At 65.1% G+C, this 55,619-nt stretch carries 57 protein-coding genes, 2 pseudogenes and 1 riboswitch (1 of these 60 running past the window's edge); of the genes and pseudogenes, 42 read left to right on the top strand and 17 right to left on the bottom strand.

Features of this window, described 5'->3' with window-relative positions; all coding sequences use genetic code 11:
* A protein-coding gene (locus tag ACIGGF_RS15560) for a phospholipase D family protein (protein WP_397522158.1) crosses the window boundary here: on the bottom strand, positions 1–1,536 show its 5' portion. Its footprint begins 138 nt before the window's first position; 1,536 of the gene's 1,674 nt are visible here — the first part of the coding sequence; the start codon lies at positions 1,534–1,536; its stop codon lies off the left edge, out of view.
* Positions 1,537–1,590: 54 nt separating this feature from the next.
* Here ACIGGF_RS15560 and ACIGGF_RS15555 point away from each other — a divergent pair, with 54 nt between their 5' ends.
* Positions 1,591–2,439 carry an aldo/keto reductase gene (locus ACIGGF_RS15555; RefSeq protein WP_397522157.1) on the top strand — a complete coding sequence of 283 codons (849 nt, stop codon included), beginning with the start codon at positions 1,591–1,593 and terminating at the stop codon, positions 2,437–2,439.
* Positions 2,440–2,491: 52 nt separating this feature from the next.
* Here the strand turns inward: ACIGGF_RS15555 and ACIGGF_RS15550 are convergent, their stop codons facing one another.
* Positions 2,492–3,133 (bottom strand): 3-oxoacid CoA-transferase subunit B, encoded by a 642-nt coding sequence (locus tag ACIGGF_RS15550; protein ID WP_397522156.1) that lies wholly within the window; start codon positions 3,131–3,133, stop codon positions 2,492–2,494.
* The gene (locus ACIGGF_RS15545) at positions 3,130–3,891 is read right to left on the bottom strand and encodes a CoA transferase subunit A (protein ID WP_397522155.1); all 762 of its coding nucleotides are present in this window, start codon (positions 3,889–3,891) and stop codon (positions 3,130–3,132) included. Before ACIGGF_RS15545 ends, ACIGGF_RS15550 begins: the two co-directional genes overlap by 4 nt.
* Before the next feature lie 143 nt (positions 3,892–4,034).
* On the opposite strand from ACIGGF_RS15545, the gene ACIGGF_RS15540 reads away from it, so the two are divergent.
* Positions 4,035–4,811, top strand: a complete 777-nt coding sequence (locus ACIGGF_RS15540; protein ID WP_397522154.1) for an IclR family transcriptional regulator — start codon at positions 4,035–4,037, stop codon at positions 4,809–4,811.
* On the opposite strand, the gene ACIGGF_RS15535 is transcribed toward ACIGGF_RS15540, so the two are convergent.
* Positions 4,808–5,077, bottom strand: a complete 270-nt coding sequence (locus ACIGGF_RS15535; RefSeq protein ID WP_397522153.1) for a hypothetical protein — start codon at positions 5,075–5,077, stop codon at positions 4,808–4,810. The two genes, ACIGGF_RS15540 and ACIGGF_RS15535, sit on opposite strands and share 4 nt — an antisense overlap.
* 133 nt (positions 5,078–5,210) lie before the next feature.
* On the opposite strand from ACIGGF_RS15535, the gene ACIGGF_RS15530 reads away from it, so the two are divergent.
* Together ACIGGF_RS15530 and ACIGGF_RS15525 are read left to right on the top strand one after the other, a co-directional pair.
* Positions 5,211–6,344, top strand: coding sequence for a DUF222 domain-containing protein (locus ACIGGF_RS15530; protein WP_397522152.1), 1,134 nt, complete (start codon positions 5,211–5,213; stop codon positions 6,342–6,344).
* 508 nt (positions 6,345–6,852) lie between these two features.
* The gene (locus ACIGGF_RS15525) at positions 6,853–7,650 is read left to right on the top strand and encodes an HNH endonuclease signature motif containing protein (RefSeq protein WP_397522151.1); all 798 of its coding nucleotides are present in this window, start codon (positions 6,853–6,855) and stop codon (positions 7,648–7,650) included.
* A gap of 33 nt (positions 7,651–7,683) precedes the next feature.
* Here the strand turns inward: ACIGGF_RS15525 and ACIGGF_RS15520 are convergent, their stop codons facing one another.
* On the bottom strand, positions 7,684–8,829 hold the full coding sequence (locus ACIGGF_RS15520) for an NADH:flavin oxidoreductase (protein WP_397522150.1): 1,146 nt from the start codon (positions 8,827–8,829) through the stop codon (positions 7,684–7,686).
* A 65-nt stretch (positions 8,830–8,894) separates the two neighbouring features.
* On the opposite strand from ACIGGF_RS15520, the gene ACIGGF_RS15515 reads away from it, so the two are divergent.
* From ACIGGF_RS15515 to ACIGGF_RS15500, 4 genes are all read left to right on the top strand, one after another.
* Positions 8,895–9,749 (top strand): sulfurtransferase, encoded by an 855-nt coding sequence (locus ACIGGF_RS15515; RefSeq protein WP_397522149.1) that lies wholly within the window; start codon positions 8,895–8,897, stop codon positions 9,747–9,749.
* A 70-nt stretch (positions 9,750–9,819) separates the two neighbouring features.
* Positions 9,820–10,641 carry an SDR family oxidoreductase gene (locus ACIGGF_RS15510; RefSeq protein ID WP_397522148.1) on the top strand — a complete coding sequence of 274 codons (822 nt, stop codon included), beginning with the start codon at positions 9,820–9,822 and terminating at the stop codon, positions 10,639–10,641.
* 69 nt (positions 10,642–10,710) lie between these two features.
* Entirely contained in the window at positions 10,711–11,856 is a 1,146-nt protein-coding gene (locus ACIGGF_RS15505) for an acyl-CoA dehydrogenase family protein (RefSeq protein WP_397522199.1), read from the top strand.
* Positions 11,857–11,900: 44 nt separating this feature from the next.
* Positions 11,901–12,884, top strand: a complete 984-nt coding sequence (locus ACIGGF_RS15500; RefSeq protein WP_397522147.1) for an ABC transporter substrate-binding protein — start codon at positions 11,901–11,903, stop codon at positions 12,882–12,884.
* Here ACIGGF_RS15500 and ACIGGF_RS15495 read toward each other — a convergent pair.
* Positions 12,881–13,918: a TIGR03086 family metal-binding protein gene (locus ACIGGF_RS15495; RefSeq protein WP_397522146.1), complete on the bottom strand. Its 1,038-nt coding sequence runs from the start codon at positions 13,916–13,918 to the stop codon at positions 12,881–12,883. The two genes, ACIGGF_RS15500 and ACIGGF_RS15495, sit on opposite strands and share 4 nt — an antisense overlap.
* A complete protein-coding gene (locus ACIGGF_RS15490; RefSeq protein WP_397522145.1) occupies positions 13,915–14,274 on the bottom strand; it encodes an ArsR/SmtB family transcription factor in 360 nt (119 codons plus the stop codon). Before ACIGGF_RS15490 ends, ACIGGF_RS15495 begins: the two co-directional genes overlap by 4 nt.
* Positions 14,275–14,367: 93 nt before the next feature.
* Between ACIGGF_RS15490 and ACIGGF_RS15485 the strand changes: the two genes are divergently transcribed.
* From ACIGGF_RS15485 to ACIGGF_RS15455, 7 genes are all read left to right on the top strand, one after another.
* Positions 14,368–15,015: a hypothetical protein gene (locus tag ACIGGF_RS15485; RefSeq protein WP_397522144.1), complete on the top strand. Its 648-nt coding sequence runs from the start codon at positions 14,368–14,370 to the stop codon at positions 15,013–15,015.
* Between the two features lie 37 nt (positions 15,016–15,052).
* Positions 15,053–15,652 (top strand): DJ-1/PfpI family protein, encoded by a 600-nt coding sequence (locus ACIGGF_RS15480; RefSeq protein ID WP_397522143.1) that lies wholly within the window; start codon positions 15,053–15,055, stop codon positions 15,650–15,652.
* Entirely contained in the window at positions 15,649–16,113 is a 465-nt protein-coding gene (locus ACIGGF_RS15475) for a MarR family winged helix-turn-helix transcriptional regulator (protein ID WP_397522142.1), read from the top strand. Before ACIGGF_RS15480 ends, ACIGGF_RS15475 begins: the two co-directional genes overlap by 4 nt.
* 7 nt (positions 16,114–16,120) lie before the next feature.
* A complete protein-coding gene (locus tag ACIGGF_RS15470; protein ID WP_397522141.1) occupies positions 16,121–17,359 on the top strand; it encodes a hypothetical protein in 1,239 nt (412 codons plus the stop codon).
* Positions 17,360–17,382: 23 nt separating this feature from the next.
* Positions 17,383–18,387 (top strand): aldo/keto reductase family protein, encoded by a 1,005-nt coding sequence (locus tag ACIGGF_RS15465; protein ID WP_397522140.1) that lies wholly within the window; start codon positions 17,383–17,385, stop codon positions 18,385–18,387.
* Positions 18,388–18,438: 51 nt separating this feature from the next.
* Entirely contained in the window at positions 18,439–19,908 is a 1,470-nt protein-coding gene (locus tag ACIGGF_RS15460) for a carboxylesterase/lipase family protein (protein ID WP_397522139.1), read from the top strand.
* Between the two features lie 125 nt (positions 19,909–20,033).
* Positions 20,034–21,335, top strand: a complete 1,302-nt coding sequence (locus ACIGGF_RS15455; RefSeq protein WP_397522138.1) for an NAD(P)/FAD-dependent oxidoreductase — start codon at positions 20,034–20,036, stop codon at positions 21,333–21,335.
* A 58-nt stretch (positions 21,336–21,393) separates the two neighbouring features.
* On the opposite strand, the gene ACIGGF_RS15450 is transcribed toward ACIGGF_RS15455, so the two are convergent.
* The gene (locus ACIGGF_RS15450; protein ID WP_397522137.1) at positions 21,394–23,235 is read right to left on the bottom strand and encodes an NAD(P)-binding domain-containing protein; all 1,842 of its coding nucleotides are present in this window, start codon (positions 23,233–23,235) and stop codon (positions 21,394–21,396) included.
* Positions 23,236–23,366: 131 nt separating this feature from the next.
* On the opposite strand from ACIGGF_RS15450, the gene ACIGGF_RS15445 reads away from it, so the two are divergent.
* Positions 23,367–24,155, top strand: coding sequence for a hypothetical protein (locus ACIGGF_RS15445; protein ID WP_397522136.1), 789 nt, complete (start codon positions 23,367–23,369; stop codon positions 24,153–24,155).
* Here the strand turns inward: ACIGGF_RS15445 and ACIGGF_RS15440 are convergent.
* A complete protein-coding gene (locus ACIGGF_RS15440; RefSeq protein WP_397522135.1) occupies positions 24,131–25,270 on the bottom strand; it encodes a hypothetical protein in 1,140 nt (379 codons plus the stop codon). The two genes, ACIGGF_RS15445 and ACIGGF_RS15440, sit on opposite strands and share 25 nt — an antisense overlap.
* Before the next feature lie 179 nt (positions 25,271–25,449).
* Between ACIGGF_RS15440 and ACIGGF_RS15435 the strand changes: the two genes are divergently transcribed.
* The 14 genes and pseudogenes from ACIGGF_RS15435 to ACIGGF_RS15370 all read left to right on the top strand — a co-directional run bounded on the left by ACIGGF_RS15435 (position 25,450) and on the right by ACIGGF_RS15370 (position 35,649).
* A complete protein-coding gene (locus ACIGGF_RS15435) occupies positions 25,450–26,508 on the top strand; it encodes a 2,3-butanediol dehydrogenase (protein ID WP_397522134.1) in 1,059 nt (352 codons plus the stop codon).
* Positions 26,505–27,270: pseudogene (locus ACIGGF_RS15430) on the top strand (acetoin reductase). The gene ACIGGF_RS15435 and the pseudogene ACIGGF_RS15430 overlap by 4 nt, the downstream one beginning before the upstream one ends.
* A gap of 44 nt (positions 27,271–27,314) precedes the next feature.
* Positions 27,315–28,628 (top strand): GAF domain-containing protein, encoded by a 1,314-nt coding sequence (locus tag ACIGGF_RS15425; RefSeq protein WP_397522133.1) that lies wholly within the window; start codon positions 27,315–27,317, stop codon positions 28,626–28,628.
* A 34-nt stretch (positions 28,629–28,662) separates the two neighbouring features.
* A pseudogene (locus tag ACIGGF_RS15420) lies at positions 28,663–29,288 on the top strand (HEAT repeat domain-containing protein).
* 9 nt (positions 29,289–29,297) lie between these two features.
* A complete protein-coding gene (locus ACIGGF_RS15415; RefSeq protein WP_397522132.1) occupies positions 29,298–30,272 on the top strand; it encodes a HEAT repeat domain-containing protein in 975 nt (324 codons plus the stop codon).
* Between the two features lie 23 nt (positions 30,273–30,295).
* Positions 30,296–30,643: a plastocyanin/azurin family copper-binding protein gene (locus ACIGGF_RS15410; protein ID WP_397522131.1), complete on the top strand. Its 348-nt coding sequence runs from the start codon at positions 30,296–30,298 to the stop codon at positions 30,641–30,643.
* Between the two features lie 13 nt (positions 30,644–30,656).
* On the top strand, positions 30,657–31,061 hold the full coding sequence (locus tag ACIGGF_RS15405; protein ID WP_397522130.1) for a DUF2752 domain-containing protein: 405 nt from the start codon (positions 30,657–30,659) through the stop codon (positions 31,059–31,061).
* A 113-nt stretch (positions 31,062–31,174) separates the two neighbouring features.
* Positions 31,175–31,372 (top strand): hypothetical protein, encoded by a 198-nt coding sequence (locus ACIGGF_RS15400; protein WP_397522129.1) that lies wholly within the window; start codon positions 31,175–31,177, stop codon positions 31,370–31,372.
* 136 nt (positions 31,373–31,508) lie between these two features.
* Positions 31,509–32,165: a GntR family transcriptional regulator gene (locus ACIGGF_RS15395; protein ID WP_397522128.1), complete on the top strand. Its 657-nt coding sequence runs from the start codon at positions 31,509–31,511 to the stop codon at positions 32,163–32,165.
* On the top strand, positions 32,162–33,412 hold the full coding sequence (locus ACIGGF_RS15390; RefSeq protein WP_397522127.1) for an MFS transporter: 1,251 nt from the start codon (positions 32,162–32,164) through the stop codon (positions 33,410–33,412). The genes ACIGGF_RS15395 and ACIGGF_RS15390 overlap by 4 nt, the downstream gene beginning before the upstream one ends.
* Before the next feature lie 98 nt (positions 33,413–33,510).
* Positions 33,511–34,116 (top strand): hypothetical protein, encoded by a 606-nt coding sequence (locus tag ACIGGF_RS15385; RefSeq protein WP_397522126.1) that lies wholly within the window; start codon positions 33,511–33,513, stop codon positions 34,114–34,116.
* Between the two features lie 67 nt (positions 34,117–34,183).
* Positions 34,184–34,798: a hypothetical protein gene (locus tag ACIGGF_RS15380; RefSeq protein ID WP_397522125.1), complete on the top strand. Its 615-nt coding sequence runs from the start codon at positions 34,184–34,186 to the stop codon at positions 34,796–34,798.
* A gap of 100 nt (positions 34,799–34,898) precedes the next feature.
* The gene (locus ACIGGF_RS15375; RefSeq protein WP_397522124.1) at positions 34,899–35,444 is read left to right on the top strand and encodes a hypothetical protein; all 546 of its coding nucleotides are present in this window, start codon (positions 34,899–34,901) and stop codon (positions 35,442–35,444) included.
* Positions 35,445–35,454: 10 nt separating this feature from the next.
* A complete protein-coding gene (locus ACIGGF_RS15370; RefSeq protein ID WP_397522123.1) occupies positions 35,455–35,649 on the top strand; it encodes a hypothetical protein in 195 nt (64 codons plus the stop codon).
* A gap of 86 nt (positions 35,650–35,735) precedes the next feature.
* On the opposite strand, the gene ACIGGF_RS15365 is transcribed toward ACIGGF_RS15370, so the two are convergent.
* Both ACIGGF_RS15365 and ACIGGF_RS15360 read right to left on the bottom strand, forming a co-directional pair.
* Positions 35,736–37,073 carry a M1 family metallopeptidase gene (locus tag ACIGGF_RS15365; protein WP_397522122.1) on the bottom strand — a complete coding sequence of 446 codons (1,338 nt, stop codon included), beginning with the start codon at positions 37,071–37,073 and terminating at the stop codon, positions 35,736–35,738.
* Positions 37,074–37,079: 6 nt separating this feature from the next.
* Positions 37,080–41,009 (bottom strand): Pls/PosA family non-ribosomal peptide synthetase, encoded by a 3,930-nt coding sequence (locus tag ACIGGF_RS15360; protein ID WP_397522198.1) that lies wholly within the window; start codon positions 41,007–41,009, stop codon positions 37,080–37,082.
* Positions 41,010–41,205: 196 nt separating this feature from the next.
* Positions 41,206–41,321: riboswitch (SAM riboswitch) on the top strand.
* A gap of 55 nt (positions 41,322–41,376) precedes the next feature.
* Here ACIGGF_RS15360 and ACIGGF_RS15355 point away from each other — a divergent pair.
* Positions 41,377–42,708 (top strand): aminotransferase class V-fold PLP-dependent enzyme, encoded by a 1,332-nt coding sequence (locus ACIGGF_RS15355; RefSeq protein WP_397522121.1) that lies wholly within the window; start codon positions 41,377–41,379, stop codon positions 42,706–42,708.
* 152 nt (positions 42,709–42,860) lie between these two features.
* Entirely contained in the window at positions 42,861–43,364 is a 504-nt protein-coding gene (locus tag ACIGGF_RS15350; RefSeq protein WP_397522120.1) for a hypothetical protein, read from the top strand.
* Positions 43,365–43,381: 17 nt separating this feature from the next.
* Here ACIGGF_RS15350 and ACIGGF_RS15345 read toward each other — a convergent pair whose 3' ends face one another.
* The 3 genes from ACIGGF_RS15345 to ACIGGF_RS15335 all read right to left on the bottom strand — a co-directional run bounded on the left by ACIGGF_RS15345 (position 43,382) and on the right by ACIGGF_RS15335 (position 45,923).
* Positions 43,382–43,855 (bottom strand): YbaK/EbsC family protein, encoded by a 474-nt coding sequence (locus ACIGGF_RS15345; RefSeq protein WP_397522119.1) that lies wholly within the window; start codon positions 43,853–43,855, stop codon positions 43,382–43,384.
* 84 nt (positions 43,856–43,939) lie between these two features.
* A complete protein-coding gene (alc, locus tag ACIGGF_RS15340; RefSeq protein WP_397522118.1) occupies positions 43,940–44,914 on the bottom strand; it encodes an allantoicase in 975 nt (324 codons plus the stop codon).
* 4 nt (positions 44,915–44,918) lie between these two features.
* Positions 44,919–45,923, bottom strand: coding sequence for a hypothetical protein (locus tag ACIGGF_RS15335; protein WP_397522117.1), 1,005 nt, complete (start codon positions 45,921–45,923; stop codon positions 44,919–44,921).
* A gap of 72 nt (positions 45,924–45,995) precedes the next feature.
* Between ACIGGF_RS15335 and ACIGGF_RS15330 the strand changes: the two genes are divergently transcribed.
* Positions 45,996–46,640, top strand: a complete 645-nt coding sequence (locus ACIGGF_RS15330; RefSeq protein ID WP_397522116.1) for a TetR/AcrR family transcriptional regulator — start codon at positions 45,996–45,998, stop codon at positions 46,638–46,640.
* A 28-nt stretch (positions 46,641–46,668) separates the two neighbouring features.
* Positions 46,669–46,893, top strand: a complete 225-nt coding sequence (locus ACIGGF_RS15325; RefSeq protein WP_397522115.1) for a DUF6480 family protein — start codon at positions 46,669–46,671, stop codon at positions 46,891–46,893.
* Between the two features lie 156 nt (positions 46,894–47,049).
* Here ACIGGF_RS15325 and ACIGGF_RS15320 read toward each other — a convergent pair whose 3' ends face one another.
* Positions 47,050–47,415, bottom strand: coding sequence for a 2-oxo-4-hydroxy-4-carboxy-5-ureidoimidazoline decarboxylase (locus ACIGGF_RS15320; RefSeq protein WP_397522114.1), 366 nt, complete (start codon positions 47,413–47,415; stop codon positions 47,050–47,052).
* Positions 47,416–47,534: 119 nt separating this feature from the next.
* On the opposite strand from ACIGGF_RS15320, the gene ACIGGF_RS15315 reads away from it, so the two are divergent.
* From ACIGGF_RS15315 to ACIGGF_RS15305, 3 genes are all read left to right on the top strand, one after another.
* Positions 47,535–48,362 (top strand): crotonase/enoyl-CoA hydratase family protein, encoded by an 828-nt coding sequence (locus ACIGGF_RS15315; protein ID WP_397522113.1) that lies wholly within the window; start codon positions 47,535–47,537, stop codon positions 48,360–48,362.
* 1 nt (position 48,363) lies between these two features.
* On the top strand, positions 48,364–48,828 hold the full coding sequence (locus tag ACIGGF_RS15310; protein WP_397522197.1) for a MarR family winged helix-turn-helix transcriptional regulator: 465 nt from the start codon (positions 48,364–48,366) through the stop codon (positions 48,826–48,828).
* A gap of 82 nt (positions 48,829–48,910) precedes the next feature.
* Positions 48,911–49,987, top strand: a complete 1,077-nt coding sequence (locus tag ACIGGF_RS15305; RefSeq protein ID WP_397522112.1) for a GGDEF domain-containing protein — start codon at positions 48,911–48,913, stop codon at positions 49,985–49,987.
* A gap of 38 nt (positions 49,988–50,025) precedes the next feature.
* On the opposite strand, the gene ACIGGF_RS15300 is transcribed toward ACIGGF_RS15305, so the two are convergent.
* The gene (locus ACIGGF_RS15300; protein WP_397522111.1) at positions 50,026–50,484 is read right to left on the bottom strand and encodes a PAS domain-containing protein; all 459 of its coding nucleotides are present in this window, start codon (positions 50,482–50,484) and stop codon (positions 50,026–50,028) included.
* Between the two features lie 63 nt (positions 50,485–50,547).
* Positions 50,548–51,039 (bottom strand): inorganic diphosphatase, encoded by a 492-nt coding sequence (locus tag ACIGGF_RS15295; RefSeq protein WP_032380124.1) that lies wholly within the window; start codon positions 51,037–51,039, stop codon positions 50,548–50,550.
* A 143-nt stretch (positions 51,040–51,182) separates the two neighbouring features.
* Here ACIGGF_RS15295 and dacB point away from each other — a divergent pair, with 143 nt between their 5' ends.
* From dacB to ACIGGF_RS15270, 5 genes are all read left to right on the top strand, one after another.
* Complete coding sequence (gene dacB, locus ACIGGF_RS15290; protein WP_397522110.1) at positions 51,183–52,586, top strand: D-alanyl-D-alanine carboxypeptidase/D-alanyl-D-alanine-endopeptidase; 1,404 nt, start codon at positions 51,183–51,185, stop codon at positions 52,584–52,586.
* Complete coding sequence (locus ACIGGF_RS15285) at positions 52,583–53,668, top strand: zinc-dependent metalloprotease (protein WP_397522109.1); 1,086 nt, start codon at positions 52,583–52,585, stop codon at positions 53,666–53,668. Before dacB ends, ACIGGF_RS15285 begins: the two co-directional genes overlap by 4 nt.
* 41 nt (positions 53,669–53,709) lie before the next feature.
* Positions 53,710–54,660: a tRNA lysidine(34) synthetase TilS gene (gene tilS / locus ACIGGF_RS15280; RefSeq protein ID WP_397522108.1), complete on the top strand. Its 951-nt coding sequence runs from the start codon at positions 53,710–53,712 to the stop codon at positions 54,658–54,660.
* 11 nt (positions 54,661–54,671) lie between these two features.
* The gene (gene hpt, locus ACIGGF_RS15275; RefSeq protein WP_397522196.1) at positions 54,672–55,223 is read left to right on the top strand and encodes a hypoxanthine phosphoribosyltransferase; all 552 of its coding nucleotides are present in this window, start codon (positions 54,672–54,674) and stop codon (positions 55,221–55,223) included.
* Positions 55,224–55,386: 163 nt separating this feature from the next.
* A partial coding sequence (locus ACIGGF_RS15270; protein ID WP_397522107.1) for a helix-turn-helix domain-containing protein occupies positions 55,387–55,619 on the top strand: 233 nt, incomplete at its 3' end.

Here is a 55,619-nt window from a genome sequence, read left to right as displayed (position 1 = left end):
AGTCTTCGCGGACGGGTTGCGGTGCCAGTTGTCGAGTGCCGTTGCGCTCGCCGAGACCACGTCGAAGAACTGTTGCGGATCGACCAGGTCGGCGTCGTCGCCGTCGGCCCGTCCCAGATGCTCGCGGATCAGTTCGAGCCGGAGATTGCGGGCGTGGGTTCTGGCCCCGTCGCCGAGGCCCGCCGGGTCGAGCGGAGCGCGGTCGTCCCGTTGCTCGTCGATGATCGCCGCGGTCAGCTCCGAGTCATGGGTCCACGAGCGACGATTGAAGTTGTCCGATCCCACTGCTGCCCAGACGTCGTCGATGATGCAGACTTTCGCGTGCACGTATACCGGTATGCCGCGGTCGTTTTCGATGTCGAGTACCAGTACGCGGTCACCGCCGGCCGCCCGGATGACCTGAAGCGCCGCCGAGTGTCCCAGTAGCGCAGAGGGAATGGTCAAGTTGCTGTCGTCGTCGAGGTGCTTGGGGACCACCACCACCATCCGCAGATCAGGTTTGCGCTCCAGCGCCGCCGCGAACACCCGAGCGATGTCGACCGACCACAGGTACTGGTCCTCGATGTAGATCAACTCGGTGGCCCGGTCGAGAGCCTTGGCGTACGCGCGCGCCGCGCTGCGCTCACCCCGCGTGGCGAACGGGTAGGCGGGCCGCCGACGAGGGTAGGTGCGCAGCAGCTGCACCGAGCACGTGCCCTGCGGCTCCGGGGCCGCAGCCGCAGTCGGTAGTTCCGACGGCTCACGCGTGACGCCGCGCAGAAAGTCGGGGATGGCGTGCCACGGCAGGCGTGAGAGCGCCGCCGGATCTTCCCACCGTTCACGGAATACGTCCTCGACGTCTCGCACCGCCGGGCCCTCGATTTGTACCTGCACGTCGTGCCACGCCGGAATCTCGCCGTACTCGGGAGGGAAGGGACGCGAGACAGGATCGCCGAAATGATCGGCGTCGTCGCGTCGAGCACGGGCCAGGTCGATACCACCGACGAACGCGACATCGGGCAGATCATCCCTGCCGTAGCGAATGACGACGAACTTCTGGTGGTGGCTTCCGGTGACCAGCACCCGCTGATCGAGAATGACCTCGCCGCCCGCCTCCTCGAGTTTCTGTGCGAGCTTGCGGTTCTTCGGGCCGGTGAACCCGAGAGTTTCGATGTGGGAGCGCCACACCATGCCCTTGACGACGCCACCGCGATGTGCGACGGCGGACAGGGCATCTTCGACGGTCACTCCGTCGTCGGTGAGCAGCTGCTCCGGGTCTCCGCGCCAATCGGTGAAGAGCACCAGATCGCCGCGCTCGGTCTGCTCGAGAGCCTGCGCCAGCGCCGCGAAGTAGGTCTTGCCGTGAACCAGATTCTCGACGCGGTTGCCCTCGGTCCACGCCGAAATGCGGGTGTCGTCGTTGCCCCGCTCAGGAGAGGTGAGGAACCACGGGTGCGCGGGGTCGAAGTCGCGTTCGGGAGCGATCAGAGCGGAGGTGGAGCGGCCGAACTTCTCGGCAACTCCGTCGACGACGCGCCGAATGCGCTGCACTATCACGTACGCATCATTTCACCCGGTTTGAAGGTGCAAGTGGGCGGGCACCCCGGCGATATGACTCAGGTACCCAACGTCACGCTCAGAAATGGCAAGCAGATTCCTCAGCTCGGCTACGGCGTCTTCCAGATCGAACCGGACGAGACCGCGAAGGCCGTCGAGACGGCGCTCGAGATCGGCTACCGGCACATCGACACCGCCGAGATGTACGGCAACGAGAAGCAGGTCGGCGAAGGCATCCGCAACTCGGGGATCGATCGCGAATCGGTGTTCGTCACCAGCAAGCTCAACAACGGCTTCCACAAGCCCGACGATGCGCGCACGGCGTTCGACAAGACGCTCAGCGACCTCGGGACCGATTACGTCGACCTCTTTCTGATCCACTGGCCGCTGCCGACCCGCTACGACGGCGACTTCGTCTCCACGTGGAAGACGTTGGAGGAGTTCGTCGCCGATGGTCGCGCCCACAACATCGGCGTGTCCAACTTCCAGCCGGCCCACCTCGACCGGTTGGCGGAGGAGAGCGAGACGGTCCCCGCAGTGAACCAGATCGAGGTGCACCCGTACTTCGTCAACAACGAGGTGTGGGCCTACGGCCGTGAGCACGCCATCCCCACCGAGGCGTGGTCACCGATCGCCCAGGGCAACGTTCTCGACGACGCCGAACTGAAGCGAATCGCCGACGCGACAGGCAAATCCGTCGCCCAGGTGGTGCTGCGGTGGCACATCCAGCGCGGTAACATCATCTTCCCGAAGTCGGTGACGCCGGAGCGGGTGAAGGCCAACTTCGAGATCTTCGACTTCGAGCTCAGCGCGGCTGACGTCGATGCCATCACTGCACTGGACAAGGGCGAAGACGGTCGGAACGGTCCGCATCCGGACACGTTCGACATGATTCCCGACTGACACGTAACACTGTGGGCTCGAACATCATTCGATGTTCGAGCCTACAGTCATGTTAACGGACGGTCAACGCCGATCCGGTTGCTGCGGTGACCTCTTCTTCGGTCACTCCAGGTGCCAACTCCACGAGGGCGAGCGTTCCGTCTCCGACGACGTCGATGACGGCCAAGTTCGTGATGATTCGGTCCACCACGCCCTGGCCGGTGAGTGGCAGGGTGCAGGCTTTGAGAATCTTCGGATTGCCCTCGCGGTCGGCATGTTCCATGACCACGATGACGCGCCGGGCACCGTGCACGAGGTCCATCGCCCCGCCCATGCCCTTGACCATCTTGCCGGGCACCATCCAGTTGGCGAGGTCGCCGGTGCGTGAGACCTGCATGCCGCCCAACACGGCGGTGTCGATGTGGCCGCCGCGAATCATTCCGAAGCTCAACGACGAATCGAAGTACGCTGCACCGGGATTGACGGTGACGGTCTCTTTGCCCGCGTTGATGAGGTTGGCGTCGACCTCGTCCTCGGTGGGGTACGGCCCGGTGCCGAGGATGCCGTTCTCCGAGTGCAGAGTGACGTTGACCTTGTCGGTCAGGTACCCCGGAATCAGTGTCGGCAGTCCGATGCCGAGGTTGACGTACTCGCCGTCGACCATCTCGGCCGCCGCGCGCTCTGCCATCCGGTCGCGGGTCCATCCTGCGGTCATGCTCGAACTCCTGAACTGACGGTGCGCTTTTCGATGCGCTTGTCCTGGGGGCCAGTGTGGACGACGCGTTGAACGAACACGCCGGGCAGGTGCACGTGGGCCGGGTCGATCTCGCCGGGTTCGACGAGATTCTCGACCTGCGCGATGGTGATTCTGCCCGCCATCGCCGCGAGGGGGTTGAAGTTCATCGCGGTCTTGTCGAACACCAGATTGCCTGCAGTGTCGCCGGTTTCGGCGTGCACCAACGCGAAATCGGCGTTGATCGACTCTTCGAGAACATATCGCTTGTCGCCGAACACCCGAGTTTCCTTGGGCGGCGACGCGATCGAGACGGAACCGTCGGCGTCATAGCGCCACGGCATCCCGCCGTCGGCGATGGGGCTGCCGACCCCTGCGGGGGTGAAGAATGCAGGTACGCCGTTGCCGCCGGCGCGGAGTCGCTCGGCCAGCGTGCCCTGTGGGGTGAGCTCGACCTCGAGCTCGCCGGCCAGGTACTGGCGTGCGAACTCCTTGTTCTCGCCGACGTAGGAAGCAGTGACTCGTCGGATGCGACCGGCTGCCAACAGGATTCCCAGTCCGTAGCCATCGACTCCACAGTTGTTGGAGAACACTTCGAGTTCGGCGGCATCGGTGTTCGCGATGGCCTCGATGAGGGCATCCGGGATGCCGCACAATCCGAAGCCGCCGACCGCGAGGGTCGCGCCTCGTCCGATGTCTGCGACCGCGTCGGCAGCGGACGCGTAGGTCTTTCCAGTCACTTGTAGCTCCTGATGTGTTCGTCGAGCAAACGTAGTGGTCAGTGAACCTGAGCTGTGCCTTTATAGGAAGCACGCGCGGTCATCTGCTCGTCCGGTGAACAGATTCGGATGAGGCGTCCACTGAATGGACGTACGATGCCTGGGTGACGTCATCGGAAGCCAACGCCAGTGTGATCGGAAAGATCTGTTCGTTGTTGCGCGCAGCAGGTGCCGAGGAGCCGTCGGGTGCATCGACCACTGTGCTCGCGCGGGCGACCGGTATCGCACGCCCGACCACGCACCGGCTGCTGTCCACTCTCGCCGACCAAGGATTCGTGGATCGGGACGCCGGCACCGGTCGCTGGTCGCTGGGGCCGGAAATCTACCTGCTGGGGTCCATGGCAGCGCTGCGGTACGACATCACCGACCAGGCACGAAAAGTAGTGCAGGGGTTGGCCACCGAGAGTGGTGAGAGTGCGTTCCTGTCGGCCCGACGGGGATCGGAGACGGTGTGCCTGCTCCGGGTCGAGGGGAGCTTCCCGCTGCGGTCTCATGTGTTGTACGAGGGAATCCGACTGCCACTCGGAGTGGCGTCGGCGGGTCTGGCCATTCTGGCGCATCTACCCGATCGGGAGGTCGACGAGTACCTCGACGGCGTGGACCTGGTGCCGGAATGGGGGGAGAGTCACTCTCACAACGCTGTTCGCGAACGAATTGCCCAGACTCGCACCACGGGATTCGCCGTGAACCCGGCCCTGCTGGTGGAGGGTAGTTGGGGTCTCGGTGCCGCCGTCTTCGATCGAGCCGCCAAGCCGGCGTGGGCGCTCAGTGTGACCGGTGTCGAGACCAGGTTCCGCGAGGATCGGCGTCGCGAGCTGGGCACCCTGCTCCTCGATGCGGCGCACCGACTCACAGTGCAACTGGGGGCGCGGCCTGCTTAGTCTCCCAATTCGTTCAGGACGTCTGCGGCGTCCTGGTTGCCTGCGGCCGCCAACCTCTGCAACTCGGCGCGGTCACCGCGTTCACCGGCAATTTCGACGAGTATGTCGACGGCATCGCTGCTGCCTGCATCGGCAAGGGAGCGGAGTTCGTCGAGGTCGTTGCGGGAACCTGCGAGTTCCACCAACTCGTCGACGGCATCCTGGTCGCCGCGGGATGCGCGTGCGCGCAACTCGGCGAGTTCTGACGTGGATTCGGACTCGCTCATGGTGTGGAGTGTAGAGGGGTCTTCGCAGCTCAGCCGCGGCAATCTCGGCTGTCACGTTCTTGTCGGTGGCTCGGGTTAGTCTTCTTTCAGTTCGAACATCAGTTCTGGTTCGGTTCACTGGGGGGTGAAACCGATGGCAATACCGACCGTGTCACTGGACGCTTTGACCGCTGCCGCGCAAGCAGAAAACCGTCAAGCGGCCCGCAAGATCGCCGCGTGCTATCGCGTGCATTGCAACTGGATCACCCTCGACACCAAGCACAAGCACTACAGCCGATACGGACGCACCGAAATGGCGGTGGCGTTGGGGTGTTCGGCGACTGTTGCCGAGGCGTACATCTCGGTCGGAGTCGCCCTCCACACCCGACTGCCCCTGGTGAAGAAGGTCTTCGAGTCCGGGGAGATCGACCTTCCACGAGTACGGACTGTGTGCCGGATCCTCGACAACCTGTCCGACGACATCGTCAGGTCCGTCGAGGGTGAGATCGTCGAAGCCGCCCGCCGCAATTCCCCCGGTCCGCTCGAGAAGGAGATCTGGGACGTTCTGCTGCGCGTCGCCCCGGAGGAAGCGGCAGCGTTGCGGGAGTTCGCCAAGAGATTTCGCACCGTCACCTACAGTCCCGCCGGGGAATTGGCTCGCATCCGAGCTGAATTGACCGCGCCCGAAGCCGCCGCCGCATGGCAACTCCTCGAGGAGATGGCCGACACCCTCTGCCCGAAGGACCCCCGCGGTAAGAAGGAACGCCTGTGCGATGCGTTCATGGCCCGGATGCACGGCGAACCCCGCCTGGCGTGTCTGTGCCAGCGCGAGGATTGCCCGAAGACAGATGCTGAGCTGCCGGATCGGCGGGTGCCGTTGACGATGGTCACCGTCGATATCGCGACCCTCATCGGACTCCTCTCTGATCCGGCGTACCTGGCCGGCCATGGTTCGATCGACCCCGAACTTGCGCGGGAGTTGGCGCGCAACAGTCAGTGGCAGATCCTGCTCACCGAGGCAGTCACGCTCGCAGAGAAACTCGGCTTGGCGGTGCAGAACGCGGAAACTGGGGAATGGGAACGACGCACCGACGGCGAGACGGACAGGGCTGCAACAGAACCCGAAGCGGGAACGGTGGCGGACGTAGACGCAGACGTAGACGCGGATGCAAAAGGCAGAGGCAGAGGCAGAGGCAGAGGCAGACGCAGTCGAGGACGAGGACGAGGACGAGGACGCAGACGCAGACGAGGAGGCGTATCCGGACACCGACGCCGACGCGGCTGCTGACGCGGGTGCCGATACTGACGATGCTACGAATCAGGATGCCTACGCCGGTTCGGCTGCCGATGCAGAAGCAGGTGCGGAAGCTGCTGATGTTGATGCTGGAATTGGGTCGGCAACGGATTCGGGTGGAGAGTCTGATTCCTCTACCGAACCGACTTCGGCCCCTTCGCCTGCATGTGCACCCGGAGAGGACGTCTCGGCATCGACACCGGCGGCACCTAAAGTGCAGGTAGACGATTCCGAGACGAGCCACGAGTCCACGCACGTACCAGCGAACGACCCGTCCGCAACTCCCGAACCAAGTGCCGCTGGTCCTGTCCGGAAGCACGCAGCCACACGTGCGGGGGAACCAGCGGCCGACCCGCTAGCGGAGGCAACATCAGACACCGCCCACGACGTAGACGCGGAATGCACATCGCGGAAACCTGATAGAGCAGCAAGCTGTTCAGAATCGCGCCCTCCAGCAATAACATCCGGATCCAATACATCCGAGTCCACGACGAGAAGTCCGATGTCGGCGGAAAGCCCGGCATCAGGTCAAGGCTCGACTGCCAGTACCGCCGGCGACGGCAGCCGGCACCAACGCCGAACCGGATCGCTGACCTCCGCTGCAGCCCGGTTCTGTACTCACACACCCGTCGGCCGGGGCATACGGCACAGCTCTGCCCTCGACCTGACTGCTATCCACCGGGCCACCGACGCAACTATCAGCACATCGGCAGGCCGTACAAGGACCGGCCTCTTCCTCGGCAACGCCTCCCTCGCCGCCGCACTCGAAGCAGCCATCACCGCCAACCCCACCCTCGGCAAGCCCATCGGACGCGACCCGCTCACCGAACGGGCCCTCATCTACCGACCCGACACCCTCACCGCCGCAGCAGTCCGACTTCGCGACAGACACTGCCGATTCCCCGGCTGCCACCGACCCGCAGACCGCTGCCAACTCGACCACATCGCACCGTTCGACCACGCCAACCCCCGCGGCGGCGGCTGGACCACCGTCAACAATCTGCAGTGTCTGTGCGAATATCACCACACCGTCAAAACCGCGGGCTACTGGAAAGCCGTCATGCTCCCCGGCGGAGCCATCCTATGGACCTCCACCTCGAAAACTACCCGAATCACGCTGCCCGCCAACGGAACCGCTGTACCCATCCTCGGCAACGACCTCAGGCCACACATCCCCACCAAACCCAGACGATCCGGCATCATCGCCTACCCCGACCCACCCGACAATATCCCACCCGACAACACGCCACCCGACAACGAACAGCCCGCGACAGACGACACAGCAGCACCGCCCTTCTAGGCGATGCTGCCGTGAACTCCTGTGCCAGTGCCGTCAGTTCAGGTGCTGAATGTGATCGCGGGTGAATTCGATGCGCTCGTCCACCCGTCCGTCCCCAACCTTGTTCACCCACTCCGGATCGGAGAGCAGCGCGCGTCCGACAGCGGCCAGATCGAACTCGCCGTCCTGGAATTGGCCGACAAGCGCATCCAGTCCGGTGACACCCGACGCGGCATCCTCCGACCATGCCGACGTGAACACCGAGTCGAGGCCGACCGATCCCACGGTGATCGTCGGAACGCCGGTGAGTTTGCGGGTCCACCCGGCCAAGCCGAGCTTTCCGTCGTTACCGTCCAACTCCGGGAACGCGGCGTCCCAGTGGCGGCGCGTCGAGGCGTGCAGAATGTCCACGCCGGCGTCGACCAGCGGCGTCAGGATGCGTCCGAGTTCCTCCGGATTCTGGGCAATTCGAGCGTCGAAGTGATTGCTCTTCCACTGCGAGAAGCGGTATACGATAGCGAAATCCTCGCCCACCGCCGCGCGGATCGCGGCAACGACCTGTGCCGGGAAGCGGGTGCGAGCCTCGAGTGAGCCACCGAATTCGTCATCGCGAACATTGGTTGTAGCCCATAGGAATTCGTCGAGCAGGTAGCCATGTGCGCCATGCAGTTCGAGGCCATCGAAGCCGGTGTTCTTCGCGTTGACGGCGGCCTGTACCCACTGTGAGGTGAGCTCGTCGAGGTCGGCGTCGGTGAAGGCTCTACCGACCGACGAGCCGTCGAGCGCGATGCCGGAGGGGCTGACGGTGGTGACATCGGGGAACAGTCGGGGCTCGGTGCCACGCTCGACCCCGAGGTGCCACAACTGAGGGATGATTGCGCTGCCCTCGGAGTGGACCGCGTCGACAACGTCTTTCCATCCCCCGAGGCTGTCCTCGCCGTAGATCCGCGGTACTCGGGTGTGCGGTCCTGCGGCGGGGTCGGGGATGTACGTGCCCTCGGTGATGATCAGGCCGGTGCCGCCGGCGGCGCGCTTGCGGTAGTACTCGGCGACATCCGGGCCGGGGATCCCGTCGGGAGAGAAGGCGCGCGTCATCGGGGCCATGGCGAAGCGGTTGCGCAGCTTCAGCGACTTGACCTCGAACGGCTCGAAGAGCCCGGTGGTGGACAGGTGCTGTGTCGTGGATGAAGTGTCGGTCACGCCTGCCAACAACCTGGCCCGACTCCGAGCTATTCCCCCTGCTGGGCTGTTAGCGTCGAAGCACTATGAGCCAGTCGCCGCTGATATCAGCTTCCGAATTGCACGGTCTGTTCGAGATGGGTCGCGGCCCGGTGGTTCTGGACATACGGTGGACCCTCCAGAACGGCAGTGACAGAGCAGGTTACGAGGCGGGTCACATCCCGAATGCGCAATTCGTCGACCTCGGCACCGAACTGGCGGCACCGGCGGACGACGGGAGTGGAGCCGGCAGGAACGACCCGAATCACCGTGGCCGGCATCCGTTGCCCGACGCGGACACGTTCGTCGCGGCAATGCGCGGAGCAGGGGTCAGTGACGATTCCGCGGTGGTGGTCTATGACGCGGGACCCGCGACCGCTGCTGCGCGCTGCTGGTGGCTGTTGCGCCACTTCGGCCACGCCGACGTGCGGGTGCTAGACGGCGGTCTCGCGCAGTGGATGGCCGCCGGATTCCCGGTCGGTACCGAACCATCCATCGTCGCCGCCGGGTCCTTCACCGCGCGGCCATCCTTGGCGCGGGTCCTCGACGTCGACGACGTACTCGATTTCGCTCGGGACAACGTACTGCTCGACGCGCGGGCACCCGAACGATTCCGGGGCGAGGTAGAGCCAGTCGATCCTGTTGCCGGGCATATTCCCGGAGCGGTCAACAGACCGACCACCGAGAACGTCGATTCGGACGGACGATTCCTCGATCCCGAGGTACTCAATGGCACATTTGGTGGACTTGTGCCGGACGGGAAAGACGTCGCCGTCTACTGCGGATCCGGGGTGACCGCGGCGCATCAGATCCTGGCTCTCGAGTTGGCGGGCATCGACGCGGCGCTGTATCCCGGTTCGTGGTCGGGTTGGATCACCGACCCAACGCGGCCACGCGCATGAAACGCTCTCTGACCACGCTGTTCATGCACCCAGGGTTGAACTTGAATCTGACTTCAACTATACCTGGGGCATGAAGGTAGAAGGCAAGGTCGCCATTGTCACCGGTGGTGGTGGCGGAATCGGTGGGGCCATCGCCGCTCGACTCTCCGAACACGGGGCACGCGTCGTCGTCTCCGATCTGGACGAGTCCACCGCGAGATCCGTCGTCGACGCCATCGAGCGAGAACGGCCCGGTACCGCCATTGCCGCCGCGGCGGACGCGTCGAGCATCTCCGATATCGAGCGGTTGATCGCGCAGGCCGAGGAATCGTTCGGTCCGGTCGACCTCTACTTCGCCAACGCAGGCATCAGTGGTGCCCCCGGACTCGACGCGGACGAGAAGGAGTGGGACCTCTCGTTCGACGTCAACGTGCGCGCGCACATCCGGGCTGCGCAGCTGTTGGTGCCGGGTTGGCTCGAGCGCGGTGAGGGATATTTCGTCAGCACCGCCTCCGCAGCCGGTCTGCTCACCCAGATCGGTTCGGCCACATACGCAACCACCAAGCATGCTGCCGTCGGATTCGCCGAATGGCTCAACGTGACCTACGGCAACCGGGGCATTCGTGTCAGCTGCCTGTGCCCGATGGGCGTCAACACCAAGTTGCTCTACGAGGGGCGTGAGTCCGGAGATGCGTTGGGAGCAGCGGCAACTGCCGCAGTCCTCAGTGCCGGCGCCGTGCTCGAACCCCTCGACGTCGCCGACGTGGTGTTGGATGCGATGGACCGCGAGCAGTTCTTGATTCTGCCGCACGAGAACGTGCTGGACATGTACCGCAACAAGGGTGCCGATTACGACCGGTGGTTGCGCGGCATGCGTCGCTACCAGGACAGCTTGCTCGACAACAACCGATAGGGGCCCACCGTGGCATTTTTCGAGACCAGCGACCGCGCGAAGAAGTACGAGTCGGATCTGCTGGAGTTCATGGACTCTCATGTCTATCCGGCCGAGGCAGTGTACGAGCAGCAGATGCTCGAGGCCGGTGACCCGCACTTCCACCCGCCGATTCTCGAGGATCTGAAGAAGGAAGCGCGGGCACGTGGACTGTGGAATCTGTTCCACCCGCACCCCGAGTGGGGCCCTGGTTTGACCAACCTCGAGTACGCCCCGCTGGCCGAGATCATGGGCCGCAGCATGCTCGCACCCGAGGCCTGCAACTGCAACGCTCCCGACACCGGCAACATGGAAGTGTTCACGCTCTTCGGTACGGACGAGCACAAAGAGAAGTACTTGAAGCCGTTGTTGGACGGCAAGATTCGGTCTGCTTTTGCGATGACCGAGCCCGACGTGGCCAGCTCCGACGCCACCAACATCGCGATGAAGATGGACCGCGACGGGGACGACTTCATCCTGAACGGTCGCAAGTGGTGGACGTCCAATGCGATGCACAAGAACTGCAAGGTTCTCATCGTCATGGGCAAGACCGATCCCGAAGCCGCGACGCACCGTCAACAATCGATGCTGGTGGTGCCCATCGACGCACCCGGTGTCACGGTGCTGCGCAACCTGCCGGTCTTCGGATACATCGATCGTGAAGGTCACGCCGAGGTGCTGTTCGAGGACGTTCGGGTGCCGGCGAAGGATGTGTTGAAGGGGCCGGGTGAGGGATTCGCCATCAGCCAGGCCCGCTTGGGGCCGGGTCGCATTCACCACGCCATGCGCACCATCGGGGTGGCCGAGCGTGCGCTCGAATTGCTGTGTCGCCGTGCCGCATCGAGAGTCACCTTCGGTAAGCCGGTGGCCATGCGCGCGAACATCCAGGACTGGATCGCCGAGGCGCGCATCGACATCGAGAAGACACGGCTGCTCACGTTCAAAGCCGCGTACCTGATGGATACCGTTGGGAACAAGGAAGCGCGCACCGAGATCGCGGCCATCAAGGTTGCTGCGCCCGAGATGGCGTTGAAGATCATCGACCGTGCCATTCAGGTCCACGGTGGAGGGGGAGTGTCCAACGACTTCCCGCTCGCGATGATGTACGCCCACATCCGCACCCTGCGTTTGGCCGACGGTCCCGACGAAGTGCACAAGATGTCGATCGCGAAGATGGAGCTGAAAAAGTACCTCTGATCGTAGGTCGCCACAGGAAGGTAAGCCTGTGCTAATTTCTGCCGATGAAAAGGACCTTCCTGGGGTGCGCCCTCGCCATGGCCACGGCACTGACGCTGGCTGCGTGTAGTAGCGGCTCCGCTGACGATGGCGTGTCCGACGACCGTACCGTCACCGTCGACACACTCGCTGGGCCCATCGAGGTCATCGGTACGCCGGAACGCATCGTCGCCTTCGGGCAGCAGTGGGTAGATGCACTGCTCGAATTCGATGTGCAACCCGTCGGATACGTCTCCGCCGGGTCCAACGGGAACGAGCGGGGCCTGTACCCCTGGCAGGCCGAGGTGGCGGGTGACGCCGTCATGCTCGACGCCTCTGCCGTAGACCAGGTGGATGGGGCTGTTCCGACGGAAGAAATCGCGGCACTGCAGCCCGATCTGATTCTGGTGGCGGGGATCGGGTCGATCGATCCGTATCGAGTGCTGTCCGACATCGCGCCGACGATCTTCCCCAAGACCGAGAAGGTCGAGACCTGGGAGTCGCAGATCGGCACGTTGGGGCGGGTGCTCGATCGTGAGGACGACGCGCAGCGGATCATCGACGAGGGCCGAACCGTCACCGATGGCTTCCGGCAGGAGTATCCGAGGCTCGACGGTAAATCGGCGGTGTTGTCCCAGTTCGTCTTCGAGACTCAGCAACTGGCCGTTGTCGCTGACCCGGAGGACGGTGCGGCGCAGGTCTTCGACAGCCTCGGGCTCAGTGTTCCGCAGGATCTGGTGAATTCGCCCGACATCTCCCACGGCCGCATCGTGCTGAGTCCCGAACGGCTGGACGTACTCACGGCAGACCTCGTGGTGATTCTCCCCAACGGAGGCACCCGAGAAGACCTGAACAAGCTCCCCGGGTTCACGAGCCTGCCCGCGGCGACCGGCGGCGGAGTGGCCGTCGTCGACTACGCCACGGTTGTCGGCTTCAACACACCGTCGAAGGCGTCGATCGAGTTCGCGCTCAACGAGATTCGTCCCCAACTCGAAGCAGTGGGTAGCTAGCTTCCGGGTGACCAGGACGGGTCGCGGCCGATGAAGGCCATCAGCCTGTCCTGAGCGGATGCGCTGTCGTCGACAGGTACGGCGGGACCGTATTGGCCACTTTGTCGCAACATCTGCTCCATCGGTCGCATTGCGTCGAGGGCCGCCGCGGAGCGACTCTGGCCCAGATCAGGTTCTGAGCCAAGGGCTTTCGCGAGATCCCAGGAGTGCATCCAGATGTCGGCGGTGTAGAACATGCCGATTGCCTTGTCCACCGGCATGTCTCCCGTGTGTGGATTGCTCAGAATGCGATCGGCGGGGTCGTCGAGGATGGCCTGAATGTCGGCGACGTGGTGCCTCCAGGCGGCTTTCGGGTCGGCGTCGATGTCCAGGGTCTGGAACTCGATTCCCGCGCCGCCCGCGAGAAAGCCGCGGGACCACTCGATCAGATGCTTCACGACATCGATTGCAGCCCAACCGGCTACCGGGCTCGGTCGAGACCAGTCCTCGGGCGAGGCGGACTCGACAAGCGCCGTGAACGCCGCCGCGTCCTGTCGGTGTTGCTGGGCCGGACCCTCGCTTTGCCCGAGTAGCTCGTCGAGCTTGTCGTAGCCTTCCTTCACCCCGATGTCCATTCCGCTGGACAGCATGCCGTCGCGAGTCGCGAAGTCCGACATCACACTCAGTATCCTCAACCGTGTTCCGCCCTCGCCTCGGCCCTCGAAGGTGAGCGTCTCGAGGGCAACCGAATCGGGCTGACCCTCGTACGTGAACGTCCACACGATGCGCTCGTTGTCCCTGACTTCGTGAAAGCTGCCGAAGAAGGCCGCGATCTCCTCGCCATCGCGGTCGTTGGCGAAAGCCCAGGCACCTCCGGTGTGGCCCTGCCACTTCAGGATTCGGGTCGTCAACGACCGTGGACCCACCCACTGCCTGTACAGCTCGGGGTCGATGTGAGCGCGGAAAACCTGCTCCGGCTCTGCATCGAACTCTCGAACGATCTCGATCGTGGGCACTGTCTCGTCCGCGACTATCTCGGTTTCGTGTGCAGTCATGACACTTCCTTCGTCTCGGTTGTCTTATCGTCTGCGAGGGTGTCCAGAAGCGCGTCGAGGCGGCGATAGCGCTGTTCTGCCTCCTGGCGATACCGCTCGATCCATTTCGCCATCAGGCCGAACACCTCCGCATCCAGATGCACCGGACGACGCTGGGCATCCTTGGTGCGGGTGACCAGACCGGACTCCTCGAGTACCTTCACGTGCTTCGACACTGCTTGCAGGCTCATCGCGTACGGCTCGGCCAGTTCGCTGACATTCGCGTCACCGCCGGCGAGCCGCGCCACCATGTCTCGGCGAGTGGGATCGGCCAGGGCTGCGAACGTTCTGTTGAGCTGCTCGGTTCGATCGTCCATGGTGTCCTCGCTGTCGTTATTGTCGAGAATAGGCCGCCCACCGAACGTAGTCAACCAATTGGTTGAATACGCTGATCGCCTACCCTTCAGCCCATGAGTGTCGGCGATGACATGGTGCGGGACGTTCTTTCCCGGCCTCAGGGGCATCCGCTACGAGTGGCGATCGATGGCGTGACGGCCTCGGGAAAGTCCACCTGTGCGCGATGGTTGGTGGATGCGGTCGCGGCGCATGGCCGTCCGGCCGTGCATGTGACGATGGATGGCTTTCATCACCGGCGGGCGCACCGCTATCGGCAGGGTCGGGCGTCGGCTCTCGGCTATTACCAAGACGCATACGACTTCGACGCGCTGTGTCGGCATGTGTTGATTCCATTGGGGCCGAACGATAGTGGATCTATTCGGCGTCGAATCATTGATCTGGCCACGGACGAGCCGGTGGATGATCCACTCGAACCGGTGCCGATCGACGCAATAGTGGTGGTGGACGGCACGTTCTTGCATCGGCCCCCGTTGCCGGATTACTGGGACTACACCGTCTTTGTCGATACCCCCATGGACGTCGCACAGGCTCGAGGTGTTGCCAGGGACGCGGATGCGCTAGGTGGTGAACCTGCTGCTGTCAGGGCCTTCGAGCAGCGGTATCACGCGGCGTGCCGCATCTACCTGGACGAGGTCGATCCGCGCTCGCGAGCCACGCGGGTTCTGCCCGGCATTGACAGCCTGCTGTCAATAGATCAATGATGGACAGCATCCTGTCAATCGATGTGAGGACGTTGCGATGATCACCATTGCGCTCTATGCCACCGACACCATGGCCGACTGGGAGTACGGGTATCTCATAGCCGGACTCGCCATGGCCCGGGAGCAGGACCCGAGCGCCAATCGTCTGATCGTCGCCTCCGAGACCGGGGCAGCCGTCACGACGATGGGGGGACTGCGCATCACTCCGGACGTCGGCTTGGCTGATCTGCCGGCACTCGACGCATTGATCCTGCCGGGCGCGGACAGCTGGGAGTCCGGCCACGGTCCGATACTGAAGGTCGCGGCCGAGCTCGTTGCGGCGGGTACTCCGGTTGCTGCGATCTGCGGCGCAACGTACGGCCTGGCACGAACCGGGCTGCTCGACGACCGGCCGCACACCTCGAATGCCGCCGACTTTCTCACGCAGGCAACACAATACCGCGGTGCCGACTTCTACCGAGAAGAGGAAGCGGTGTCCGACGGCACCGTGATCACTGCCGGCGCGACGGCACCTATCGAATTCGCCAAGCTCGTGTTCGAGCGGTTGAACGTGTTTCCGCAACCCGTTGTCGACGCCTGGTACGGCCTGTACACGACAGGGGAGCGGAAGTACTACGACCAGCTCACGGGCGCATGACTCGGCGCACCCCCGACGGTGATGCGCTCACTGCCCTGGTGTTGCCCGTCTTCGAGCTGAACGGCGAGTTTCTCGCTGCGGCACACGACATCACCGAGCCGACAGGCCTGACGCCGGCATGGTGGCAGGTTCTCGGCGCCACGCTCGACGAGCCCCTCACAGTGGCGGACATCGCGCGACGAGTCGGGCTCGGATTGGCCCGACAGAGCGTGCAACGCACTGCGAATCTCCTGGTGGACAAAGGCTGGGCCGTCTACGTCGACAACCCCAACCACAAGCGCGCGAAGCTGTTGGAGCCCACTTCCAAGGGACGCGACACCGTTGCAGAACTGCGGGATGCACAATACGCGTGGTCGGACGCGGTGGGTGCCACGGTGGGTGAGCGCGAGTTACGTTCCTTCGCAGCGACCCTGGAAAAGATTCTCGAGGCCTCCCGCGACTATCGCGGCAGCAGTGCATAATTCGGGTATGACGGCCCTCGCGATCGTAGTGTCGGGACTCTTGGCCGGTTTGTTGTCGCAGCCTGACGGGGTCGATCTCTTCGGGAGCACCAGCGTCGTTTCGGTGGTGTTCTTCAGCGGCGGTGGGGGAGTCGCGCTGGCGGTGACCGTGGCGTCCGTGCTGGCGATGGTGGTGCGTCGACGAAGAATTCTGGCCGGACTCGCTATTTCGGCGGCCGTCGTCGCCGGACTGACTTCACGGCTGATGCCCTCCGATCTGGCAGAGGTGCTGGCAGGCGGGGTTCTGTTGGGCTGCACCGCAGTATGGGCGAATGGCGCACGAACTCGACAGGCGTTGCTGATCGCGTCGTTCCTGCTCGGACTGCTCAGTGTCGGCGCGGTCGAGGCCCTCCAATACCCCGGCGTCCCGCGTCGCTACGCAGACTATTTCACCGAATCCGATATGGGGACACCGGTGATCGTTCCGGTGTTGTGCGTGGTGGTGGTGCTGGCTGTGGCTTGGGCAGCTCGCGTCGAACATCATCATGACAACCCATCGACCGATCGGAGCATCCGCGCAGTCGGGGCGATACTGCTGATTTCGGTCGGTGGACTACTGCTCGATATCGCGTTCGGACACAGCGTGTTTCAGAGCGAGTACGGCCTTACCGGTCGCTGGTACTTCGGGATCCTGGTCGTACCACTACTACTCGCGGCCGCTGCTCTGCTGCCGGGTCGAGGCGGCATCATGGTTCTGGCCGGGACGGCAGTGTTGATCACCTCGACCACTACCGCTGGGGTCGGTATCGACGTGTCGGACGGAGTCTGGGTGCTCGGGCTCGTTGCCGTCACGGCAATTTCGGTAGCGGCCGGCGCGCTAATCGGAGTGAAGTGGGGTCGTCCGTTTGTCGGGTTCACAGTCCTCGGGGTCGTCTGCGTGACAGCACTGCTGGAGCGTCCTCCACTCGACAACGTCCACTTCGTGGCGAGTCTGCTGATCTTTCCGGCCGCTGCGGCGTATCTGTACGTCGCGTGCACGCCCGCCACGCCGACGGCCTCGACACTTGGCCTGGCAGTGCCGGTTGCGATCACCGTGCCCATGATCGTCACCTACGGATGGACGGCGTACACCCCGCTGACCTCCATCGACACCAGCACGATCTCGCCCAGCGCCGACCTGTGGCTGTCGACGGGCGCGGCAGTGGCGACAGTGGTGCTCGCAGGCGTCGGGACGCGGTTCCTCGGTCGTCGGCCACAGCAGATTTAGCCGTCGGAGTACCGTTTTCTCACATGGCTTACAGATACCTCGGAAACAGTGGACTGAAGATCTCGGAGATCACCTACGGCAACTGGTTGACGCACGGATCGCAGGTGGAGAACGACATCGCCGCCGAGTGCGTACGCGCCGCTCTCGATGCCGGTATCACCACTTTCGACACCGCAGACGTCTACGCGAACGGAGCGGCCGAGACGGTGCTGGGTGACGCACTGAAAGGTCAGCGTCGGGAATCGCTCGAAATCTTCACCAAGGTCTACTTCCCCGTCGGACCCAAGGGCCCCAACGACACCGGACTCTCACGCAAGCACATCTTCGAAGGAATCGACGCGTCGTTGCGTCGGCTCGGTACCGACTACGTGGACCTCTTCCAGGCGCATCGCTACGACGTGGAAACTCCGCTGGAAGAGACCATCGCCGCGTTCGGTGACGTCGTCCGTCAGGGCAAGGCGCTCTACATCGGCGTCTCCGAATGGACGGCCGATCAGCTGCGCGCAGGGCAGGAACTCGCCCGTCGGAACGGCTTCTCGATCATCTCGAATCAGCCGCAGTACTCGGCATTGTGGCGTGTCATCGAGGATCAGGTGATCCCGACGTCGAAAGAGCTGGGCATCTCGCAGATCGTGTGGTCGCCCATCGCGCAGGGCGTGCTCACCGGCAAGTACCTTCCCGGCCAACCCCTGCCCGACGGTTCGCGCGCCAAGGACGACAAGGGTGGCGACAAGATGATCGCGCGCTACCTCGACGATCAGACGCTCACCCGGGTACAGCAACTGAAGCCCATCGCGGACGATCTCGGAATCACCATGGCGCAGTTGGCCGTTGCGTGGGTGCTGGCCAACGACAACGTATCCGCCGCACTGGTCGGTGCCTCGCGTCCGGAACAGATCGCCGAGAACATCAAGGCATCGGAGGTCACTCTCGACTCCGACGTTCTCGCCAAGATCGACGATGCTCTGGGTGATTCGGTGGAGCGTGACGCGGGCAAGACGGGTTCGCCGGACGCGCGCCTGGTCTGACCGCCTGCCTGCGTCGGTCCGACCGGGACGGGGTAACAATGAGGTATGGACATGATCACCGTCGATACACCCCAGGGCCAGGTTCGCGGTCGGACCGACGCAGGTGTCACCTCGTTCCTCGGAGTGCCGTACGCAGCGCCCCCGTTCGGACCGCACCGGTTCCAAGCGCCGACACCACCGCCCACGTGGGACGGGGTGCGCGACGCACTCGAGCTCGGTGCCACCGTTCCCAAGGTGGGTTACCGTCCGCCGACCAGTGAGATCCTCAGTGAGCCGGTGGTGCCCGGTGACGACTGCTTGAACGTCAACGTGTTCACCCCCGATGTCGACGGATCGGCACCGGTGTTCGTCTGGATCCACGGCGGGGCATTCGTCAACGGCAGCAACGCCATTCCCACGTACGACGGCTCCGCCTTCGCCCGCGACGGCGTCGTGGCCGTGGTGATCAACTACCGACTCGGCGTCGACGGCTTCGCGCTGATCGACGGTGCCCCTGCCAACCGCGGGATGCTCGACCAGGTTGCGGCCCTCGAGTGGGTCCGTGACCACATCGCGGCCTACGGCGGCGACCCGGCCCGAGTGACGATCGCCGGGGAGTCGGCCGGCGCGATGAGCGTCGGCACCTTGATGTCGATGCCCCGCGCCGAGGGACTCTTCCAGCGAGCGATTCTTCAGAGCGGTGCCGGTCACCACGTCATCACCGCCGAGACCGCCGCGAAGGTTTCCGCTGCTCTGGCGTCCACGCTCGGCGTCGAGGCGACCGTGGACGGGCTCGGGTCGGTGGCGGTGGACGCCCTGGTCGAAGCCCAACGCGATCTGTCCGACCGCATCACGGCCGAGGCTCCGACCGGCGCATGGGGTGAGCTGGCCCTGAACGTGATGGCTTTCGAGCCGTGCATCGACGGTGATGTTGTTCCTGCGCTGCCGTTTTCGCGCATCATCAGTGACGGCGCGAGCGCACAGGTGGATGTGCTGATCGGAACCACCAGCGAGGAACATGCGTTCTTCATCGTTCCGGCAGGGCTCGTTCCGCACATCACCGAGGACTACGTGACGATGGTGCTGGCCGGGTATCGAGCCGATCCGTCGGCGCTGGAGAAGTACCGCGAACAGCTCCCCGATGCCTCGGCCGGCGAGCTGATGATCGCGGTCATGACCGACTGGTTCTTCCGCATCCCGGCCACACGGCTGGTCGAGGCCCGCTCCGGCAATGCCTTCGTCTACGAATTCACTTGGCGCTCATCGCTGTTCGACGGCAAGCTCGGAGCCTGCCATGCGCTGGAGATCCCGTTCGTGTTCGACACGCTGCACAAGCCCGAGACCGCACGGATCACCGGCGCGAACCCGCCGCAGAAAGTGGCCGACGAGATGCACCGTGCATGGGTCGACTTCGTGCGTGACGGTTCTCCTGGATGGGACCTCTACGGCAGCGACCGTGCGGTGATGATGTTCGGCGACGAGCCCGGCATCGCCCTGGATCCGAGGTCTGCGACCCGGGCGGTGTGGGACGGGGTTCGCTGACTTTCCTTCATAACCTCCGAACGTGGTCTGCGAGGCCCCCCGCCGGCGGGTTAACCTCGGATATGCGCAGATTCCTTTCTGGTGTCCGTACGAGTACTCCGGTCCCAGCACGGCCTGCTCGGGTCGTGGTGGTCGGTGGCGGTTTCGGCGGTTTCAACGCCCTGCAGAGGCTTGCGAAGCTGCTGGGTCCCGATCGCGCAGTGCTGACGTTGGTGGCTCCCACCGACTACCTGCTCTACAGTCCGCTGCTGCCCGAGGTCGCCACCGGTGTGCTCGATCCGCGGGATATCGCCGTCTCGACCCGGCAGGCGCTGCCGCGGGTCGGGTTGGTGCTCGGACACGTCACGACCGTCGATTTCGAGTCGCACGAATTGACGGTGACCGGCCCCGACGGCGATTCGACGCTCGAATGGGACAAGCTGATCCTGGCACCTGGATCGGTGACCAAGCAGTTCGACATCCCGGGCGTCGACGAGCATGCATACGGACTCAAGACCCTGAGCGAGGCTGTGTACATCCGCAACCACGTGCTGGCGCAACTCGATGCGGCCGACGCTCTGCCCGACACCCCGGAAGGTCGGAGGGAACGCGCCGAGCGAATGACGGTCGTCGCTGTGGGTGCGGGGTACACCGGCACCGAATTCGTTGCGCAGATGCAGAATTGGATCACCGGCATCGCATCGCGGTGGGCCAGCGTCGACCCGGACGAGGTGCGCTGGCTGCTGGTCGACGTGGCCGACGCAGTGCTGCCGGAACTGGGCGCTCGACTGGGCAAGGAAGCGCTCGCAGTGCTTGCCGAGCGCGGCGTCGACGTCCGGCTGGGGGTGTCGGTGGCGTCGGCCACGGCGACGTCGGTGACGCTCACCGACGACGAGGTCGTTCCATCCCGCACTCTCGTCTGGGGAGCGGGCGTCGCCGCGAGTCCGATCATCGCCCGTCTGGGTCTGCCCACCGAGCGCGGCCGCCTCGTCGTGGGTGCCGATATGACCGTGCCCGGAGTGCCGGATGTCTGGGCGATCGGTGACGCAGCGGCAGTCCCGGACATCGCCGCCGATCCGTCGAAACCGACACCGCCGACGGCGCAGCACGCTCAGCGCCAAGGTGTTGCCGTCGCCCGCAATGTCGCAGCCTCACTCGGCGTAGGGGAGGCCCGTCCGTACAAGCACAAGGATTTGGGCCTCGTTGCCGATCTCGGCGGATTTGACGGCGTCGCAAAGCCTCTCGGTATTCCGTTGACCGGACCGGTGGCGAAGTTCGTCGCACGCGGCTACCACCTGTACGCCCTGCCCACGGTCTCGGCCAGGGTGCGGGTGGCCACGGATTGGCTGTACGCCTCGGTGCTGCCGACCCGGGTTGTGAACCTTGCCCAGGTGCGGTCCGAGGATGCGCTGATCAAGAAGGCTCAGGGAATCGATCTGTACGAGTGAGTGCCTACGGCAGTGGCGTGGTTGAGCGCCTTCTGGGGCACTCGACCACGCCACTGCATCACCGAAGGTGATGCACTTCCTGCAGCCCGTAGACCGGGGTGTCTATGCCCTCGTAGCGGGCCTTGATCTGCAGGGCCAGGTACAGCGAATAGTGCCGTGACTGATGCAGATTGCCGCCGTGGAACCAGAAGTTCTCCTGCTGAGTCGGCTTCCACATGTTGCGCTGTTCGCCCTCCCACGGACCGGGATCCTTGGTGGTGTCCGAGCCCAGGCCCCAGCACTTGCCCACCTTGTCGGCGGTCTCCTGGTCGATGAGATCGGCAACCCAACCGTTCATCGAGCCGTAGCCGGTGGCGTAGACGATGAGGTCGGCGGGCAGTTCGGTGCCGTCCTCGAGCACCACGCCGGTCTTGCTGATCCGATCGACCTGTCCGGCAACAAGTTTGATCTTTCCGTCCGCAACCAGCTCGGATGCGCCGACGTCGATGTAGTAGCCGGAGCCGCGACGTAGGTACTTCATGAACAGCCCCGAGCCGTCGTCGCCGAAGTCGTGCTGGAAGCCGGCCTTCTCGAGGCGATCGTAGAAGTCCTTGTCCTGCTCCGCGATCTGCTGGTACACCGGGATCTGGAACTCGTGCATAATCCGGTACGGCAGCGACGCGAACGTGAGATCGGCCTTGGCCGTGGTCATTCCGGATTCCACTGCGCGCTCGGAGTACAGATCACCGAGAGCGATCTCGCACAGCGAATCCGACTTGACGATGTGCGTGGACGAGCGCTGCAGCATCGTGACGTCGACACCCGTCTCGTACAGGGCCTTGCAGATGTCGTGCGCCGAGTTGTTGGAACCGACGACCACCACGCGCTTGCCGACATAGGCGTCGGGACCGGGGTGTTCGCTGGAATGGTGCTGCTCGCCTTCGAATTCGTCCATACCGGGGAAGTTGGGGACATTTTTCTTGCCCGACATTCCGGTGGCCATCACCAACTGCTTGGGCCGCAGGATCACTTCCTCGCCGTCACGGTCGACGACGACCGTCCACTCCTTGGCCGTCTCGTCGTAGGTCGCGGACTTGGCGGTGGTCTTGCTCCAGTACGGCACCTCCATGACCTTGGTGTACATCTCGAGCCAGTCACCGATCTTGTCCTTCGGCGCGAACACCGGCCAGTTCGGCGGGAACGGCAGGTAGGGAAGGTGGTCGTACCAGACCGGATCGTGCAGGCACAGCGACTTGTAGCGGCCACGCCACTGGTCACCGGGGCGCTCGGCGCGGTCGACGACGATGGCGGGAACACCGAGTTGACGGAAACGCGCACCGAGAGCAATGCCACCCTGGCCGCCGCCCACGACGAGGGCGTACGGCTGCACGCTGTAGCCGAGCTCCTTCTCTTCCATCTCCTTCTTCTCGGCCCAGTTCTGGGCGTCGGCATTCGAGCCGTGCACGGCACCCTTGATACGGGACTTGCCCTGCCGCTCCTCGTATCCCTTGAGTTCCTGCATCGTCGTGAGCAGGGTCCAGGCGACGTCCTCACCGGTCTCGGCGTCCGTCGTCAAGCGCAGATGCCCTTTGCCGCGGCTCGTCGCGGTCTCGAATTCGATCCAGGCCGAGACGACACCGTCCGATTCGTCGGGGGTCTCGGTGGTGTGGAAACCCGTCGGATCGGTGTCGTCGAGTCGTTCGGACAGCATGTCTGCGACGCCGTCGCGACCCTCCACCGTCTTGAGATTCCAGGTGAACGTGACGAGATCGCGCCAGAAGCCGCTGACAGCGAACATGCCGGCGACACGCGGAATGTCACGGGCGACCAGTGCGTCCTCGAACGTCGACAGCCAGGTGTCGACCCGTTCCTGAGGACTGCGCGTGCGGTTGATCTCGATCGGCTCGATGGTCTGGGTCATGAAAACTCCTCGTGCGACAGTGCGGTGCGTTGTGTGACCCAGCACACTCTTCGAACGCGGCTGGGTCGAGAGTTGCAGTGGGTTGCACTCGAAGATCAGCGGTACGGTTCGAGAAATTTCCGGGGGGAAACATGATTCGTCGTATCGCCATAGCTCTGGCGCTGGTCGTCCTGACCGGCTGCTCGTCGGCATCGCTTCCCGTCGTCACCGGTACCCGGTCGCCGGCGGTTCCGTGCATCGACTCCGTCGGCGAGAACTCGACGCTGACCGTCATGGGTGACGCAGTGCTCCTCACTCCGTATCTGCGGGTGCGGGGACAGGTGCGTACGGCGTTGGAGGAAGAGTTCTACTGGCGTAACAATCAGCCCGACGACCCTATGGACGCACGCCGTCTGAGCGCGTTCGTTCCCGGTGGTAGCACGACTGCATTGCTGTACGCCAACACACCTGTCGGCGGAGACGCAGCTTTCGCTGCAGCCGCCTGCAGTCTCGAATTCGATTGGAAAGCAGGTCTTTCACCCGGAGAGTTCGAGACGGCGATGTCGACTCCAGGGTTCTTGCGCGGTCTGGGTCGTCGACTCTGCACCGATATGGAGATGTCGGGCAACACCACCGACTACCTCGCCAGGGCCGACGAGAAACTGGCAGAATTCGAGGACAACGCTGCAGGCAAGGTCGATTTCATGAGGGACATGCACCAGAACTCGTTGAAGGACCGCCTCGACTTTCTTGCCTCCCCCGAGGAACCCGGCGAACTTCCGGAGAACCGACGAATCGCCCGACACGACGTCATCGAACTACGGGACATCATTGCGCGACTGGAGAGCGAAACGGATGGCCACCTGCTGCAGATCGAACGGGGCAGGGTCGAATTCATCAGAGCCGCACTGGCCTTTCAGTGTCCTGCGCTGAGCGACTGATCGGGCTGCGAGAGCTTGTTCAACCCCAACGACTGGAATCCGACGACGTAGATCAACGTCCACAGCACCAGCCAGTCGACGAAGCCGAGAGCGTTGCCGGAGATTCCGGCCGCGACGACGGGCTCGTGGAGTAGGTGCTCGGCGAGAACGAAGTAGTAGGCCAGGAAGGTGCCGATGGCCAGGGTGAACGTCAAGAGGGCGCGCGCCGCCGCCGGGAAGCGATTGCCGAAACCGTTGGCCCAGAAAATCATCCAGAAGGCCCAGCACACGCCGATCTGAGCGGGAAACTGGTTGATCACGCTGCCGAGCTCCGCGGTGGCGTCGGACCCGACGAGCAGCTTCGCGAGCGGAACCATCAGGAAGTAGATCGCGGTGCCGAGCACTGCGTTGCCGACGGTGGCTGCCAGTGCAGTCCGTCCTCCGTCGCCGGCCAGTTTCCAGGGCCAGTTGTCGAGGGTCTGACCGGTGAGGATCACCGAGACGACGATCGAGTAGAACCAGCCGAGCGCTGTATCGACGGACATCAGCGGATCGGTGGCCGACAGCGAGACCGACGGCAGACCGAACACGAAGTACAACGCGAGAGTGGGCACGGCGACGAACGCGATCTCGCACAGCCCGATCAGCGGCTGCTTCATGCTCAGCACGGTCCACGGCCAGTGTTGCCAGTTGAGGACCACCATGACCCACGTGCCGAACCCGAACAGCACGAACAGCGCGCCTGCGAAGTAGCCGAGCCCCCCTTCGCGGGAACCGGCGAAATCCGGATACAGCGCCCCGAGACCGCTGCCGAGGAGCCAGGTGACGGCGACGGCGAACACCGCCGTCGACTCCAGAATTGCGAGTCCGCGCATCGGCTGCTTCAGGGAGTCGAACCCGGCGAATTCGCAATCGAACCCGATGAACACGATGAACAGAATCGCCCAGAACAACGCGGCATTGAAGGGGAGGGGATAGAAGTTCCAGGGGCTGGTGGTGGGGTCGGCCAGCAGGTACCAGGTCGCTACCGACACGGCTACCACGACGGCGAGGTTGGCGAGGCCGAACGCTAACCATGTGTGTTGTGGGCCAGCAGTTCTGGGTTCTTCGAGGGGTCGATCTTCGGTTGCGGTCATGTGCTGCTCGTTTCGGTCGGGTCGATCGGGACGCCGTCACTATGAGCTGAATCACAAATCACCGTCAGGGTTGCGGACGGTTGCAACGCGGCATCCGGACTGCAACGCGGTGCAACCCTGTCGCTTGTGCGCCGCGTCACATAAACCTGTGTGCATCCAATTCAGTCAGGAGTGAACCGATGCGTGCAGCTGTGTATTACGGACCCAACAAGGTGGAGATCACCGACGTACCCGAGCCCAGTCCCGGTGCGGGGCAGGTCAAGGTCAAGGTCGGGTTCAACGGAATCTGTGGAACCGACCTGCACGAGTACTACGCCGGACCCATTTTCATCCCCACCTCACCGCACCCGTTGACCGGCCAGGAGATGCCGCTGGTGCTCGGGCACGAGTTCTCGGGAACGGTCACCGAGCTCGGCAAGGGTGTCACCGGTATCGCGGTGGGCGATCGAGTCGCCATCGAACCGCTCTACCGTTGCGGACACTGCGGCCCCTGCCGGGCGGGCAACTACAACATCTGCGCCCAGATCGGCTTCCACGGACTGATGTCCGACGGCGGAATGGCCGAATACACCGTGGTCCCCACCGACATGATTCACGCCTTGCCCGACAGTGTCTCCCTCGAGCTCGGAGCCCTCGTCGAACCGATGTCGGTTGCCTATCACGCTGCGACATTGGGCGATCCGAAGCCCGAGGACACAGCCATGGTGTTCGGTGCCGGCCCCATCGGTATCGGCCTGTGGTTCGCGTTACGCGGCAAAGGACTCGACAACGTCTACGTCGTCGAACCGTCGCCGACGCGTCGCGCATCGATCGAGGCCCTCGGCGCGAAGACTCTCGATCCGACGGCCACCGACGTTCCCGGATTCATCGCCGAGCTCACCGACGGCAAAGGTGCGGACGCCATCTACGACGCGGCCGGCGTGCAACCTGCGGTGGAGACCGCGCTCGGATGCATCGGTGCGCGCAAGCCGCTCGTGAGCGTCGCGATCTACGAGAAGCCGCTCACCACACCGCTGCAGAAGCTGGTGATGAACGAATCCCGCATCCAGGGATCGCTCTGCTACACCTCCGCGGACTACGAGGCCGTCATCGATCTGATGAGCCAGGGCCACTACGACACGACGGGGTGGGTGGACAAGATCTCGCTCGACGGTGTCATCGACGACGGATTCGAGGCGCTGCATGCGGGCACCAAGATGAAGGTTCTGGTCGACCCGTCGACGGGTGCATTCGCATGAGCGTGGTGCTGGTGACGGGAGCGGGTCAGGGCATCGGACGGGCTATCGCCCTACGATTGGCGAACGACGGTCACGACATCGCCCTCGTCGATCTGGCCGAGGACAAGATTTCGTCGGTAGCCGAGGAAGTTCGTGAAACAGGCCGTCGAGCAACGACATTCGTGGCCGACGTCAGTGATCGTGACCAAGTGTTCGCCGCCGTCGCCCACGCTCGCGAGGCGCTCGGTGGCTTCGACGTCATCGTCAACAATGCGGGCATTGCGCAGGTGGCACCGCTCGACGATGTTCGACCCGAAGACACGAAGAAAATCTGGGCCGTCAACGTCGATGGTGTGTTGTGGGGAATCCAAGCTGCCGCAGCACAATTCAAGTCGCTCGGCCAGAAGGGCAAGATCATCAACGCGTCCTCGATCGCCGGGCACGACGGGTTCGCGATGCTCGGTGTCTACAGCGCAACCAAATTCGCGGTACGCGCATTCACCCAGGCCGCGGCCAAGGAATATGCCGCGGACGGCATCACCGTCAACGCATATTGCCCCGGCGTCGTCGGCACCGACATGTGGGTGACCATCGACAAGCGATTCGCGGAGCTGACCGGTGCCGCCGGGGGAGACCTACGACAAGTACGTCGGAGGTATTGCGCTCGGTCGCGCTCAGACGCCCGAGGACGTTGCCGCGTTCGTCTCGTACCTCGCGAGCCCCGACTCGGACTACATGACCGGTCAGGCACCGTTGATCGACGGTGGTCTGGTCTACCGGTGACCCCGCACGAACGCGATTTGTGAGCTGGAGCACAATTGGCAGCGATGACGCAGTCGACAGGCCCTGAACCTGCGCTGGCGGCCGGTGAGGACCCGCGCCGCTACGCGCAGATACTCACTGCCGTCTACGACGCGACCATGACCGGCGGCAAGTCGCCGGCGCGTCCTCGCGACGTGATCGGCGACTCGTGGCGACGGCTGCAGACCCTCGGTATCGACCCCGAACTCGGCAATCCGGCCGAGCGGCAGATGGACGCGTCGGACCTCGAGCTGAGCCGTCGGGAATCGGGACTGTTCGACATCCTGGACGATCTGGCCCGCGGCTTGGAATCGGTCGTCCAGGATGGCGACAACATCCTCGTCGTCGCGGATCGGAACGGTCGTGTGCTGTGGCGCAGTGGGTCGGCGTCGGTGCTCGACCGAGCCGACGGCCTCGGATTCGTCGAGGGGGCCAACTGGGCCGAGGATTCGGTGGGCACCAACGCCATCGGGACGGCCCTGGTCTCTCGCCGAGCCGTGCAGATCTTCTCCGCCGAACACTATGTGCGGAGCCATCATTCGTGGACCTGTGCGGGCGCTCCGATTCGCGATCCGCGTACCGGTCAGGTGCTCGGGGCGATCGACGTGAGCGGGCCGGCAAAGACGGTGCATCCCACGACGATCGCCCTGGTGGACGCGGTGGCCCGGTTGGCCGAATCGCAACTGCGCGAGCTGCATCGGTCGACGCTGGACCGCCTGCGTTCGGTCGCGGCCCCGATGCTGGCCAGACTCCGAGCCCCGGCATTGGCCGTCGATGCGAACGGCTGGGTTGCCGCCGTCGAATCGGTGGCGCTGCGTAACCGCATCCTGCTTCCCGAAGACCTGGCTACCGGACGCTTCTGGCTGCCGACCCTCGGCGTGTGCGATTTCGAGCCCCTGCCCGGTGGCTGGCTCGTTCGACCCACCAGCACGATGGATTCTGGCGTCGCCGATATCGGATCGACGACAATCTGCATCGACCTCAGAAGTTCGCAGAAGCCGCGCATCGAGGTGCGCAGCGAGGTGGGGGAATGGACCCACGAGCCGACGCCCCGGCACGCCGAAATTCTGTACCTTCTTGCCACGCATCGGCAGGGGCGAACCGCGTCGCAGATGGCCGCCGATCTGTTCGGCGACGACGGCCGCTCCATCACCGTCCGAGCCGAGATGTCGCGCCTACGCAAGCATCTCGCCGGCATCATTTCGACCCAGCCGTATCGGTTGGACGAATCGGCGACGGTGGAGGTGCTCATGCCGTCGGACATGGCTCGGTTCCTGCCGCATTCGTCGGCCCCGGCGATCCGAGCTGCACGGGGTGCAGGCGCTGGACCCTTGGCTTGACCTTCACACCGTGACAAGGTCTTGGCTGGCCGTCATGAACGAAGCACTCCAGCACCACGATCCGTCTGTTCGTCTCAGAGCTGCACTGGACATCGGGACTGCACCGGACCCACGGTATCTCGACGTTCTGTTGGAGCGGTGCGCCGTCGAATCCGATTTCAGGTGCGGGAGATGTTGACCTGGGCCGTGATTCGGCTTCCCGCGTCGCCGACGGTGCCGCGGCTGATCGAGGAGGTACGTCTCGGGGGAACACTCGCTCGCAGTCAGGCGCTGCACACGCTGTCGAAGGTGAAAGATCGGGCGGCGTGGCCGGTGATCACCCAGGAATTGATTGCCGACGCCGACGACGAGGTAGCACGAAGCGCATGGCGCACAGCGGTCGTCTTGGTGCCGGCCGGCAGTGAAGGGGAGCTGGCCGCGATGCTGGCCGCGCAGTTGGGCCGAGGTGGCCACGAGGTACGGCGCAGTCTGAGTCGCGCGCTCGTTGCACTCGGATCGGTGATCGAGCCGATGTTGCGCCAGGCCGCGTCGAGCAAGGACGTTGCCGTTCGCGCCCACGCGCTGGCCACCGAGGCGCTGCTGCGAGATCCGGATGCCGGGTTCGCGGTGTTCGAGGCCAAGCGCGTCGATGCACTTGGAGCTACGGAACCGGCGGGGTGAGATAGAACGATGTTGATCGGTGAGGTGGCGCGACGGTCCGGGGTCAGCGCCCGCATGCTTCGGCATTACGACAGGCTCGGGCTGGTGCAGCCGACTTCTCGGGGCGGCACCGGCTACCGCGACTACTCCCCGGCCGACGTCCGTCGCCTGTTCCACGTCGAGTCGCTCCGGTCGCTGGGGTTGTCTCTGCACGACGTGGGACGGGCCCTGGACGATCCGAGTTTTGCGGCGTCGGGAATCGTCGAAGAGCTCGCCGCCCGAGCCGAGGAGCGCATCGCGCGGGACACCGAGTTGCTCACACGGCTGGGTCGGATCGGCGGTTCCCGTCCCGACGATTGGGACGACGTGCTCGGTACCGTGGCGCTGCTGGGCGACCTGGATTCGGTGAGTGCAGGGAAGCGTCAGTCGGCCGCATTGTCGTCCGTCGGTGATCGGACCGTGCCGGCGGAGGCGCTGGCCGAGGCGGTGCTGCGTGAACCGGCGACCAACGTGGCGGGCGCGCTGCGATGGGCACTCGCCCAAACCGGGAGCGACGCCGTTACGGCGCTGCGGCAGGGCCTCGAGTCACCGGATCCGGACGTGCGACGGCGCGCAATCGATACCGTCGTAGAGATTCCACATCCTGACGCCACGGAATTGCTCCGGGAGGCGCTGGGTCACGACGACGATCGGATACCACGCGTCGCAGCGTTGGAACTGGCGGCTCGCGGGATCGCCGACGCGATCCCGACCCTGATCACGATGGTGTTCGAGGGCAACAACGACGTGGACGCCGCAGATGCTCTCGGTGAACTCGGTTCCGCCGACTCGACAGTTGCCGCTCTGCTGGCCGGACCGCGCGAGGCATCAGTGCGTCTTCGGGTGACCCAGGCGCTGGCCAGTATTCCGGGCACCGCCGCGACGCAGGCTCTGCGCACTTTGGCCCTGGACGAGGACCGCTCTGTCGCGTTGACGGCGACCTACCTGCTGGACCGGAGAGAGTGAGGCGCTTCGGTACCGTCGAAGACATGAAGGCACTGGGATTGTTCGCGGCACTGTCGATCACGCTGGCTGCGACTGCCTGCTCCACCGCAACCACCCCGGCCGCGCCGGCCGCGCCCGCTGCCGAGAACCAGGTGACCGTCGCCGATCGGATGTACACGCCGCAGACCCTGACGATCACCGCAGGCGAGACCGTGACGTGGGTGTTCGCGGATCAGGCGATGGCACACAACGTCGTCGCCGATGACAAGTCGTTCCGCAGCGAACTGATGCAGACGGGGCAGTTCACCCACACCTTCGACACCGCGGGCACCTACACCTACCACTGCACCCCGCACCCTGACATGACGGCGACGATCATCGTCGAACCGTGATGGACTGGTAGCCATGGCAACCCGGATCCGCAGTATCGCCGCACCTCTCGGGGTGGCGGCCGCTGCGGTGAGCGGGGCAGTGCTGCTGCACGTGCGCGATCCCCGAACCTCGTCGTACCTGCCCTGCCCGTTCCACGCCATCACTGGACTGTGGTGTCCGGGATGCGGTGCAACCAGGGCCTTCGGCGACCTCACGCGCGGAGACATCGCGGCAGCCGCGTCGAGCAATGTCGTTGCGGTTGTGTGCGTTGTCGTGGCCGTCGGGGTGTGGGGGCTGTGGCTCCGAGCTCGGTGGACGCAGACGCCACTGACCGTGCCTCACCCAAATCGTTCGGCTGTCGCGGTGCTGTTTGCCCTGTTGACCGTCTTCACCGTGGTGCGCAATACCCCGTGGGGCACCGCGATCGCCCCGACCTGACACAACTAGGAGGTAGCTGTGCTGCTGGAAATCTTCTCGATCATCGTGCTGCTGGGCGTGCTCATCGCGCTCATCCCCACGGCTCGACGCGTGTTCAAGAAGGGTGACGACGAATGAGCGACTCCCTGAGAGACCGGGTGCGGGCGAAACTACTGGCCCAGATCGCCGACGACGGAGGCACCCCCGCCGAACAGGCAGAGGGCGACGACCCGCGCCTCAACGCCCTGCGCGACGACCTCGAAGCACTGGACGCGGCCCCCGACGGGGATCCGGTGATCGACGACATCGCCGCCAGGCACTGGGTTCCCTGAGCCCTGGATCCCCCCGACTCCCCTTGGGGAGTCGATGTGACGTTCGGTGGCCTTTTCGACGGTCGATGTCACGTCGAGTGGACTTTTCGAGGGTCCCGAATAGGCGGGCTACTGAGGCGCGTCTAGTATCTATGTTGTGTCCGAGACGAGATCTGCTGCCGATACGGCATATGCGACGGTCAAGGAGCTCATTGTCTCGGGGGAACTTCCCGGCGGCGAGCTCGTCAGTGAAGGCGAGATCGCAACCCGCCTCGAGATCAGCCGCACTCCCGTACGCGAGGCGTTTCTACGCCTGCAGGTCGAGGGATGGATGCGCTTGTATCCCAAGCGCGGGGCGCTGGTCGTCCCGATCGCGGTGGGTGAAGCAGAAAGTGTCGTCGACGCGCGTCGACTCGTCGAAGCGGGAAGTGTTCGAGCCTTCATCGGCGCTTCGGGTGCTCGCTCACGCGTGGTGGATGCGCTGCGCGACAACCTGCGATTTCAGGAACAGTTGGCGATCGACGGCACCGCCGCCGAGTTCAGTGCCGCCGATGCCGACTTTCATCGCACGATCGTCCGTGCCGGAAACAACCCATTGCTCGACGCGTTCTACGACGGACTTCGTGAGCGTCAGCGGCGGATGACGGCAGCTTCGCTGACCCGTGATCCGGGTCAGATCTCCCGCATCGTCGACGATCACCGCAGACTCGCCGACCTGATCGAAGCCGGCGACGCAGACGAATTCGAGCGAGCCGTCGAACAGCACATGCTCGGGGTGCACGGCTTGCGTAACGACAGAGGGGGATTGCGATGAGCGAGGCAATGATCGACGAGAAACTGCAGCAGACGGCGGCGAAACGCTGGCTGTTGGTTGCGGTCGGCATGTTCGCCGTCGCCTGGGGCGGCAACGAATTCACGCCGCTGTTGGTGATGTACCGACTCGATCACGGCTTCTCGGCCGTGGTGGTCGATACGTTCTTGTTCGCGTACGTCCTCGGCATCATTCCGGCGATGTTGATCTGCGGTCCACTGTCCGATCGGCTCGGTCGACGCCCGATCATGTTGCCCGCCCCCGCAATTGCCGCGGCCGGGTCCATTCTGATTGCGCTGGGACCCGACAACGCCGTCATGCTCTTCGGTGGCCGTGTGCTCAGCGGGATCGCACTCGGCATCGGCATGGCGGTCGGCGGCAGTTGGGTCAAGGAACTCTCCAGTCGCGACGCCGCCGCCAAGCCCGGGGCCGGAGCGCGCCGCGCCGCGATGTCGCTGACCGCGGGCTTCGCTCTCGGTGCCGGAGTTGCCGGCGTGCTTGCGCAGTGGGCGCCCTGGCCGACGCATCTCGCGTACGGCGTGCACGTGCTGATTTCCATCGCCGCGTTCGTCGGCATGCTGTCCGTGCCCGAAACGCGCACCGCCACAGTGTCGTCGAAGAACAAGAAGCTGCTCGACGACCTCAAAATTCCATCGGCATCGCACCGACGCTTCCTGTTCGTCGTGTTGCCCCTGGCTCCCTGGGTTTTCGGTGCCGCCAGCGTCGCCTACGCGGTGCTCCCGTCGCTGATGGCCGACGCGTTGGCCGACGAGCCCGGCGGCGGCTACCCCGTCGCGTTGTCCGCGGCGATGGCCGTCATCGCGCTGGGATCCGGGTTCGCGATTCAGGCCGTCGGGCGTCGGATCGATACCCCCGCCAATGCGCGCGGCGCTCTGGTTGCGCTGTCTCTGTTGGTGGTCGGTATGGCCGTTGCCGCGTGGGCTGCGTCGGTGCTGACCATCGCCGCCGCGTTGATCGCAGCAGCGGTGCTCGGGTGTGGATACGGCATGGCGTTGGTCTCGGGTCTACAGGAGGTGCAACGTATCGCCGGCCCCGACGACCTCGCCGGCCTCACCGCGGTGTTCTATTCGCTGACGTATCTGGGCTTCGCGGTCCCTGCGGTGCTGTCGGCGCTGACCGAGACCTGGCCCGGCGTGGTCACGTATCCGATCATCTTTGGATTCGGCACGGTGATGGCCGCAGTGTGCGGTCTTGTGGTGCGGTCGAAGACGTCTGCTCACCTGCCCTAAGGGGCGTGCGCGTTGTGCGTACCTGGAGGGGCGCACAACGCGCACGAGGGGAGGAGGCGCTCCCGTTTCGTTGGGCGACGCTCGGGTACACGACAAGCATGAATGCCACACGACGTGCTCCCGCTCGCCGGCGTCGCCTCGTCGGCTCCACATCGATGCTCATGGCGCTGATGACCGCCGGTGCTCTGACCGGTTGTTCGTTCGCAGAGCCCAGCTCGCAGGACACCGGCGCAGCGGAGGAGGTCGGCAGAATCGATCTGCAGAGCGTCACCCTGCAGGCGGCACTCACCGGTGCCACGCCCGAGAGTTCCGCGTCGGCGTACGGCAACGCCACCCTCGAATTCACGGCAGTGAACGAGGCCGAAACCGAGAACGATCGGCTCCTCGACATATCGTCGCCCGCCGCGACCTCGGTGACGATCGACGCCACACCGGACCAACTCGTCATCGAACCGGCGACGTCCATTGCAGCCGGTCAGCCGGTGCAGAACCTGGATTCCGGAGATGACGGAACCGATGAGAGATTTACCGTGACCTTCGAGCTGGCTGACGGCGAACTGGCCCCGGGCACGTCAATTCCGGTGACCTTCGAGTTCGAGCGCGCCGGATCCGTGTCGGTCGACGCCCCGTTCGATGTGTACGAGCCAGGAGAGCTGACCGACACGGCGCGGCCGCTTCCTCCGGAGGTCACCCCCGCGCCGTAGCGCACATCGGTGTGAACCGAGAAGATCGCTGCGAGCCAACCGGTTGCGCTCTAGGATCAGCGGCATCATGCTGCAGTCCGTACGCACCGACCCTCCGCACCGGGTGCCTCCGACGGTTCTTGTTGCGGGTGCGACCGTATGGAATCGGCGTGAGGCGTACTGGTTTCTGATCGCTGTGATCGTGCTGGCCGCCTGCTGGTCGAGATATCCGACGCAGGTGCCGTACGTCTTCGCGTTCGTTCTGCTCGGGGCCCTGGTATTTCGTTGCAGAAGTATCGCCTGGTGGGTGTCGGTGCTGCGCTGGGGAGTGATCGCCGACGTCGAGACCGTGGACACCGCGCTGCGCGGCGGCCGCAACCTTCGCCTCGCGCACGCCACCGGCTGGAACGTTCAAAGGCGTTGGTACACAGGGGTTATCACCGAATCTGCAGTGCGGTATCGCGCCGGGGACGCGCGCGGTCACCTGTTCGTTCGGGGATTGCCCTTTACCACCGGGGTGGTGCTTGCGCACTCCAGGCAGCCGTCGTCTGCCATGGCTATCAGCGACTTCCCGTGTGACCTGCAACTGGACGGCAGGGGTCGCTGGGCGGCGGCGTTACCGAGAGGGTTCTGGCTGCAGGCACTGGCAACGGCTGCGCTGTACGGATATGGGGTCGCCGGGTTGATCATCTCGCTCGGGTAGCGATGAGGTGAACAGTCAGGTTTGCACCTCGAGGGGTTGACGACCCCGCCGACATTTCAATACTTTGGTTAAGGAAATGAAGTGTTGAAACCGAAGGGAGATGATGACCCAGCGCAACGCATCACGCATCGCTACCGGAATCTTCGTCGCCGCAGCAGGACTCGGCTCCATAGTGGGGGCAGCAGTTCCTGCGCAAGCGCAGACCGTGGATTCGCCCGCCCTCGGAGTCGCCAAAACCAGTGACAGTGACTTCTCTGTGGCGTTGGTCGGCTACGACGTCGCAGTAGCAGACGACGGAACTGCTACGGCAAAAAGTATCGAGACAGGTGCGACGGAGCCGCTGCCGACGCGGGCCACCGCCGGAGATGGCAGTCAGGTCGAGGTTCAGTACGCCGTTTCGGGCTCCGCCCTCCGAGTGCACGCGGTGGCGGTGCCCAGCGACGGTGAGGTCACCACGCTCAGTATCGGAAATTGCCTGGCGGGGATCGGGGGAGGTGCGGTGTCCGGGGGCACCGCGGCCGGGCTCGCTGGAGCCGGCGTGGGGACCGTGACGCTCCCGGTCGTGGGTACTGTCGGAGGCGGCTTGGTCGGCGCAATCGGCGGAGCCGTTGGCGGTGGCCTCACTGGTGGAGCAACGTTCTGCTGAGGGAGCGAGCATGAAGTACAACTACTCCGGACCCTGGCCGATTTTCGCCGTGCTGGGCGTCATCGTGGGCTGGGTGCTGTTCCAAGTGTTGGCACTCGATGCGAGTGTCGGCCGTGCCATCGCATCGCCGATCAATCTTTTCGCGCTGATGTCAGCGGGTTTCCTGGCCATCGGCTACGCGCAGAACCGCCGTCGGCAGGTTTGACCGGCAATCGGCTCCCCAGACTTGGATCCAGGCCTCCGATTGCAGGCTGGTTTCCGAAACTGGGGAGCCGATTTGCGACGCTGGACCTACGGCAACGACGGCATCTGCTTGTCCACCAGCCATGCGTCCCACAGGCTTCGGGGGCAACCGAAGCGGGAGGCGAGGTCGGTGAAGTCGGCGGTTGCGACCGTCGAGTAGCGGTACTTGGAAGTCCATTCCTGGATCAGTCCGAAGAAGCGCTCGTCGCCGATGGTGCGCCGCGCCGCGTGCAGTGCCAGTGCTCCGCGCTTGTAGACGCGGTCGTCGAAGATGCGCTCGGGCCCGGGATCGGTGAGTTGTAGGTCCATCTCGAGCCCGCGCTGCATGGTGTGGGCGCGCTTGGCCTTCTCGTGAGCCGTTGCGCCGCCGGAGTTCTCGGCCCAGATCCACTCCGAGTAGCAGGCGAATCCCTCGTGCAGCCAGATGTCGGCCCACTTGCCGAGGGTCAGGGAATTACCGAACCACTGGTGCGCCAATTCGTGGGCCACCAGACGCTCGTAGTACCGGGAACCCGAACAGTGGTTGGCGCCGAAGATCGACAAGCCCTGTGCCTCGACCGGAATCTCGAGATCGTCGTCGGTGACCACCACGGTGTACGAGGCGAAAGGGTAAGGGCCGTACAGCCGTACGAACGTATCCATCATCTGCGGCTGACGACCGAAATCATGATCGAACTGCGCGCGCAGCCGCGGGGGAGTGATCGCTTTCATGGGCACCGGTCCCGGGCTGACGATGCGATGCTCGTAGGGACCGATCTGGATGGTCGCCAGATAGGTGGCCATCGGCTCGGGTTGCTCGTACACCCAGGTGGTGCGGCTCGCGCGAGTCTGCTTGCGCACCAACGTTCCATTGGCCACCGCGTAGTACGGAGAATCCGTGGTGATGGTGATGCCGTAGCTGGCCTTGGAGACCGGATGGTCGTCACACGGAAACCACGAGGCGGCGCCGTTCGGCTGACTCGCGACGATCGAACCTTCGGTGAGTTCTTCCCAGCCGACCTCGCCCCACAGACCGTTGATGGCCTGAGGTGTTCCGCCGTACGCCACCGTCACCACCAACGCCGCACCCGAGGCGATGGGCTTGGCGGGGGTGATCTTCAACTTGCCGCGCTGGTGGCTGAACTTCACCGAACGCGATCCGTTGACCGACACCTTCGACACGTTCATCGCCGGTCCGAGATCCAACGCGAACTTCGACACCGTCGCAGTGGTGACGGCGGTGATCTTCGCCTTGCCCGTCAGCCGGTTGCTCTCGACCTTGTACTCGAGGTCGAGTTCGTACCGCGAGATGCGATAGCCGCGGTTGCCGTTCTGCGGAAGATACGTATCGATCGGGTTGTCGCTGGAATCGACGTCGAACACCGGTGCGACCAGTCTGTCTGCCACGAACGATCACCCCTCGTTTCGGTCGTCGCGAATTCGCGGGAAGGGATCACCCTTGGCCCACGGCGCGATCGGATTGCCCTGCCAACGAGTATGCGCGGGAACCGTATCGCCGCGCATCACCAGGGAGGCAGGCCCCACCGTCGCACCATCACCTATACCCGATGCAGGCAAAGCGACACAGTGCGGTCCCAAGGTTGCACCGACTCCCAGATCCACCGTGTCCATGGACATGATCCGATCATGGAACAGGTGCGTCTGCACAACGCACCCTCGGTTGACCGTCGCACCGTCGGCCAACGTCACCAGATCTGCTTCGGGAAGCCAGTACGTTTCGCACCACACACCTCGCCCGATGTCCGCCCCGAGCCACCGCAGCCACATGTTGAGCACCGCAGTGCCCTCGGCCGCGCGCGCGAACCACGGCGCGGCGACGGTTTCGACGAACGTGTCGGCCACCTCGTTGCGCCACACGAACGAACTCCACAGCGGGTGATCCGTCTTGCCGATACGGCCCACCCACAGCCATTTGGCCGCCGCCGACACGGCCGCGGCCACGAAACCGGCAACGAGCAGCACGGCGCCACTGAGTAGCGCAGCCAACCAGTATCCGACCGAGTCGGCGATGGCGGTGAGCCCGAACAAGACTGCGAGCCCGATACCGAACGTCACGACGACGGGAATCAATCGGCACGTCTCGACGAGTGCGCGCGCGACCTTCAACTTCCGAGGCGGATCGAACGTGCGCGACGAGTCCGCGCTACCCGCAGCCCGGCGCAACCGAACCGGGGGGCTGCCGAGCCACGACGAGCCGGACTTCGCCTTGTCTGGTGTTGCCGACAGCACCGCGACCAGACCGTTCTTCGGCACGGTTCGCCCGGGGCCGGTCATGCCGGAGTTACCGAGGAATGCCCGCTTGCCCACCTTGGCGTCGCCCAGATGCATCCAGCCGCCGCCGAGTTCGTAACTGGCGACCATGGTGTCGTCGGCCAGGAACGCGCCGTCGGCGACGGTGGTGAACTTGGGGATCATCAGGACGGTCGACGCCTCGACGTCCTTGCCGATCTTCGCGCCCAGAAGTCGCAGCCAATGCGGGGTCAGCAGCGACGCGTACAGCGGGAACAGGAACGTGCGCGCAGAATCCATCAACCGCTCGGTGGCCCAGACCTGCCAACCGATGCGGCTGCGCACCGGGTGATAGCCGCCGACCAGTCCGATGCCGAGCAACCGGACGGCCACGACGGTGATGGCCGCGAAGACCGCCAACGACAGCAGGGTCGCGACGGGCAGCATCACCAGACCGCGCTGGAGAGCGCCCCACACGGAGTCGGCGGTATGGATCCACCAGCCCATGAGCACCAGGCTCACGCCGATGGAGAACAGCGCCATACCGGACAGGAACAGGGATGCGACGCCGTAAGCGAACACCCACTTTCGCGCGCGGGGCGGGGTCTCGGCGGGCCACGGATGATCGGCCTTGCCGACCTTCTGCGCGGGCGAGCCGGACCACATCTGGCCGGCTTTCACTCGTCCGACGACGGCGGAACCAGCCGTGACGACCGCGTTCTTGCCGACCTTGGTTCCGGGCAGCAGCGTCGAGCGAGCACCGACAGTGGCACCGGCACCGATTTCGATACCGCCGATGTAGACGACATCGCCGTCGATCCAGTGCCCGGACAGATCGACCTCGGGTTCGATGGAGCAGCCGTCGCCCAGTTCGAGCATGCCGGTGACCGGAGGCAGGGTGTGCAGGTCGACGCCCTTGCCGATCTTCGAGCCGAGGGCACGCGCGTAGTAGACCATCCACGGTGCACCCGAAAGATTGGAGGCTCCGCTGGCATCGATCAATCGCGTTGCCGCCCAAAGCCTTATGTGCATACTTCCGCCGCGCTTGTATGCGCCGGGTTGCAGCCCGGCCAGCAACACGCGCGATCCGATCACCGAGATCGCCATGCGTCCGACGGGCGTGATGAACAGGATGAAGGCCACGAGCACCCACCACCACGACAGCGTCGGGGCCCAGGGCACGTCGCCGAACCAGGACATGACGTTGAACAGCAGGCCGAGCCAGGTGACCCACTGCAGCCCCGTCAGGGTGGTCAACGGAACGGTGGCCAGTATCTGCGCCCACTGGGCGGTGCGCGAGGTTGGTGCGACGTCTCGCGGCACGGCCTCGACGACCGGCTTCAAGTCGTCGAGATACTGTGCGAGCGAACCCAATCGGGGGTGGTCGTACAACTGCGCGACGGTGACCTCGGGGAACCGTCCGCGTAACGCTGTCACCAACTGCGCGGCCGACAGCGAACCGCCGCCGTTGGCGAAGAAATCGGCGTTCTCGTCGGACACCTGTGCGCCGAGGATGTCGGTCCACAGCTGCGCCACCCACCCGGCCGTCCCGCCGAGCGCGGAGGCTCCCGCCATGCCGGGCAACGGCCACGGCAGCGCATTGCGGTCGACCTTGCCCGAAGTGCGCGTCGGCATCTCGTCCACCAACGCGAGCCGCGGGACCAGAGCCGCAGGCAACTGCTCGGCCAGCAACTCGCGAGCGGCGTCGAGATCGAAGTTCGGGTCGGTGCTGGCGAGATAACCGACGAGTACCGAGTTTCCGGCAGCGGTCTTACGAATGGCGGCCGCCGCACCGCCTACACCTGGAAGTGCTTGCAGCGCATTGTCGATCTCGCCGAGCTCGATGCGTCGACCACCGAGCTTGACCTGATCGTCGGCGCGGCCCTGGAACAGCAGTCCTTCGAGCTCGAGCTTGACGAGATCACCGCTGCGATACGCCCGGTCCCATCCGAGAGAGGGCATCGGCGCGTACTTCTCGGCGTCCTTGGCCGGATCGAGATACCGGGCCAGGCCCACGCCACCGATGACGAGTTCGCCTACCTCACCGACCCCCACCGGAGTGCCCGAGGCGTCGACCACCGCCAAATCCCAACCGTCCAGGGGTAATCCGATGCGAACAGGGCCCTTGCCGTCCATGATCGACGCGCACGCGACGACCGTCGCCTCGGTGGGGCCGTAGGTGTTCCAGACTTCCCGGCCTTCGACGGCAAGCCGCTCGGCCAGCTCGGGCGGGCATGCTTCGCCGCCGAAGATCAACAGCCGCACCGCTTCCAGCGCCACGGCAGGCCACAGCGACGCCAGTGTAGGCACCGTCGACACGACGCTGATATCTCGGGAGACGAGCCACGGACCGAGATCGAAGCCGGACCGCACCAGCGAACGCGGCGCGGGCACCAGACACGCACCGTGCCGCCACGCCAGCCACATCTCCTCGCACGACGCGTCGAATGCCACCGAGAGACCGGCGAGCACGCGGTCGCCCGGGCCCAACGGATCCTGCTGCAGGAACATGCGCGCCTCGGCGTCGACGAACGCCGCCGCGTTGCGATGACTGACCGCGACGCCCTTGGGTGTGCCCGTCGAACCGGAGGTGAAGATGACCCAGGCGTCGTCGTCCACGGTGGGTGGCCCGGTATCGCGCCCGGCAGCGTCCTGCCTGGGCGCAGTACCGGCGGCGATACCGCCCGCAGTGATGATCGCCGTCACCTTCGCCTCGCCGAAGACCAACTCGGCTCGCTCCTCGGGGTCGTCCGCGTCGACCGGAACGTATGCGGCACCGACCTCGAGAATGGACAGAATGGCGACATAGAGCGAGAACGAACCCGACGGCATGCGGATTCCGACGCGGTCGCCGCGCCGAACACCGGCATTGGCGAGCCACTGCGCGCCCTCGGCGATGTCGTCCAGCAACTCCGAGTAGCTGACCGACACGGCACCGTCGTCGATGGCGGGGGCATCGGGGAAGCGATGGGCGGTGTCGCGGATGATGTCGATGAGCGTCCGAGCGGGAGGGGCGAGCGACGAGCGAAGGAACGCTGCCGGTGCAGGTGCGATGCCCACGCTCGAACCCGGCAGATCGTTCTCTTGATGCACAGACAACCGGGCGTCCTTCTCGTTCGTTAGTAGATGACTCTCTAGTGCTGGGGGAGCAGCAGCGCCGTTGGTTATCTCACGTTCTGTTTGCCAGCAGGTGAACGAGCGCGACTTCCCACCGCGGAAATCCTACTGCTGTGTCCGTTCGAGTCCCGGCTTGACAAAACCGCAGCGAGTTTGCCAATGTCTTGGCCACGGTCACGAGTGCCAGCATCAAGCCCCGGCTCGCTGGTCGGCAACCCTCCTCCGCGGTGGGGTGCTCCGGGTGACGACCAGGCCGACGCCGGAGAACCGGTGCGGCAAGCGCGGACTCGTTCATCGAATCGCCTCGGTTGCGGGTCCCTCGGACGTGAGGGCTTCATCTGTCATGACATCTGTACTTTCCCGACCCTGTGCTCCTTTTGCCCCTGTTTCGGGCACGGATCTGCAGGTACCGCTGGTGCAGGGCGGCTCCTGCACGTACGCTAACTTCGATTACGCGGCGAGCGCCCCCGCGCTGGTCGCGGTGACCGACCGGATCGCGGAACTGCTGCCGTTCTACTCGAGCGTGCATCGCGGTGCCGGCTACGCCTCACGGGTGTGCACGGCTGCGTACGAGAAGGTTCGGGTGACCGTTGCGAGTTTCATTGGTGCGCAGCAGGATTCGGTAGTGGTGTTCACGCGCAACACCACCGACTCGCTGAACCTGTTGGCCTCCTGCGTGCCTGGTGAGACCGTGGTACTCGATATCGAACACCACGCCAATCTGCTCCCGTGGCGTGATCGACGAGTGGTGGTGGCTGCGTCGACCCTGGCCGAAACGATCGTTCGTCTCGAATCCGAACTCGCTGCGAAACCCGCTGCGCTGCTGGCGATCACAGGTGCCTCGAACGTCACCGGTGAGGTACTGCCCATTGCTGAACTCGCAGCGCTGGCGCATCGGTACGGGGCGCGAATCGCGGTGGACGGTGCCCAGCTGGTTCCGCATCGCCGCGTCGACATGGCCGCACTGGGCGTGGACTACCTCGCCTTCTCCGGACACAAGCTCTACGCCCCCTTCGGTGCGGGAGTGCTTGTGGGGGCGCGTGATTGGCTCGACGTCGGCGAACCGCATCTGGCCGGCGGCGGCGCGGTGCGCAGCGTGAGCATCGACCGCACCGACTGGGCACCAGCACCGCAGCGGCACGAGGCCGGCACCCCCAACGTGCTCGGAGTTGCCGCTCTCGCTGCCGCCTGCGAGGCCATCGCCCGCTTCGACGACGCCGAGTTGCAGGCGCACGAGCGCGATCTGTCGTCCCGCTTGCGCGACGGGCTGGCCGCACTGGACGGCGTCGAACAGCTTCAGGTGTGGGCCGACGCACCCGACAGCGTCGGCATCGTCACCTTCATCGTGGCCGGACGCGATCCCGGTGAGGTGGCCGCGTACCTGTCCGCCGAGCACGGTATCGGCGTCCGGGACGGAAAGTTCTGCGCCCATCCGCTGTTGAGGCGGCTGGGCCATGCGGATGGCGCGGTTCGAGCCAGCATCGGCCTCGGCAGCTCCTCGGCCGATGTGGATCGACTGGTCGGCGCCGTGGCCGCCCTGGTCGAGTCCGGACCGAACTGGCATTACGAAGAGATCGTCGGCTGGTGGAACCCGGTACCCGACCCGCGACCCTTCCCTGAACTGGCGGACGGCGCGGCCGGGGTTGGATCACCATGCACGCCGGCAGACAGTTAGCATGGCGTCATGACCGTGAGTGTCGTGTGGACGGGCAACCGCCACTGGTGCAACAGATACGTGGATCTGTGCCGCACTGCGTCCGGTTCGTGTTCGATTTCGGCTCCGCTCCGACCGAATGCGTTCTCCGACTTCCAGAACTAGGACCACTCATGTCGCACAACCACACTCGCGTCGCCGTCGAATTCGGGGCGCTCTGGTCCGAACTGACCGTCGCACCGACCACGGAAATCGTACGAATTCAGGCTTCCGACCTGCGGGAAGCGCAGCAGCAACGCGCGCGGCTGCGAGCCGAGGCCGTCGAACGCGGCGAATCCGCCGACGGCACGGCAGTATTTCTCGACCTCGAGATTCACATCTCCGCAGATGCCCGAACGGCTCGTCGAGAATTCGCCGCGCTGGATGCGCCGAGCAGTCCGGCGAGCATTCGCTACGTCGGCACACCGTCGGGGCTGGCCAGTCTGATCTCCGACGTCACCGCCGCCGACGTGGCCGACGGCGTCACGTTGCAGGTCCATGACGATGCGGATCGGCAGTCGACGTTCCTGAGCTCCGGGGTTCTTCCGCTGTTGGGATCGCGCGGCACTCGGTTCGACATCGACGCAGTCGACGAGACTCTCGGAACCTCACGCGTAGCTCCCACGCTCGCATCCTGAGGGTTCGCGCGCCGGGGTCAGGTCACATCGATCGCCAGGCCGGCGGTGATCCGCAGCAGCTCGGTGTACGACGACCGGAAGATCGTGTTGATGTGGCCCGCGGCAGCCCACACCTCGGTGTACCCGGCCAGATCTTGATCTACGAACGTATCGAGATTGGTGGGATGGCCCACCGGAGCGATGCCGCCGATCGGTTGCCCGGTGGCATGCTTGGCCGTAGCGAGATCGGCGCGGGCCAACGTGCCACCGAGGCGCTCACCGGTGTGCGTCAGATGGACATTGTGGGCTCCCGACACCAACAGCAGGACGGGCTCGTCGTCGAGTAGAAACACCATGGACTTCACGATCGCGCCCACATCGACGCCCAGTGCCGCTGCGGCATCGGCGGCGGTGTGGGTGCCCTCCGGACTGTTCACGATCACCCCGTGATGGCCCCTTGAAATCAGGGTGTCGGCAACATGGGCTGCATTCGGATGAAGTAGCCGAGTCATGAACCAACCCTATTGCCCCAGTCCCATTTACGCAGATGCTTGCTTATCTGGTCATTCCGCAGGCTCCACTCCCGCCTTATCTGGTCATTCCGCAGGCTCCACTCCCGCCAGATCACCGAAGAGTCTCAATCGCGCCATTCCCCCGTCTGGGAAGATGTCCATCCGCACCTCCGAGACCGGCGTCTCGTGGTCGAGTACGAAGCGATGGCGGGTGTCGGGCTGCAGCGTCGTGCGCGGTAGTAGTTCGATCCACTCGCCGTCGCCGAGTCGTCCCCGCAACGACGCGGCACCCGGTGCGTTGCCGAGGAAGCAGGTGGTGTCGAGCTCGGCGAGGCGGACGAGTCCGCTGCCGGCGAGCTGCACCTGAACCCAGTCGTTTGCGTCGTTGCGTCGACGGGAGGTCTCCCAGCCCTCACCCATCGACCGTGGGGGACCGGGGAACAGGAGATTGTTGGGGGAGCTGTAGAACATGTTGGAACACGCCGAGACGTAGGCGCCGTTCTCCAGGGCCGCCAGGTCGACCGGCCCGGTCGCGAGAAATTCGGGGTCGGGCTTGCCGCGGCCGAGGACGCGCAGCCGAGCAACTCCGCCGTCGGGGTAGATGGACAGCTTCACGTGGGTCCACCGGGCATCGGAGGAAACCTGAAATCTGTTCTCGCTGTCACCGTTGACCGGGCTGCGCGCGACGATGGTGGTCCACTCGGTCTGTGTGCGCAGCTCGTCGGGGGAGGGGAACCCCTTCACTTCGGCTGCTTCGATCGAGATTTCGGGCGGATAGTTGCCGGTGAACCACGAAGTGTCGACGACGATTGCCGATACGACGCCGGGTGCGCCGAGACGCACGATGGCCTCGTCGTACCCGGCCTCGCGTCGCCGACGCGTCTCCCACCCGTCGTAGATCTGACCCTTGTGCCCGAACGTCGCTGTCGAGTAGTCGGCTTTGCCGGGGCTGACGAGATTCTCCTTCTCCGCGAACGTCTCGTCGTTCGCCCACACGACCGCGCCCCCGAGAGTGCGGACGGCGAGATCTGGCAGTGGCAAGGGGAAGGTGGCGGTCATGCGGTCACACTTTACTGCTCTCGCGGGAGCGCACCGGGTTGTGCGCAGACCGCCGACGCAGTTCGGCGGCAGCGAGCAGTGCCGCGCCGACCAGAATGTAGAGCGCCAGTCCTACCGCCGGCTGTCCCAGCCCGGTGCCGGAGAAGTACACGATGCTGCGCACACCCTCGGTACCGATACCCGGGGTGATCCAGCGTCCGATCGCGGCGTAGAACGACGGCAGCACCTCGGCCCCGAAAGCGCCTCCTGCACTAGGGTTTCCGAGAATCACGAACAGTACGATCGCGGCGGGCACGGCGGCGACGCCGATCAGCGAGCGCAGGCCCATGGTGAGCAGGCCGGTGGCGAAGACCACGCCCGATCCGAGCAGGGTGAGTGGAAACCAATGGCCGGCAAAGGTTTCGAGTACATGCGTGGTGAGGAATGCGCCGATCGCTCCGGACGCAAGGGAGTACACCGCGAGAATTCCGACGTGGATGCAGATGTCGCGACGGGAGTTCGGCGCGCCGATCAACAGTCCGAAGGCGGCGGCCAGTAGGTAACCGCCGACGACCCAGCCGACCGAGAGATAGAAACCGGATAATCCTCGGTTGTCGTGCACTCCGACCGGAATCTCATCGCGGACCACGAACTTTCGGCCCTGGGCGGCGTCGACCTCGGTGAAGATCGACTGCAACGCGGTCGCCTCGGAACTGCCTGCGGCACTCGCGGTGATGAGCGTGTCCGTTCCGTTCGCGCCGACGACGTAGGCACCGATGATTTCTCTGTCGCGCAGCAGCGAGCGAACCTCGGCGGTGTCGGCGGCGGTGCGGGCGTCGAGCGGTGCGCCGTCGATGGCGTCGAGTCGATCGGCGGTCTGCTGGTCCAATCCTTCGGGTAAGCCGGCTTCGGTCACCACCGCGATCGGGATCGCATGCGGTGTCGGCTGATGAAATGCCGAGACGTAGCTGAGGACGAAACCGAGCTGTAGCACCAGTACTGCTGCGGCGAGTAGTGACATCTTGCGCATGGGCGAACTCCTGAACCGTGTCGATACCCTCCGGCCTTGTCGATACCCGAGGTATTCAATACCCTAGGTATCGTGAGTGCAGAAGGGCAAGAGAAGTGGGAGGCGACACAGTCGCAGCGACGACCGCAGCGTGCCGACGTCCGAGACCGACTGCTCGCCGCGGCCGCCGACGAGTTCACCGAACGCGGTTACGCCGCAGCGAAGCTCACCGACATCGCGGACCGAGCCGGCTTCACCAAGGGGGCCGTGTACTCCAACTTCGAGTCCAAACAAGCGTTGTTCGCCGAGTTGCTCGCCAGGCGCTCACTCGATCTCGCGGCCCGCGTGCTCGCCCACATCTCCGATCTGGACTCGGGTGCAGCAGCAGGAGCAGGAGGCAACGAGATCGCCTCATGGGTGGTCGACGAGCCTCGCTGGCCACTGTTGACCGTCGAATTCGGCATCCTCGCCGGACGCGACCCGGCCGTCGCCGAGCGCTACCGCACCGACCGCCGCGCGCTGCGGCGCGACCTGGAACGACTCATCGCAGAACGCGCGGAGCAGTGGGGCGTCGGCGAGAAATTCGATGCCCGACGCCTCGCGACGTCACTGACGGCGATGATCTCCGGATTGGCCGTCGAACACTCGGTGGATCCCGAGGACATCGACGAAGAAGTCATCGCCGACGCGGTGTCGGAACTGTTCGCCGGAGCGATAGCCAGGACACACCTCGATTGAGGGATGCGCGACCGGGTACTCCGACTTCATGACTGCTCAGAATCCCGATCCCGATGAGACTGCCGGCCTCGAAGCAGGCGGCAGCGTGACGCCGGGCGACACTCCTCCATCAGAGACAGCAGTCGGTGGGCCGAATCACGAACCGCCGCAGCGCAGCCGGTTGATGCCGGTGATCGTCATCTGCGTCGTGGCGCTGCTGGCCATTCTGATCGCCGGTGGACTGATCGGTCGGGTCGTCGGCCTGTTCGGCTGATCCAACAGGTCGAGACCTCGAACGTTCAGTACCGGGGCCATCCACCCTCGGGGCCCAGCAGGCGGTTCAGTCGAATGTGATTGATCTTCACTAACTCGTTGCGTACGACCTCGCGCTCTGTCGGCTCGTCGTTGTCGAGTCGATGACCCAGGTCCATCAAAATGTCTCGGGCTCGAATCTTTCGGGATCGAACATGAGGCTCGCTGCGTAGGCGACACCGAATCGCTCGGTGTAGGCCCGGGCAGCGGTCCCCAACGCTGACCGCGTGGCCGGGTCCATGGCGGCGCACACTTTGCCGGGCTCCGGCAGCGTCGCGGCGAGTGATTCGATATCGGCGTCCGACAGCTCGGTCAATTCGGCGTCGGCGGCGGAGAACAGATCGTCTCGGGAGCGATATCGACGGCCGTCGGCCACCCGTGACGCCCACGCCACCGAGCAGCAGCACTCGTACAGCGCGTGCACCGCTCGGCTGCGCGGCAGGTCGTTGAACGTTTCCAGACCCAGTCCCTGGTGCATCAGCATGTATCGATCGTGGGCCGGTTGCGTCGTATGCACCAGAGCTGAGCAGGGACTTAGCGCAGACGTTACTCGCCGTAACATGCGGTGCGGAATTTTGCGCCGATCCCGCTAGGCTCGCACGCATGACGGAACGTACCTGGAAAGCTTTCTCTGTCGAGATCGCGGACCACATCGCGCAGGTGACACTTCTCGGGCCCGGCAAGGGCAACGCCATGGGCCCCGACTTCTGGAGCGAGAGCACCGAGCTGTTCGCGCAGCTCGACGTGGACCCCGAGGTTCGCGCGGTCGTACTCGCCGGGTCGGGGCGCAACTTCACCTACGGACTCGATCTCGCCGCCATGGCAGGCACGTTCGGCCCTCTCATGGCGGACAAGGCGCTGGCCGGTCCCCGGACGTCGTTCCACGACACCATCAAGACGATGCAGAAGGCGATCAACGCCGTCGCGGACTGCCGCAAGCCCGTCGTAGCAGCGGTTCAGGGCTGGTGCATCGGCGGCGGCGTCGACCTCATCACCGCCGCGGACGTGCGATACGCCAGCGCCGACGCCAAGTTCAGCGTCCGTGAGGTGCGAGTCGCAATCGTCGCCGACATGGGTTCTCTGGCCCGACTCCCGGCAATCATCGGCGAGGGCCACCTGCGTGAGCTTGCCTTGACCGGCAAGGACATCGACGCGGCCCGTGCCGAGAAGATCGGCCTGGTCAACGAAGTGTTCGCGGACCACGACGCCACCCTCGCCGCCGCCCGTGAGTGCGCGGCGGCCATCGCTGCGAACCCGCCGCTGGTGGTCCAAGGCATCAAGACGGTGTTGGACCACTCCCGATCCTCGGGCGTCGACGACTCGCTGCGGTATGTCGCGGCCTGGAATGCGGCCTTCCTCGCCTCGCACGATCTCACCGAGGCGATCACCTCCGTGTTCGAGAAGCGGCCGGCTCAGTTCACCGGTGGCTGACATGGTCGAATTCGCCGAGGAGTTGGGCACGCAGCTCGTTCGCTTGCAGCGCTTACGCGAGCGCAACATAGCGCAGATTTCGTCGTCGGGCGGCGTCGACGGTGCCGCGTACGTCTGCCTGTTCCGGCTTTTGCGTGACGGGCCGATGAGATCGAGTGAGCTTGCTGCCATGGTCAATTCGGATCCGTCGACGGTGAGCAGACAGGTGGCCCAACTCGTCGAACGGGGTCACGTCGAGCGGCTGCCCGACGAACGTGACGGCCGAGCCTTCGTGCTCGCGGTGACCGCGTCGGGCCAGGAAGCGGCGGCGGAGATCCAGCAACGACGAACCGACAATCTCGGACGAGTGATCGAGAAGTGGGAGAGGAGCGATCGGTCTGCGCTGGTCGCGCTGCTGGACCGATTCTTGACCGATTACGAATCCATCAGGCCGGACCTGCCCGGTCAGCGCACGGGTAACGTCTGAGCCTCGAGAGACCTGAGACACAATTCGGCACCGGCCACTCGGACTGCACGGTGACTCGGACTGCACGGACGGAGGGGATGAAGTGCCAACCGATCACGACAGACCTCCGCGGTCATCCGATATCGGTTCCGGGTCGGGCTCGGTACGGCTCGAACGTCGCGTTGCCCGAGGAATCGCCGTTCTCGTTCCGTCGTTCGGCCTGATCGGTGTGATCGTGATGCTGTCCTCCGACGGTCCCGTCGGACCGGTCGCCGTGGTGACATGTACGGCGGTCCTGCTCTCGACCATCCCGGTGGGGGCGTGGTGGTGGCTACGCTCGGTCGACGCGTCGCACATGCCCGGATGGTTCGTCATCTACGCCGACGTGGGCGTATCGGTGATGTTGTTGACCTTCGCCGACCGGGATCTCGCCCTCTACGGCGCAGCCCTGTTCTCGGTGATCGGCACCTACATCGCCTACTTCTCGCGGCGCACAGTCCTGAAGTTCCACACCGCCTTCGTCAACGCCGTGATTCTTCTGCTCGCCGTGCTGGCCGTCATGGAGCAACCGGACGATCCTGCGTCGATCATCGCGCGAGCGCTGGTGACGGTGTTGGTGGTCAACTCGGTGCTCGCGTTCCGAGCCGTCATTCAGCGTCAGCTCGATCTCGCGAACACGGACTCGTTGACGGGCCTGCTCAACAGGCGGGGTCTCGAACTACGGCTCGACCGCATGATGGGCCGGCTGGCCGAGACGCAGTCGGTGGCGCTGCTGGTGGTCGATCTCGACCGATTCAAACGGGTCAACGACACCTACGGTCATGCCATGGGCGACCGGGTTCTTCGCCGAACCGCCCGACGCCTGACCGCTGCGACGGGCGAACGGCCTTGCGTGGCGCGCACCGGGGGCGAAGAGTTCACGATCGCCGTACCGGTCGGCGACGATCCCGCCGACCACCTCGCAGACGATATTCGCGACGCGGTGCACGATGCGGACGACGACGTGCCTGTCACGGTCAGCGTCGGTGTCGCTGTGCTCGGCGTCGATCGGTGGCGCACGGCGGTGTCGTCGTACGGTGCCGCCGAGTTGGTACACAACGTGCTGCTCGACGCGGATGCGGCGATGTACGAGTCGAAACACGCGGGTGGAAACAGAACGACGGTGTACGCCGGCGATTGATTCGCCGGCCTACACCGCCGGTGGTTCGGGCCGATCGATCAGCGCAGGGCGCTCTTGGGGTCGTTCCACAACTGATCGGTGAAGTCCTCGAGCGCGACGAGAACGATGGTGTCCTCGGTGCGACGGAGGATGGACTTGCTGGCGCGCACCTGAACGATGTCGCCGGTCTTGTCGGTCATCCGCCACAGTGAATCCGCGCGGGTGGCCACCGTCGTCAGGAACATGTCGGCGACGTTGACCCCCTCGGGAGCCCGGTCGGGGAAGATGTCGTGCAGGTGGAAATCCACCCGTTCCGTCCGGTCGAGACCGAACAGATCGTCGAAGGCCTCGTTGGCGAAGACGATGGCACCGCTGGGATCGACAGCGAGAATGGGCACCGGAATGCGGTCGAGGACGACCGTCACCGGTAGATCGGGAAACTGCGTCGGGTCCGAGATGGGCCGCGACTCGAGGTTGCGACGATCACCGGCGGTGCCGTTGGAACTGCTGTCGGTCATAGGTCTCCCCAAACTGTGCTTCGTCGGCGCACGGCCGAAACGAGGTGTGTGGTGCCGAAACGATCAGTGACCCGGATTGTCCGTCAACCGCTTGAATGATGCAGCGATTTCGGCCTCGGCTTCTGCGCGCCCCACCCAGTCTGCCCCGGTGACGTGCTTGTTGGGTTCGAGATCCTTGTAATGGACGAAGAAATGCTTGATCGCGTCGAGTTCGAAGGTCGACACGTCGGAAAGATCCTGGATGTGATCCCAGCGGGTGTCCCCTGCCGGTACGCACAGCACCTTGTCGTCGCCGCCGGCCTCGTCGACCATCTTGAACATCGCGACCGGGCGCGCCTCGACGATGACACCCGGGTAGACCGACTCGGGCAGCAGCACCAGCGCGTCGAGCGGATCGCCGTCCTCGCCCAGCGTGTTCTCGATGAAGCCGTAATCGGCCGGATACGCCATCGCGGTGTAGAGGTAGCGGTCGAGGCGGACACGTCCGGTGACGTGGTCGACCTCGTACTTGTTGCGCTGCCCCTTGGGGATCTCGATGGTGACGTCGAACGGCACGTGCAGTCCTCACTGTCTTCGTCGAGCCGGAGGGGCTCGATCGGTTGCGAATGGTGTCGATGGTGGCGGCGCAAGGCTACCGGACCCGAGGATACTGTTGACTGGAAGATCATGGGTACGACCACGGCAATGACGGAGGAACGGTGGCGGGGCTGACACGGCGGTTCCTCGGTCCCACGGCGGGCCGACGTCGCAGGAAGAAGCGGCTCGTCCTGACACTGTGCGCCGTGTTCGTGGTGATCCTCGCCGTGACGACCGCTGCGCTCGTGCTCCCGTCGGTTTCCGACGGTGCCGAGACCGCGATCGCACCACCGCCCGAGACGGTGCTTCCCGACCCGCAGATAACCCCGTTTCCCGAGTCCGCACCGTCGCCCAGCCCGGCGGGACTGGTAGGTGCGCTGGCCCGAGTGATCGACGATCCCGACCTCGGTACGTTCACCGGGACCGTGGCCGACGCACTGACCGGCCAGGTGCTGTGGTCCCAGAACCCCGATGCGCCGATGACGCCCGCATCGACGACCAAGGTGCTCACCGCGGCCGCCGCGATGCTCGCGCTCCCCGCCGACCACCGCGTCAGCACGCGCGTGGTCCGAGGCAGCGGCGACGGGAACATCGTGCTGATCGCGGGCGGCGACCCCACCCTCACCGCACTGCCGGTCGGCACCGTCGGGTTCTACCCCGGGGCGGCCCGGATCGACGATCTGGTGGAGCAGATCGTCCGCAGCGGAACGACGGTACGCAGCATCAGCGTCGACACCTCCATCTACTCCGGGGGCACCATGGCACCGGGTTGGTTTCCGGCCGACATCGCCGGCGGTTCGATCACCCCGATCGAACCGATCATGCTCGACGGTGGACGGTCCGACCCGCTCGTCGACGAGTCGCCGCGCAGCACCACCCCGGCGCTGGACGCCGGCCGCGCACTGGCGGCGGGACTCGGTGTCGATCCGGCCGCGGTGACGATGGGTACGGCTGTCGACGGTGCCGATCAGCTCGCGTCGGTGCAGTCCGCCCCCCTGCGAAACCGTTTGCAGCAGATGGTCTCTCGCTCCGACAACGTGCTTGCCGAGGCGGTTGCGCGCGAACTCGCGATCGATATGAACACCGCAGCAAGCTTTTCCGGCGCGGTGGCGTCGATCGGCCAGACCCTGTATTCGGCAGGTTTCGACATGGCTGGACTGGCGCTGCAGGATGCCAGTGGGTTGTCGGTGGACGGCAAGATCCCGGCCAGGTTGCTCGATCAGGTACTCACCTCGGCGGCCGGGACCGAGCAGCCGACGTTGCGTCCGATGCTCGATTACCTGCCCGTTGCCGGTGCCACCGGAACGCTGTCCGACAGGTACGCGTCGGGGGATCGAACCGGAGCGGGGTGGGTGCGTGCGAAGACCGGAACCCTCTCCGCTGCAAGCGCTCTGGCGGGATACGTCGTCGATGTCGACGGCCGTGTGCTGACCTTCGCGCTGATGTCGAACGACCGGCCACCCGAGGTCAGTCGACCCGCCCTCGATGCCGTTGCATCGACCTTGAGATTGTGTGGTTGCCAGTGAAACCAGCAGCAGCGGCAAACGCCGAAGACAACGAGAGCACGTCCGGGTTCGCCGGTGCGGTCGATTGGTCGGTGGCCGCCAGGACCGGAGCCAAGCTGGCGCGCCCTGGTCCCACCACCACGCGCTACACAGCCGATGCGGCCGTGGAAGAGCTTGCCGCCGCATCGATTCGAGCCGAGGGGCCGGTGCGAGACACCACCGGTCTGGCCGACGGACTCCCGGTGCCAGACGCACAGGTGGTCGATCGAGCCGGCTGGATCGCCGCGGCCGCGTCGTCCATGAAGCATTTGACCGGGGACGACGACGACACACCGCCGTCGGGGCTGCTCGGCGGAAAACCGGCCGGCCTGCAGGCGGGCGCGATGCTGGCCTTTCTGTCCAGTGCCATTCTGGGACAGTACGATCCATTCACCGGGGAGAACGGAACGCTGCTGCTGGTCGCGCCGAACGTGATTGCCGTCGAGCGGGCACTGCGCGTCTCGCCGAGCGACTTTCGATTGTGGGTGTGCCTACACGAGGTGACACACCGAGTTCAGTTCTCTTCGGCACCCTGGCTCGGCGGCTACATGCGTGAGAACGTGGGGTTGCTGTCCGGCGGCACCGACGAGCCACTCTCGGACGTCGCGAACCGGCTGGCCGGCGCATTGAAAGCCCGCAAGAATCCGAGCGGAACGACCGCATCGGAGGACGCGGGCATCGTCGGTCTGCTGCGTGCCACCCAACCCCAGCCGCAACGCGACGCCATCGACCGACTCCTGGTGCTCGGGACCCTGCTGGAAGGCCACGCCGACCACGTGATGGATGCCGTGGGACCGGCCGTCGTGCCGACGGTGGCGCAGATCCGCGGGGCATTCGATCAGCGGCGACGACGCAAGGTCAGTCCGCTTCAACGCGTCGTTCGGGCGCTGCTGGGCATGGACGCGAAGATGGCGCAGTACGTCCGCGGCAAGGCCTTCGTCGATCACGTCGTCGCCGCAGTCGGAATGGAACGGTTCAACACCGTGTGGACGGGGCCCGATACGTTGCCCTTGCTGTCGGAAATCGAGAACCCGGACGCGTGGATCGCGCGAGTGCTGGGCTAGTGCTCTTACCTGAGGGAGTGGAGCCTGCGGAACGACCCAGATTGCCGGAGGGGCCCGCGTTGTTGGAGATTCGGCATGCAGTGCGGGCCTGGTTGTCGGCCCATCCGGGTCCGGTGGCCGTTGCGCTGTCCGGTGGGGCGGATTCACTGGCCTTGACCGCGGCCACCGTTGCCGAGGCGTCGAACGTGCGTGCGTTGATCGTCGACCACGGTCTGCAGGACGGTTCGGCCGAGGTCGCGGCGACTGCAGCGGCGCGGGCGCACGAGTTGGGTGTGCTCGATGCCAGGGTGCTGCCGGTGCACGTCACCGGCGCGGGCGGTACCGAAGCCGCGGCGCGCAGGGCCAGGTACGAGGCGTTGAACGGTGCTCGCGGCGACGCGTCGGTGCTGGTTGCGCACACGCTCGACGATCAGGCCGAGACGGTGCTGCTCGGTTTGAGCCGCGGATCGGGGCCGCGGTCCATTGCGGGTATGACGGCGTTCTCCGCGCCCTGGGGTCGGCCACTACTCGGAGTTCGACGCAGCGTGACCCGGGCTGCCTGCGTCGAGCTCGGACTCGCGCCGTTCGAGGATCCGCACAACACGGACAGCGATTTCACCCGGGTGCGGCTGCGGCACGAGGTGCTGCCGCTGCTCGAGGATGTTCTCGGTGGCGGTGTCGCCGCTGCACTGGCCCGGACCGCCGAGCACTTGCGCGAGGACGGCGACGTACTCGATGCACTCGCCGAGACCGTGGCGGAGACCGATGCACCGGACCTCGAGGTCTCGGCGATCGAGGCGCTCGCCCCCGCTGTTCGCCGACGTGTGCTGCGCCGATGGCTACACGGCCAGGGAGTCACGTCGTCGACCGATCGACAACTGCGGGCCGTCGATGCCCTCGTCGGACGCTGGACCGGCCAGGGCGGCGTTGCGCTGCCCGGCGGAACGCCCGGTGCAAGGTTGGTGTGCTCGCGTCGACATGGCAGGCTGAGCGTCGGCCTGGAGAACGAATGAAGGGAAACCCCGTGTACGAGGGCGACATCGAATCGGTTCTCATTTCCGAGGAACAGATCAAAGCGCGCACTGCGGAACTCGCACAAGAAATCGCCCAGCGGTATCCCGAAGGCTCTCCGGAAGGTGACCTGCTGCTGGTCGGTGTCCTCAAGGGCGCGATCATGTTCATGACCGACTTCGCCCGGGCCCTGCCCATCCCGGCGCAGCTCGAGTTCATGGCAGTCAGCTCCTACGGCTCGTCGACGTCGTCGTCCGGCGTCGTCCGGATTCTGAAGGACCTCGACCGCGACATCACCGGACGCCACGTGCTGATCGTCGAGGACATCATCGACTCCGGTCTGACGCTGAGCTGGCTCAAGCGCAACCTGGCGACCCGTTCGCCGGCCTCGTTGTCGGTGGTGACGTTGCTGCGCAAGCCCGACGCCATCAAGGTCGACGTGGAGGTCGCGAACGTGGGCTTCGACATCCCCAACGAGTTCGTCGTGGGCTATGGCCTCGATTACAACGAGCGATACCGGGATCTGCCGTACATCGGCCTGCTGAATCCCAAGGTCTACAGCTGAGCTGGGTTGTTCGGTCCCTCCGGTCCGTGTGAATGGACCATTGCCGCGCCGAGGGCAGTTTCAAGTGATGGTTGCAACACAGCTCCTGACCTGAGGAGATGTGGAGCAGATGTCCCGACGTGTCATCCCGAACCGAGCAGAGGTAGTCGCTAGGTTCCATGCCATGCGAGATTCGGGCGCGTCAGTGATCGTTGCGTCGGACGCCGCCGGCGTCAGTCGATCCACGGGAATGCGGTGGACAGATCAGAGGAAAGGAATCGTCCGCGGGGCCAAACGGATCCGGTCCGAACCCAGCGGGCGATTCCTTTCTCAGTCCGAACGAGAAGAGATCGCCATCGGCCGTGCGATGGGGCTGTCTCAGACCGACATTGCCGATCTCATCGGTCGCGACAAGTC

It is taken from the genome of Rhodococcus sp. NPDC078407 (assembly GCF_044542515.1).
Taxonomy (GTDB): Bacteria; Actinomycetota; Actinomycetes; order Mycobacteriales; family Mycobacteriaceae; genus Rhodococcoides.
This window is presented reverse-complemented; position numbering and strand designations above follow the sequence as displayed.

Excerpts from the sequence above, each read along its gene's own strand:
- ACIGGF_RS15555 (WP_397522157.1), top strand. The coding sequence starts at position 1,591 with ATGACTCAGGTACCCAACGTCACGCTCAGAAATGGCAAGCAGATTCCT.
- ACIGGF_RS15550 (WP_397522156.1), bottom strand. The coding sequence starts at position 3,133 with ATGACCGCAGGATGGACCCGCGACCGGATGGCAGAGCGCGCGGCGGCC.
- ACIGGF_RS15535 (WP_397522153.1), bottom strand. The coding sequence starts at position 5,077 with ATGAGCGAGTCCGAATCCACGTCAGAACTCGCCGAGTTGCGCGCACGC.
- ACIGGF_RS15530 (WP_397522152.1), top strand. The coding sequence starts at position 5,211 with ATGGCAATACCGACCGTGTCACTGGACGCTTTGACCGCTGCCGCGCAA.
- ACIGGF_RS15525 (WP_397522151.1), top strand. The coding sequence starts at position 6,853 with ATGTCGGCGGAAAGCCCGGCATCAGGTCAAGGCTCGACTGCCAGTACC.
- ACIGGF_RS15515 (WP_397522149.1), top strand. The coding sequence starts at position 8,895 with ATGAGCCAGTCGCCGCTGATATCAGCTTCCGAATTGCACGGTCTGTTC.
- ACIGGF_RS15510 (WP_397522148.1), top strand. The coding sequence starts at position 9,820 with ATGAAGGTAGAAGGCAAGGTCGCCATTGTCACCGGTGGTGGTGGCGGA.
- ACIGGF_RS15505 (WP_397522199.1), top strand. The coding sequence starts at position 10,711 with ATGGACTCTCATGTCTATCCGGCCGAGGCAGTGTACGAGCAGCAGATG.
- ACIGGF_RS15500 (WP_397522147.1), top strand. The coding sequence starts at position 11,901 with ATGAAAAGGACCTTCCTGGGGTGCGCCCTCGCCATGGCCACGGCACTG.
- ACIGGF_RS15495 (WP_397522146.1), bottom strand. The coding sequence starts at position 13,918 with ATGACTGCACACGAAACCGAGATAGTCGCGGACGAGACAGTGCCCACG.
- ACIGGF_RS15490 (WP_397522145.1), bottom strand. The coding sequence starts at position 14,274 with ATGGACGATCGAACCGAGCAGCTCAACAGAACGTTCGCAGCCCTGGCC.
- ACIGGF_RS15485 (WP_397522144.1), top strand. The coding sequence starts at position 14,368 with ATGAGTGTCGGCGATGACATGGTGCGGGACGTTCTTTCCCGGCCTCAG.
- ACIGGF_RS15480 (WP_397522143.1), top strand. The coding sequence starts at position 15,053 with ATGATCACCATTGCGCTCTATGCCACCGACACCATGGCCGACTGGGAG.
- ACIGGF_RS15475 (WP_397522142.1), top strand. The coding sequence starts at position 15,649 with ATGACTCGGCGCACCCCCGACGGTGATGCGCTCACTGCCCTGGTGTTG.
- ACIGGF_RS15470 (WP_397522141.1), top strand. The coding sequence starts at position 16,121 with ATGACGGCCCTCGCGATCGTAGTGTCGGGACTCTTGGCCGGTTTGTTG.
- ACIGGF_RS15465 (WP_397522140.1), top strand. The coding sequence starts at position 17,383 with ATGGCTTACAGATACCTCGGAAACAGTGGACTGAAGATCTCGGAGATC.
- ACIGGF_RS15460 (WP_397522139.1), top strand. The coding sequence starts at position 18,439 with ATGATCACCGTCGATACACCCCAGGGCCAGGTTCGCGGTCGGACCGAC.
- ACIGGF_RS15450 (WP_397522137.1), bottom strand. The coding sequence starts at position 23,235 with ATGACCCAGACCATCGAGCCGATCGAGATCAACCGCACGCGCAGTCCT.
- ACIGGF_RS15445 (WP_397522136.1), top strand. The coding sequence starts at position 23,367 with ATGATTCGTCGTATCGCCATAGCTCTGGCGCTGGTCGTCCTGACCGGC.
- ACIGGF_RS15440 (WP_397522135.1), bottom strand. The coding sequence starts at position 25,270 with ATGACCGCAACCGAAGATCGACCCCTCGAAGAACCCAGAACTGCTGGC.
- ACIGGF_RS15435 (WP_397522134.1), top strand. The coding sequence starts at position 25,450 with ATGCGTGCAGCTGTGTATTACGGACCCAACAAGGTGGAGATCACCGAC.
- ACIGGF_RS15425 (WP_397522133.1), top strand. The coding sequence starts at position 27,315 with ATGACGCAGTCGACAGGCCCTGAACCTGCGCTGGCGGCCGGTGAGGAC.
- ACIGGF_RS15415 (WP_397522132.1), top strand. The coding sequence starts at position 29,298 with ATGTTGATCGGTGAGGTGGCGCGACGGTCCGGGGTCAGCGCCCGCATG.
- ACIGGF_RS15410 (WP_397522131.1), top strand. The coding sequence starts at position 30,296 with ATGAAGGCACTGGGATTGTTCGCGGCACTGTCGATCACGCTGGCTGCG.
- ACIGGF_RS15405 (WP_397522130.1), top strand. The coding sequence starts at position 30,657 with ATGGCAACCCGGATCCGCAGTATCGCCGCACCTCTCGGGGTGGCGGCC.
- ACIGGF_RS15400 (WP_397522129.1), top strand. The coding sequence starts at position 31,175 with ATGAGCGACTCCCTGAGAGACCGGGTGCGGGCGAAACTACTGGCCCAG.
- ACIGGF_RS15390 (WP_397522127.1), top strand. The coding sequence starts at position 32,162 with ATGAGCGAGGCAATGATCGACGAGAAACTGCAGCAGACGGCGGCGAAA.
- ACIGGF_RS15385 (WP_397522126.1), top strand. The coding sequence starts at position 33,511 with ATGAATGCCACACGACGTGCTCCCGCTCGCCGGCGTCGCCTCGTCGGC.
- ACIGGF_RS15380 (WP_397522125.1), top strand. The coding sequence starts at position 34,184 with ATGCTGCAGTCCGTACGCACCGACCCTCCGCACCGGGTGCCTCCGACG.
- ACIGGF_RS15375 (WP_397522124.1), top strand. The coding sequence starts at position 34,899 with ATGATGACCCAGCGCAACGCATCACGCATCGCTACCGGAATCTTCGTC.
- ACIGGF_RS15370 (WP_397522123.1), top strand. The coding sequence starts at position 35,455 with ATGAAGTACAACTACTCCGGACCCTGGCCGATTTTCGCCGTGCTGGGC.
- ACIGGF_RS15355 (WP_397522121.1), top strand. The coding sequence starts at position 41,377 with ATGACATCTGTACTTTCCCGACCCTGTGCTCCTTTTGCCCCTGTTTCG.
- ACIGGF_RS15350 (WP_397522120.1), top strand. The coding sequence starts at position 42,861 with ATGTCGCACAACCACACTCGCGTCGCCGTCGAATTCGGGGCGCTCTGG.
- ACIGGF_RS15345 (WP_397522119.1), bottom strand. The coding sequence starts at position 43,855 with ATGACTCGGCTACTTCATCCGAATGCAGCCCATGTTGCCGACACCCTG.
- alc (WP_397522118.1), bottom strand. The coding sequence starts at position 44,914 with ATGACCGCCACCTTCCCCTTGCCACTGCCAGATCTCGCCGTCCGCACT.
- ACIGGF_RS15335 (WP_397522117.1), bottom strand. The coding sequence starts at position 45,923 with ATGCGCAAGATGTCACTACTCGCCGCAGCAGTACTGGTGCTACAGCTC.
- ACIGGF_RS15325 (WP_397522115.1), top strand. The coding sequence starts at position 46,669 with ATGACTGCTCAGAATCCCGATCCCGATGAGACTGCCGGCCTCGAAGCA.
- ACIGGF_RS15320 (WP_397522114.1), bottom strand. The coding sequence starts at position 47,415 with ATGCTGATGCACCAGGGACTGGGTCTGGAAACGTTCAACGACCTGCCG.
- ACIGGF_RS15315 (WP_397522113.1), top strand. The coding sequence starts at position 47,535 with ATGACGGAACGTACCTGGAAAGCTTTCTCTGTCGAGATCGCGGACCAC.
- ACIGGF_RS15310 (WP_397522197.1), top strand. The coding sequence starts at position 48,364 with ATGGTCGAATTCGCCGAGGAGTTGGGCACGCAGCTCGTTCGCTTGCAG.
- ACIGGF_RS15300 (WP_397522111.1), bottom strand. The coding sequence starts at position 50,484 with ATGACCGACAGCAGTTCCAACGGCACCGCCGGTGATCGTCGCAACCTC.